Here is a 57,671-nt window from a genome sequence, read left to right on the forward strand (position 1 = left end):
CCAGCGGATCCTTCTTAAACCAGTGCGAAGCCGTCAAAAAACGCCCTTGACCGTCAACCCACAAACAAACCGCACCCGCCACCAGCACCCACACACAGGCCAGCAGCGCCGTTTTCACAGGTAGCTATGCTGTGTTTCCCTCTCAGCTCAGCCGTGCGTCGTCGTGACGGCGAGCGTGCGCGACCCGGGGTTCCCCTGCTGCAAACTGCTCCAGGACCCACCGCCGTAAGGCTGCCCGCCCCGGTGGCGACGACCGAGAACAGCGTGTTGGAGTTGTCCCCCTGCGGGTCCTCGTTCGCTCCCGGCACGATGCTCCAGGCGCTGCCGTTCCAGTGCTCGATCATGGTCTGGTTGACGCCGGCCGACCCGGTGGCCGCGCCCACCGCCCACACGTCGTTGCTGGACAGCGCCGTGACGCTCTCCATGAAGTTGCTCCCCTGGCTGGGTGTGTCGACGTTCGGGATCTTCACCGAGGTCCACGCCGAACCGTTCCAGTGCAGCGCGAGGTTGTTCGAGTCGCCGCCGGTGTCGCCGAGGGCTGTGCCCACGGCCCAGACGTCGTTCGCGGAGACGGCGTGCACCGACTGCAGGGTGACCTGGCCGATGGGCAGGATCGGCTGGTCGGTCCAGCGGGTGCCGTCCCAGTGCAGGATCAGGTCGTCGCTGTGGCCGCTGGAGTCGTCGATCTGGTAGCCGACGGCCCACACGTTGGTCGGGGACAGCGCATTGATGGACCTGACGAAGTTGACCGACGAGTCCACGGCGGGCACTTGCACCACGCTCCACGCGGTCCCGTTCCAGTGCTCGAACAACGGCAGGATCTGGTTCCCGCCGCCGGTCGTGAAGTAGCCGGCCGCCCACACGTCGTCGGCGGAGGTCGCGGTGACGCTGGTGAGCACGTCGCCTTCGGTATCCGGGTTCGGGCTCGGCACGATCGACCAGGCCGAGCCGTTCCAGTGCTCGATCAGCGTGGTGTTCGAGGCGATCGGCAGAGCGGAGTTCTGGAAGCCGACCGCCCAGGCGTTCGTCGGCGACACGGCCGCGACGGCGGCGAGCTGGCTGCCGGAGGTCCCGTCCGGAGTCGGCGAGACCGACCACTTGGTGCCGTTCCAGTGCTCCGCCAGCGTGTGGTCGGTGGTGCCGGGGTCGGTGGCGAACCCGACCGCCCACACGTCGTGCGTCGACGTGCTCGACGCCCCGGTCAGCAGATCGTTGGAGATCGGCGCGGTTTCAGTGTTCGGAGTGGAGACAACCTGGAAGATCGAGCCGGCCGCTTCCGCCTCGGTGGCACCGGCCACCATCAGGCCCGCGACGGCCAGCGCCAGGAAGGGGATCACTCTGTTGCGCATGCTGTCCTCTTGATGAGTAGATGGAACAAGTTCCTCTCATCCAGAGATACGGCGAAGGGTTACAGGCAAAGCGTCCCAAAAGCCGCCTTCAGTCGCCGCACTGCGCGAACCCGCGAACCCGCGCGCCGAACACCCTCACCCCACAGGCTCCGCCTCCGCGACCGCCCTTACCCCGGTCACCGTCGCCGGATCGCAGGCCGCTGCGACAGCCAGCGACTCCATCGTCCGAGCCAGCGTCTCCATATCCTCACTCGTCACGTGCCATGTGTCCGCCGACACCAGCACCGTGACCGCCTCGTCGTCATCAGGCACGTTGTCGATGGTGACCATCAGCCGCTCGTTGAAGAACGGCAGTGCGCTCCACACCACCGGCGCCGGCGTCGCGGCGGCCGCCGTAACCGCCTCGACGCTCGGCTCCGACCCCGGCGCGGTCCCGCTGCGCTGCGATGGCCGGTCGTTGTAGTAGCACAGCGCCAGCTCCTCCCCGCGCTCGCGTTCGACCGTGGCCAGCAGCGTCTTCCACTGCTCCAAGTCGAAGTACGCGTACTTGTACGTACGCGTCACGGCACGCTGCGCGCGCTCGATCACCTCGTCCACGGTCGCGTCGGCGACGTCGACCACGAACAGCCCGCTCTGGCTGACGTTCCCGACGATGTCCGCCATGCCGGGCCGGAAGCGGTTGCTCACCAGCATCTGCGCGGCGGTCGGCTGCTCCCCGGTCAGGCGGGCCAGCGCCGTCGCGAACAGGCCGAGCAGCACCGCGGAGACGTCGCAGTCCAGGCGGTGCGCGACGCGGGTCGCCCCGAGCAGGAGGGGAACCGACCGCAGCGTCGCCCTGCGGTAGCGGGATCCCGTCTCGGGCACCGCCGCGGTCGGTCGTCTTCTCGGCAGCGCGGCCAGTTGGCGCTCCCAGTAGCGCAGGGACGCGTCGCTCTGCCTCCGTCCGGCGGGCGTGGCCTGCTGGACGGTCAGATCCAGCGGGTGGGTCGGCACCGGGCCGCGCGCCTGGCCGGTCACCGGGTCGCGGTGGAGGAAGTCCTCGTACATCGCGAACGCACCCGCGCCGTCGGTCGCGAAGTGGTTCAGGACGGTCAGCAGGTGCGTCAGCACGCCGGCGCGGCGTATCAGGACCATGCGGATCGGGTACTCGTGCTCGTCGTCGAAGTTGCGCTGTTCGTGTTCTGCGACCAGCGCCGCCAGCACCGCGTCGAGGTCGGCGCCGGGGTCGATGTCGAGGATCTGCAACGGGGCCGTGCCGGAGGCGTGAACCACCTGGATCGGGGGACGGCCCGCCTCGAAGCGCAGCAGGGTCCGCATCGCCTGGAAACGGTTCAGGTAGAAGCGGAGCTCGTCGGCGAAGTCCTCGACGGTCGCCGTCGGCGACAGCTCGCGCAGCGCGCACATGTTCATCGACGAGCCGAGGTTCCGGATCGCGCCGAGGATGTGCTGCTGGCCCCAGTTCAGGCCGCCGTGGCCGGCGTCGTCGCCGGAGAACGGAACGTCAATGGTCTGGCTCGAAGCGATGTGGGACAACGCGGAGTCCGGTGTCACCTCCGAAGACAACTCCGGCGACACCGGAACCGCGGTCATCCCACCCCGCCCATGCTCTTGATCGCCAGCCGCAGCCATCTACGGGTCTCCTCGGGGCCGAGCGCGGCGGCGCGCTGCTGTTGGAACGTGAGCGTGTACCGGTCTATCTCGTCACCGCCGTCGACCAGGCACCAGCCGACGACACCCCCGACGAACCCCACGTGCTCGGCCGGCTTGGTCGCCGGCGCGCCCTGTTTGGGGACCTGCTTGACCTGCCGTGCCGACCGGGCCTGCTTCTCCCCCGACCCGAGCGTCATCAGCGTGAATCCCGTATGCGCACCCGGATACACCCGGCCGTCCGGGATCACCCGCACCTCGGTCCGCGGATGCCGCGAGACCTCCAGCAGGTACGCGGCCTGCCGCACCGCGACCGACCGGTCGCCCCAGCTGCGCAGCACCGCGTGCGCGTCCAGCACCACCTGCACCCGCGGCCCGGCCTCGACCGCGAGCCGGGTCTGGCGCCGGGTCAACACCGAGGCCAGCGCCTGGCGCTCGCCGGGGTTCTTGTCGGGCCAGAGTCCTGCTATCAGCATCCTGGTATACGCGGCGGTCTGCAGGATGTCCGGCACGAACACCGGCGCGAACACGTCCAGGGCGACGCATGTGTCCTCGTACTCCAGGTAGCGCTGGAACGGGGCCGGCAGGGACCCGGCCTCACCCTCCTGCCACCAGGTGCGCCGCAGCGCCTGCGAGGCCTGCTCGACCAGCTCGTCGGTGGTCGAGGCGTCCAGGTCGTAGACGCGGCACAGGGCCCGCACGTCGTGCGGGTTGACGGCGTACTGCCCGTTCTCGATGCGGGAGATCTTCGCCGCCGACATGGCGTCGGCCGGGGTGAGCCGGTGGGCCACCCGTTCCAGGGTGAGTCCGGCGCTGACCCGGTGCGCCCGCAGGGCGGCCCCGATCCTCCGGTGCCGCAGAGTCGCGCGTTCGGTCATGGATGTCGATCCGCCCCCTGACGTCGTCACGGCTCCATCAGGCCTCGACCTTACTGGTCCGTGCGGCCGCTGTAAACTGGAGTGAATGGAATGACAGAACTTGATTCACATCAGCTGTCGCGACGTGGTGGCCAGCCGATTCCCGCCGCGGTGGCGCAGCCGCCGCAGAAAGCCCAGCACGCCCGACGTGCCTCCTGCCCAGCCTGCACTGGTCCGCGTAAGTTCCACATCAGGGAAAACCGGCTGCGACCAGGTCCCCCCGCTGCGGGCCAGGACGAGCTGGGCGATCACCGCGGCCTGGTGCCACCGGCGCTCGTCCCCGGTGGCTTCGGCCAGGTCTATGAGGAAGTCCCCGACGCCGGCCAGACCGCAGCACTGGACCACCTGCGGCATCCGCGGCGCGATCCGGACGCAGGCGTCAGCACACTGATCAGCGAGCTCAAGGTATCTCAGCTCACCGACACACTCCGCCGCCCGGATCAGGACGCTGCCGATCCCGGCCAGCCCCCGGCACCACGAGCCGTAGCGCCGTGTTCCTTCAGGGGCCAGAGCACGGGCCAGGAGCGCGGGTATCAGGGCTGCGAGACGGTCGCAGGCCGCACGCGCCGCAGCCGCCGCCACGACGTCTCCGGCACGCCCGACTCCGACGCCGGCTCCGACGCCAGCCTCGGCCCCGGCTCCGGCTCCGGCTCCGGCTCCGGCTCCGGCCGCAGCCCCGACGACCCGGCTGTACTCGGCAAGGAAGTACGCGACTCCCGCGTCCCCGTGCGCGATCCCCGCCGCGAGCGCCGCGTTGCCGGGCTTGGCCGCGTCGGTCGGGGTGAGCGTCGCGATTCCGCTCGTGATGAGCCGGTGGCATTCGGCGGCGCTAGCCAGGTGGAAGTCCCAGACTCCGCTGTGCGACGGCGAGACGAAAGCGTCCGCCATCAACAGATGACCGAGCCCGATGCCCGCCGCGCCTTCGACGAGATCGGCTTCCGGCGGCCCTCCGTCGAGCCGTCCGCGCGGCAGCAAGCCGTCGTGGTCGTAGGGCAGACCGGCCTGCTGGAGGAACAACGCCACGCCCATGCGTCCGGAGTAGAGGCTGGCGGACAGGTCCCGGGTCTGCCGCGCCGTCCAGCGCGCCAACAGCTCGACGACGTCCGCGACGCCCGGCCGGTCCCGGTGCTGGAGCAGCTCCCAGCCGAGCCCGGAGCTCCCGGCGTACAGATCGGTCGGCCCCGAACCTTCGCGGACGGTATCCCGCGCGGCTTGGACGCAGTACGCGACCGCGTCGGCGATGATCTCGTCGAGCAGGTCGTCGTCCGGAATCGGCGGCAGGTGGCCGGCGTCGGAGACCTTCATCAGAGTCCGGATACGACTCGACACCGCGGGCGGGACGTCGGCCGCCTCCAGCCCGGCCAGCGTTCGATCGCGGTTGACCAGGGCATCGTCGTCGATGAGCACCGGTTCCAGTCCGGTGGCGACGAAGCCCAGCGTGACGCCGAGCGCGTAGAAGTCGTCGTCAGTGTCCTGCGGACGGCCCGGCGCGCTGTAGCCGAGCGTCGCCCCGCCGGGCCCGAAGCCGTCCATCGCGCTGATCCCGAAGTCGACGAGGTGCGGATGCCCCGAGGCGTCCAGAACCACGTTTCCCGGCTTGATGTCCCGCACGACCACACCGCGCCGATGCACCTCGTCCAGCACCGCGGCCAGCCGGTCGGCCAGCGCGAGCGGATCGCGGTCCGGGGCGCCGAGGCGGTAGGGCCCGTTCTCCAGGACCTCGCGCCGCAGATCCCGGGCGCCGGAGTCGGCCATCACCAAGAACTCGTCGCCAGCGTGCTCGAAGTAGTCGACGAAGCGCGGGATCCCGTCGATCCCGTCCAGCTTCTCCAGAACCAGGCGTTCGTGGCGCAGCCGGTGTCGTGCGTCCAGCTCGGCGTCGTCCTCCGCGACGAAGGCGCGCGCCTGTTTCAGCACGACCCGCGTGTTCAGGGCGCGATCGATCGCCCGGTAGACGTTGCCGTGCGCCGCGCGGACGATCCCGGCGGTGATCTCGTACCGGCCGCCGGCCAGCGAGGCCGACGTGCCGGCCGGCTGCGCGTCCGACCCGTCGGGCTGGAACGGGTCGACCGCCCACGGCGGGCACCGGTAGTTCCCGGTGGCCAGGCCGTCGAAGCCCTGTCCGTCGGGGCCGATCATCACCGATTCCAGGCGTCCGCCGGACCCGGTGCGGTAGGTGGCCTCGAAGGGCCCGTAGCGGTAGTAGACCGGCGCGGAGGGCGATACCCGCATGTCACTCAGAACGCGCGGGCCGTCGATCCCGTTCAACACCTCGACCAGGACGGAAGCGAGCTCGACGACGGTGCCGGGGGCGGGGTAGACGGTGACGGCCTTGCCGACCGCGCCGGGGCTGCGGAACCCGGAGTTGAGGACTCTGAGGATCTCCGGGGTCCGCGCGTACTTCACATGGCACACGTACTCGTCCAGCACCGGCAGGACCCGGGATACGACCTCTTCCAGGGTCGCCGGGCGGGCCGAGACGTGCAGCTTCCAGCCGTGCGCCACCCCGGGCATCCGCGGATCGACACGGTGCACCCAGTTCTCGTCGGTCCGCCTTCGGCGGCCCGCGGTGGCTTCGCTCATCGGTGGAACCGGCGCGCTACAGCTCGCAGTCGAAGCGGGTGGTCGCGGTCGGGTACGGGTTCGGCAGGCACGCCTGGTGCTCGCGGGAGTCGCTGTCCTCGAACGCGAGGAGCTTGTCGAGGATCACCAGGTCCGCGTCGGCGGAGGCGAGGAGCTTGTTGGAGACCACGCGGTCCGCGTCCACGGAAGCGAGGAGCTTGTTGGAGACCACGCGGTCCGCGTCCACGGAAGCGAGGAGCTTGTTGGACAGCGACCGGTTCGCGTCGGCACTCGCGAGCAGCTTGTTCGACAGGGACCGGTTCGCGTCGGCACTCGCGAGCAGCTTGTTCGACAGGGACCGGTTCGCGTCCGCGCTCGCCAGGAGCTTGTTCGACAGGGACCGGTTCGCGTCGGCACTCGCGAGAAGCTTGTTCGACAGGGACCGGTTGGCGTCCGCGCTCGCGAGCAGCTTGTTGGACAGCGACCGGTTCGCGTTGACGGCCAGCACGTCGCGCACGTTCCGCTTGAGCGAGTCGCGCACGTTCGCGCGCAGGGGCTCACGCACGTTGAGCTCGCGAACGTTGGCGCTGCGCAGCGGTTCGCGCACGTTACGCTCACGGACGTTGAGCTCACGAACGTTGGCGCTCCGCAGCGGTTCGCGCACGTTACGCTCGCGCACGTTGCGCGTGGGCTCACGCAGGTTCTGCTCCGCGAGCAGCGGGCTTGCAGTGGGCATGAACGACCTCCAGGTTGGGAGGGATCAAGGAATGAGTCAGCGGTCTGACTCTTTTGCGAACCTAGAACAATTCATTCTGGCTGACAAGACCTCAAGTGCCGTCCACGACGGCTGTTGCTCGATCGATTAGCATGGACCCCGATTCGGGCTCGTGGGGGCAGGCATAGAGGGGGTCGACGGGGTGGCACATGACGGGCCTGGTGGACGAAGGACGCTCGCGGAGAAGATCGACATCCTCTTCCAGACGGTGCGGCGGCCCAACCGGGAGCTGTTCAGCAACGACGAGGTGGCCACGGCCTGCCGTGAGGCGACCGGTGAGAGCTTCTCGGCGACCTATTTGTGGCAACTGCGCACGGGGCGCAGGGACAACCCCACAATGCGACATCTGGAAGCTCTGGCGCAGTTCTTCGAAGTCCCGGTAGCCTATTTTTTCGACGATGATCAGAGTACTGCCATCGCACGCGAACTGGAGCTGCTCGGCGTGCTGCGCGACGCCGGGGTGCGCAACGTCGCGCTGCGGGCGTTGACGTTGTCCCCGGAGGGCATCGACACGCTCAACGACATGATCGACGTCCTGGTACGGCACGAGGAGAAGGCCCGCACGGCGCAGGGCAAGGGCGGCGCCGAAGAAGACTGACGTCGAATCATCCGGCGAGGCGAGCCGGCGCGGAAGAGGTGGCCTGTGGGGACGCGCGACGGCCGGGCCGAACTGTGGCGCAGGTGCCAGACCGTGGTGGACCGGCTGGACCTGCCGGACCCCTTCGACGCCGAGGGCTTCATCGCCACCCTGGCCCGCAAGCGCGGCCGGCCGATCGAGCTGATCGGCGTGCCGGCCCGCCCGGACCGGCCGTGCGGCCTGCTGGTCACCACCGCGCGGACCGACCTGATCATCTACTCCAGCGACACCAGCACCGTGCACCGCCAGCACATCCTGCTGCACGAAGCCGCGCACCTGGTCTGCGAGCACGACGCGGCCGGCCCAGGCCCCGGCGGGGGCGTCGGCACGCTGCTGCCGCACCTGTCCGCCTCGCTGATCCGCAGCGTGCTCGGCCGCACCGTCTACACCGAGCCGCAGGAACGCGAGGCCGAGCTGATCGCCACGATGATCCACCACCGGGTGGCCCGCGGCCGGACCTCCCCGGCCCGGCCCGTGCCGCCCCGCCCGCGGGCGGACACGGTGATCGAGACCATCTTCGGCCGCGGCGAGGTCTGACCCGCCGATGTCGGACCTCGCCGCCTACCTGGGCGCGGCGGTGCTGATGGCGCTGGCCGCCTGGGCGTTCGCGGTCGAACTGCGCGGCGGCCGGCACCCGATCCGCTGGGCCGGCCTGGCGTTCGCGCTGCTGGAGGGCTGCTCGCTGGCGCTGCTGGCCCCCGGCACCGTCGGCCTGAGCCACGCCGGCGTCGACGGCCTGTCGGTGATCGCCCTGGGCGACACCGTCCGCACCGCCGCCCTGAGCTTCCTGATGCTGCTGGCCTGCCTGCTCAACCCGCGCCCGGCGCGCCGCCGCTCGCCGTCCGGCCAGGCCGCGATCGCGGTTTCGGTGCAGGTCGCGATGGTCCTGCTGTTCGTCGCCGCGCGGCCGACGCTGAGCGCCGACGGGAACCTGGTGGCCGACCCGCACGGCCGCTGGCCGCTCGCCGCGCGGGTGGCGCTGTTCGCCGCCTACGCGGTGTGGGCGCTGGTCGAGCTGTTCATCGCGCTGCTGCCGCAGGCCCGGCTGTCCCCCACCGGCCCGCTGCGCTGGAGCGTGCGGCTGATCCTGGCCGCGGTGTGCGTCGGGGTGGTGTGGTCGCTGTGGTCGTACGACGACATTATCCGGGTCCTGCGCTACGGCCGGCTCGACGGCAGCGAGGACACGGTGTCCAACATCCTGGGCGCGGTGTGCGCGACGCTGGTGGTCGCCGGGGCGCTGATCGGCAAGTGGAGCGTGGCTTTCCGGGCGACGGCCCGCTGGCTCCGGTTGTGCCGGTGCTACCTGGTGATGGGGCCGCTGTGGTCGGCGCTGCACCAGGCGATGCCGCAGATCGGGTTCCCCGAGGGCGGCCGGCCGCTGCTGGCCGGACGGCCGGCGGGGATCGAGTTCGCGCTCTACCGGCGGGTGATCGAGATCCTGGACGGCCGGCTGGTCCTGCGCGCGTACCAGCATCCGGCGGTGGCGGCCTGGCTGGCGCAGTCTCCGCCGGACGCCGCGCTGGTCGAGGCCGCGACGATAGCCACCGCTTTGGAGAACCTGCGGCACGGACGCCGGTTCGCCGGTTCGCGTGAGTCCGGCGCCGCGACCATCGGGGACGGCGGGCTCGCCCCGACCGATCTGGACGCCGAAGTGCAGTGGCTGTCGCGGGTGGCGTGGGCGTTCCGGCGCTCGCCGCTCATTCCGGAACTGCTGGAACGGCTGCGTGCCGAGGAGGGGTGAAGTGGGGACGTCCCCACTTCACCCTCGCCGCCGTCAGCCCTGCTGGTTCTTCAGCAGCTGCGCGATGTCGATGGTCTGGTCAGCCGGCGGCGCGGTGACGGTGACCGGCGCGCTGCTCCAATCTGTGTAGGTGAGGTCGCCCGAGATGACACCGACGGCCGTGTTCTCGCTGAACTTGATCTCGGCCGGCAGGCCGTTGCCGTCGACCCACACGTCGTAGGTCGTGGTGGTGATACCGGCCTGCTTGACCGCGGCGGTGAGCATGTCCAGGTCCTGCTGGGTCAGCCCGCTGCCGGCCGAGGCCTTGACCAGGTCGGTCGGGCCCATGGTGCCGGCGAAGTGCAGCGTCTGGACGCCGTCGCGCTGCTCCTGGCCGACCTGCCTGAGGTTCGGCGAAGCCAGCAGGCCCTTGAGCTGCAAGGTCGGGTCGTTGTTCTTCGCCATGTCCTTCACGAAGGAGAGGCTCGACATCCCCGGGACGCCGCTGAGGTTGTCGAAGTCGATCTTCATCCACTTCTTGCCCTGCAACGCGGCCGCCAACTGCGGGCTGTTGCCCATGCTCATGTAGGCGACCGTGCCGGCCATCCGCATCTCTATCCGCCCCACCTGGGACAGCGCGGCACCGGCCTGCGGGTCGGTGGAGGAGATCGTGGCGGTCAGGTCCATGGCCTGCGACGAACCGAAGGACATGGAGCCGGAAGCGTCCTCCTTCATACTCGGCATCGGCATCGTGACGCTCATGTGGACCTTCGCGCTCTGCTTCGCGGCCACCGCCTTGGTGGACTGCGCGACCGCCTGCGGCGCGGTCATCTTCGCCAGCAGCGTGATCGCCTGGCCGGAGCCGCCGGAGCCGCCGGAACCGCCGGAGCCGCCGCCCTGGGCCGACCCCGTCGTGCCGGACGACGAGCACGCCGTACCGGTCGCGGCGACCGCGGCTGCGACGACGCAGACCGGAATGATGCGATTCTGACGCATTTGATCCCACCCCCATGCGTGAATGACGAGAACTGAATCGTAACTCCGCGAACAGATCGTCGTGACCGCTATTGCGTCAGGACCCTGCGACCACGGTGCGATCCGCCTTTTCCCAACAACGTGTCGGCAAGTATTTGAGCAAGCCCGAATTTCACCCGGCCAGCATGATCCCGACGAACAGGGACGCCAGCGCGGTGAGTCCGGTCAGCGCCCCGAAGGCCGCGATCGCGCCCTTGCTCTTGGCCTGCGCGTGCAGGTACGCGGTGAGGCCGGAGGCGGCCACCACGACGTACTTCACGATCAGCGTGGTGTGGTACGAGCCGTGGTCCTTGTCGTGCTCGGCGATGACGTTCCACACGCCGGTCAGGATCAGGACGGCGAAGGCCGGCCAGGCGATCCGGTTGAAGCCGTCGGCCGCCGCCTTGGTCACCTCTGACCCGGCCTTGCGGAGCACCGGGACCAGCGCGGCCAGCGTGATCTGCCCGCCGACCCAGATGGTCGCGGCCACCACGTGAAGGAACAGGCGGATCGTGTCCCAGTGCACGGCGAGCATGGCGGGCCTTTCTTCGACAGGGCGGGGCGGACCGTATTCTGCCGCACGGCGCGGTCCCGGCCGGAAGGTGGTTAGGCCGAACGGCGCCGGGCGTGTGGGCATGATCACTGAGAGTCCTTATCGGACGCCTACTGGGGGTCTCATACGGTGCTGCGCGGACGACGGCTCAAGCCAACGGGGGCAAGGCCCGTCCACTCCGTGAAGGAGATCAATCACCATGTATTTGCGCAAAAGCCGCCGCGTGCGCGTACGGACGGCGCTGGGCGTCACGCTGGCCGCGGGGCTGGCTGTGGCGACCGCGACCGCCGCAACCGCCGCGATGGCCGGCGGCTCGGATAGGACGGGGCGGCCAGCCGCCGGGACTGCGGCGGCTGGCCGGACGGCCGCCGGGGTGACGGTCGGCACCGGCGCGTCGCACAGCTTGTCGCCGAGCTACTTCGGCTTCGCCTTCGACTACGGAGGCGGCAGCATCTACCCCTCGGGCACGACCGGCTACCCGGCGGCGGCGTATCCCGAGCTGGCGGCGCTGTCCCCGTCGACGGTGCGCTGGCCGGCGGGGACGTCGGCGAACTACTGGGTCTGGACGAAGGGCCAGCCGGTGGGCGATCCGTTTATGACACCGAACCCGACGCCGGACTTCCACACGTACCTGTCGGATCTGGAGAAGGCGTACAACCAGACGCGCGTGCCGCCGGTCTTCGTGCTGAATGTGATGACCGACTCGCTGGCCGACCAGGAGAAGATGCTGGCGCAGGCCAAGACCGACGGGATCCCGATCGACTACGTCGAGCTGGGCAATGAGCTGGACCTGTGCTTCAACACCGACTACGCGAAGTACTTCCCGACCGGCACGGACTACGGCTCCACGGTCGTGGGCCCCTGGTCGCTGGCGCTGCACAACCTCTACCCGGGCCTGCGGATCGCGGCGGTCGCGGGCTACGAGGAGCCGACGAACGCCTGCGTCCGGGACCGCACCTGGAACCTGGACACGCAGAACGCGGTCGCGGCGACGGTCGCGAACGGCACGGGCCGCGAGCCGGACGCGTACATCATGCACGTCCACCCGACGTACCCGAACGCCCTGACCCCGTCGAACGTCGGCAACTTCCTCGCCGGCCCGGACAACTGGCCGGCACGGGTCCAGAAGACGGCGACGCAGAGCGACTTCCCGCTGCCGAAGCCGGTCTGGCTGACCGAGGTGAGCTTCAGCCTCTCGGACACCTTCGCCAACCCCCCGCAGGACACCTACGGCGTGGCGCTCTACAACAGCAGTCTGCTGATGCAGCTGGCCGCCGACGCCCCCGCCACCGACCTGGCGGAGTTCTGGGCCGCGTTCGGGAACGAGAACTCGTACGCGTACACCGCCGACCCGAAGAACAACGTGCCTCTCGCCCTGACCCCCGACGGCCTGGCGATGCAGTGGCTGGCCGAGGCCGGGAGCAAGGCCACGTCAGTGACGCCGCTGACATTCACCGGCGGCCCGACGATCGGCACCGGCAGCCCGGGGCTGGTCGGCGTCAGCTTCAGCGGCGGCGGGGCGACGCACACGGTGCTGCTGAACCTGAGCAGTACTCCGGTGACGGTGCCGGTGTCCGCCGGTGGCCCGGTGCCGACGGGGACGTACCAGCAGGTGGCGGGCGATCCGACCGCGATCGTGCGGACGGCGGCATCGCTGAGCCCGACGACGGTGACTGCGAGCGGAACGCTGACGCTGCCTGCTTACTCGATCAGCAAGATCTGATGCGCGTGGCGGGTTCTTAGCGGTGGCGGTCCCGGTTCGCTTCAGCGGGCCGGGACCGCGCCGCCGCAAGCACGTCCCCCGCGATCCACGCGAGCATCGTGTCCAGAACCTCATCCTGCGACACATCGCGCGAGGTGCCCTCGGCAGCAAGGACGGCCAGCGCGTGAACCGCCGACCACAGCGCGAAGACCAGCCCTGGGCGCCGGTCCGACAGCGCGTCGAGGAAGGGGGCGACCCGGTCGGTAATGAGGAGCCTGACAGTGTCCGGGCTGCCGTGGCACGCCATGGCGAACAGGCCGGGGTAGGTTTTCGCGAAGCTGACATACGCCTCGGCCACCGTGCGCAGACATGCTGCCGCCGTTGCGATCGCGTACTCGCGCACCGGGACGCTCTCGATCAAGCTCGCGCTGGCCCCCGCAATCGGCCTCTCGCGCCGCCCCGCGCCGCCGCCCGGGCTCGCGTCGGCCTTCGCGCTGGCGCCGGCCGCGAAGCTCCCCAGCGCAGCGTCCACTCTCTCCGCGAGCAGTGTCAGGGCCCTGTCCTTCGTCGCCGTCAGCAGCTCCTCTGCCTCCGCGAAGTGGCGGTAGGCGGCCGGCGGGGTCACGCCCACGCTGCGCGCGACGCCGCGGACCGTCACCGCTGCGGGGCCGCCGTGGCGGGCGAGGTCCAGGGCGGCGTCGGTGAGGGCGGCTCGGAGGTTGCCGTAGTGGTATGTGGAGCGGTAGATGGGCATCACGGTCAGCGCTTCGGGGCGGGGAACTGGCGGGCCACGAAGCGATCGAAGGCGGGGTCCGGCAGGAGGCGGCGCATGGTCAGGGCGGCGCGGGCCAGGGGGCCGACCGGATAGCGGGCTTTGGGGCGGCGAGCGGTCGCCGCGCGCTCGATGGCGGCGGCGACCTTTTCCGGCGGTACCGCGAAACGCCCTGCCGAGGTGCGTCCTTCGTGCACTGCGACGGCCCAGGTCGCCAAGTCGTCGTAGAACTCCTGGTAGGGCGACTCGGGGCGCCCCGCGAACTGCATCAACGCCGTGGCGAAGAACCGCGTGTGCACCGTCGCCGGCTCGATTAGCGACACCCGCACGCCGAACTGCGCCACCTCCATTCGCAGCGAGTCGCTGTACGCCTCCAACGCGTGCTTGGTCGCGTGGTACAGCGCGCCGCCGGGCGGTGAGAAGCGCCCCAGGATCGAGGAGATGTTCACGATCCGCCCCGCCCCCTGCGCCCGCATCCCCGGCAGCACCATCTGCGTCAGCCGCAGCGCACCGAACAGGTTCGTCTCGAACGATGCCCGCACACTGTCCAGCGCCACCTCCTCCACCGCCCCGTGCACCCCGCTGCCGGCGTTGTTCACCAGCACCCCGACCGCGCCGTGGTCCTCGACGATGCGCTTGACCACGGCGTCGGCGGACGCCTCGTCCGTCACGTCCAGTCGCAGGGTATTGATGCCGAGCTCGGCGAGCGGCGCCAGAGCCTCGGGGTCGCGTCCGGTCGCGTAGACCGGCAGCCCGGCCCGGTGCAGGCACGACGCCGCAGCGCGGCCGATACCGCTGGAGCAGCCGGTGATCAGAGTCGCACGCGAAGGCGCCATCAGAGGTTCCCTTCCTCAGTGCCCTGACGTCGGTGGATTGACGTCAGTGGATCGGCGTCGGTGGATTGACGTCGATGTCCACTATGTCGCCGCGCGCGGACGGGGGTTTATTCCGGCTTGCCCACTTAGTCCGCCGCAGCCACCGGGTCCAGCTCCAAACCGACGCCGCCGAGATCCCGCGTGATGTCCTCCAACCCCCGCCGCCGCGTCTCAGGGCCCGTAATCAGGAAGCACGCAGCGGCGATCACCAACGGAATCGCCCCGATCAACGCGGTGGTCCGGATCCCGGGCACATTCGGCTCGCTGACCACCACCGCCAGAATCAGCACGCCCCCGGCCTTCGTCATCCCGGCCGCCAACCCCGTCCCGCGCGCCCGGATCCGCGTCGGGTACACCTCCGAGGCGTACGCCGCGACCATCGCCACCACCGAACTCACCGCCGACAGCGGCACGATCAGCAGCAGCGACAACGCCATCCGATGATGAGCCAGCGAATCCCCGCCGATCACGAACCCCGCCATCGCCGCCGCCGTGACCGCCGATGACACCGCGATCGACTTCCGTCCGCCGAACCGGTCGTACAACCACGCCATCAGCACCGTCAGCGGCAGCCCGATCAACGCGGCGTTGCGCACCACGTAAGCCGAATTGACCGCCGAGTACCCGATCCGCTGCAAGTTCGTCGGAACCCACAGCTGGAAGCCGTACGTCACCAAGCCCACGCCGAGCCCCAGCACCGCGATCGCCCCGGTCGGCCCCAGGAACGGCCGACGCACCAACGTGGCATAGCCCACGCGCGCAGCGACGGCGCCCACCTCGGGAGTATCAGCACCCTGCACCTCCCGCGCACCGTACCGAGCCATGATCGCCTCAGCCTCGGCCCGCCGACCCCGCGCGATCAGATACCGCGGAGACTCCGGAATCCAGTGGTTCAACACCAGCAGCAGCACCCCGGTCGGGATCCCGATCAGCCACAGGATCCGCCAGCTGTAGTGCGGCACCAGCTTCGCCGCCACCCAACTGGTGATGACGTAAGCCAGCGCGATCTCCCCGCCGATCAGCACCATCAGCCCGCCGCGGTGCCGGGCCGGAATCGTCTCGGCCATCAACGCGAACGTGATCGGCAGCATCCCGCCCGCCGCGATCCCCATCATCAGGCACATCAGCAGGTTCCACTGGAACCCCGGCATCGCCCCGCAGATGGACGTCGTCACGAACAACAGCCCCGCGTACATGATCGAGGCCCGCCGCCCGGCCCAGTCCGCGAACGACCCCCACACCAGCGACCCCAGCACGGTCCCGGTGATCCCGACCAGCGGCAGCCACGCGGCAGCCGGATGCCCGTGCGGATTCCCGGGAGCCTTCAGGCCGTACTCCTTCGCGAAGCCGGGGACGACGAACCCCAGCGACGTGGGCTTCATGACGTCGATGGTCACCGCCACCGCCATCACCGCCAGCAACGCCACGTGCTGACGACGGATCGGCGCATCGTCCAACGCCTGCACCCGCACCCGCGTCACCGACCGCCGCAGCCCCGCACGATCGCTCGGCAGCACGCCGTACAGCGCCGCGACCAGCCCGACCCCGATCAGCGCCATCCCGATGATCATGGCGGCGTCCGGCGCCATCCCCTTGAGGCGGTAGCCCATGTCCCGGGCGCTGTAGTACATCGGCAGGTGCAGCAGCACTCCTGCGGTGCAGCACAGGGCGCCGAGCCAGAAGGCGATCGGATGCTCGAAACCACGTGCCCACGGCGCGCGCTCGCTCGGTACGGACTCGGTCGGCGGGGTTCGGCTCACGCGGCGGCTCCTTCGATAGCGGTCGGAAGTCGCCACATATATTCGAGCCCTGCTAAGCGCACGGCTTCTCCTATCGTGCGCTTTCTCCAGGAAAAGCAGCTCTGATGGACTTTCGAGTCAGACACAGTGCGGCGACGTGAGAAGCTCCACCGCCGCGCGAGCCGGCCGATCGGCTCGCGAAGTGCGCGGCGCGACAGCCTGCCCGAGCGAGACCGAGCGCCCCGGCGCCGCGTACTGCACGGTGTCCGGCAGCGACGCGCCGTCCAACTCCGGGAGCGCGACCAATACCGGCAGGTCGAGAAGCCCCAGCGGATGCAGTTCGAGATCGAGGTCGACGTTCTTCTCCCGCCGGATGTGGAGCGGTTCGACCGCTCCGACGAACAGAGGCCTGCGGATCCACGGCCGCGGATCGACGTCGCGCAGCCCGACCGCCGCGGCGCGGATGAACCACGCGCCGTCCGGCACGTCGTCGAGCCGGAACGGCCCCGGCGCGTCCAGGACGTCGCAGGCCACTGGCATGCCCTGGGCGATGGGGCTGTCGAAGGCGCCGATGTAGATCCGCAGCGGCGCGGCGGTGGCCGGCAGGCCCACCAGACCGCGGACCACGCCGCGGGCTCCGGGAACGACGACGGGCAGCGGGACCGGCATGCCGGAGCGGGACAGTTGCCGGTAGCGCGCCGGCGAGACGCCCACGCTCTTGGTGAAACGGCTGGTGAAGGTGCCCAGGCTGTTGTATCCGACCTCGTAGGCGATATCCGTGACGTTCCTGGAGGACTGCAGGAGGATGTTCTTGGCCTTCGACAACCGCACTGCCGCCAGGAACCGGCAGGGCGACGTCCCGGTCAGCGACCGGAAGACTCTGGAGAAGTGGAATCGGCTCAGACTCGCCGCCGCGGCCATCTCCGACAGCGTCAGCGGTTCGTTGTACCGGTCCCACATGGCTTCGATGGCGTGTTCCACCGCCGGTTGCATGGTTCGTCTCCCCTTAACGGATGAGCTGGCCAGGCGTCGCGCGCCTTTCCTCGTCCGCCATCGAACCCTGACGCGATACCCGCCGGCCGGACATGGATGAGAACCCATGTCCCGCCATCTTGCAGATTTCCCAGTCCCGGCTCCGGGGTGAGGCGGCGTCGCACCACCGCCCTCCAAAAGGCCGTCCGGCGGCACGCGTCCGCTCCTGGCCGACAGCGGGCGCGATCCACCGAAGGCTGAGAAAAACAGGCCCGATGGAGTGGATCACCGTAACGACATGATCCGTCCTTGATCTTCTCTTGCCACCTAAGCGGCAGATCAACCTGTCACCAGAAAAGCGACAGACACGCAAAATGCCATCGAACACCCGTTACTCCCGTTGCGCGGAAGCTTATACGAACACTGAGCAACCCCGCAATAGGGGCATCCCGGCGCATGAGGTTCAGGTCGGGACGATGAATTCAGGATGCGACAGCTGGGTCTAAAGGTGTCCTTTGGGTCGAGTCCGCTAGGCGAGGCCACTGGCTTGTCAGCTGTCCACCCTCACCCGAATGACTGAGCCCTGACATCTTCCGGATTGCCCCGCACTAATGGCGGCGCCCCTTTCCCCGGCGCCATTCCCACTTGCCTCAGATCAGTGGGCTGCGATCCATCCGGCGTGGAAGCCGTGCGGCACGCGCACCGGCAGCCGGATCTCGGCGACCGGCGGGCCGGTGAAGTCCGCGGTGTCCAGCACCACGAGGTCGCTGCGGTCGTCGGCGGCGTCGTAGACGAAGCTCAGCAGCCAGCCGTCGGCCTCGGGCGCGTCCGGGGCGCGCGGGATGAACGCCGGTTCGCCGGTCAGGCGACCGGGGCCGAACCGGTGGACGTCGGTCCCGCCGGTCAGCAGGTCGTGCCGGACGAGCGCCGGTCCGGCCAGGACGCCGCAGGAGCCCGGCCGCATCGACACCGCGAACGCGTAGCGGTGTGGCATACCCCGGAAGCGCTCGTCCATGCCCGGGAACTCCACGATCGCGTCGTCGAGCTGCCGGTCCTCGACCACGGCGCCGCGCTCGGGGTCCAGGACCCAGCGCCACAGAGTCGGCCGGGACTCGGCCGGGCTGAGGCGGTCGGCGTCGAAGACGCGGTCGTGCCGGACGACGTCGACGACCACCCGGCCGTCGGCCTCGTAGGCGTTCACCGGGTGGAAGACGTAGCAGGGTTCGACGCCGATCCACCGGACGTCGGCGCCGGAGCCGTCGCGGGGCAGCACGCCCAGGCGCGCCGCGACGCGGTCGTCCCAGGCGTAGGGAACGCGGCTGCCGCCGGCCGCCGCAGCGGCGTTGTAGACGACCGGCAGGTCGTAGAGCACCGCCTGCCGGTCGGTCAGGGAGAACGCGTGCATCATCGGCGTGTGGCCGAGCTCGATCGGCTCACAGCGCCGGACCCGGCCGGTGACGTCGATGGTCAGGTACTGCACGTATCCGCGTCCCGGCTGGTAGGCGACGGCGTAGAGCTCGCCGGTGACCATGTCGCGTTCCGGGTGTGCGCACAGGCCGTCCGGCAGCGTCTCGTCGAGGTCCGAGCGCGCGATCGTGGTCAGCTCCGGGCACAGCTCGACCGGCAGCACGCCGCCGTCGCCGAGGGCGAGGGTACGGCCGGCGTGTCGCAGGATGTTGTCGTTCGCGTTGTCGGACAGGCCGCGCCGTGGCCCCGGCGTCGGCAGCGTGCCGAGAGCGCGGCAGACCCGGTCGGTGCGGATCCAGCGGTTGCGGTACCACTCGGCGCGGCCGGCGCGGATGCGGACGCCGTGGACCATCGCGTCGCCGGCGAAGGCGTGGCCGCGCACCGGATCCGGGGCCTGCAAAGGGTTCGGGCCGATGCGCAGCAGGGTGCCGTCGAGCTCGGCCGGCAGCCGGCCGGCGACTTCGAGGTCGAAGACGCTGAGCTCGTCGGCGACCGGCCGGTAACCGCCGAGCGGACCGGCTGGGACGAGGGTGGGGGATCCGGTCATCGTCGGACCTCGATCGATATCAGCGTTACATAACGGTGTTATGTCCGCATCTTCCCCCGATCCCGGGCGTCGGTCAAGATGAGTGCGGACCCTGATTCCCCTCGATCCGATCGGCGGACCCGCACTTCGATGAACGCCGCCTCAGCTGTCCCAGCCACCCCGGCCCACCCGGGACTCGTCCGATGAGCCCCCGCCAGGCCGACCCCGAGCTCGGCGCGAACCTGTTGGAGGCCGCGGCCCGCTTGCTGGCCGAAGAAGGGCCGTCGGCCCTGAGCACCCGCCGGCTGGCCGCTGCGGTCGGCACCTCGACCATGGCCGTGTACACCCGCTTCAGCGGCATGGACGACCTGGTGCGCGCGCTGGTGCACGAGGGGTTCCGACACCTGGCCGGCCGGATGGGAGCGGTCGGCGCGTCCGGGGATCCGGTCGCTGACGTCGCCGAACTCGGCATGGCCTACCGCGAGAACGCCCTGGAGCACAGCCATCTGTACGCGGTGATGTTCGGGGGCTCGACGCTCGTCGGGTTCTCCCTGACCGACGAGGACCGCAGCCACGGCCGCTACACCCTGGCCATCCTCATCGACGCGGTCGAGCGCTGCATGCAGGCCGGCCGGTTCAACGAGGGGGACGCGCAGCTTGCCGCGCACCGGATGTGGATCGCGCTGCACGGGCTGGTGACGTTGGAACTCGGCGGGTATTTGACTGAGCCGTATGACGCGGACACGTGCTTCGAGGCGCAAGTACGAGGGCTGATGCGCGAGGCCGGAGACGACCCGGATGCCGCAAAGGAGTCGATGCGGCTGGCGTGGGAGCGGCGCGGATCGGTTGACGGCCGCTGACCGAAACACCACCGCAACAACCTCATCGGTGACCCGCACGCCAGGAGAAGCCCACCCGTCGGCCATAGCAGCATCCTGAGAAAGACCGATTCCGCACCGCGGCCACCGATCCCCGGCGCCGCGCCGGCATCCGGGAGACAAGGACACTATGGCGGCCCTGCTGGGAACCTTGCGGCGTCTCGCGCTCACCCCGTCGTTCGCGAAGGTGGGGTTCCGGAAACGGGGCTTCCCCGTCGCGGCCACCGCGTCCACCGAGCAGCTGGAAGCGATTCCGCAGTCAGTGGTCTGCGGGTTCGAGTGGGGTATCGAGACCCGGACGCTGGGCGAGTTGGAGCAGCGGCTGCGGCTCGTCGACGTCGAGGTGCGCGGCTTCGCCTATGAGGGTGCTGCGATGGCCTACACGATCCGCGACGCGATGGCCGGCGGTCGGGGTCGTCGGGCGCAGAGCCTGCTCATGGGTTCGGGACAGCCGCACATCTTCTTGACCTACATCGGCATCGGCTTCGCGATGTCGCATCTGCCGCGGCCGTTGTGGCGCACCGTCATGCCGGACCTGACCGGCTCGGCGTTCTACCCGACGATGAGCTGGTTCGCGGTCGACGGCTACGGATTCGACCTGGCCTACTTCAAGACCCGCAAGTGGGTGGAAAGGCAGCGCGTCCCCAAGCCCTATCCGTGGGACGGGTCCCCCAATTACTTCGTGCGTGCCGTCGATTTCGGGATCGGGCGGGCCCTGTGGTTCATCCACGGCGGCGATCCGCTGGAGACCGTGGCGGCGGTGCGGCGTTTCGCTCCGCGGCGCCAGGGCGACCTGTTCAGCGGGGTCGGGCTGGCCGCGGTGTTCGCAGGGGGCTGCGAAGCGGAGGACCTCGGTGTGCTGCTGGCCGGTGCCGGTGAACACCGCGCCGAAGTGGCGCTGGGCGCGGTGCTGGCCGTCAAGGGCCGGCACTTCTCCGGCCACGTTCCGGAGCACACCGAGGCCGCCGCGAAGGTCCTCACCGACCTGTCCGTCGAGCAGGTGGTCGACCTCGCCGACCGCACCGAGGTCCCCTACGGTGCCGGCACCTGCGCGGCACCCGCCTACGAACAGTGGCGTCAACGCATCCGCGACCACTTCACCGCCGCCGCGGTCATCCGCGCCGCCGACGGCATCCGCCGCCTGGAAAGGAACTGACCGTGGCCGGCACTCTGCGGGCGCTTCGGCGCCGCGTCCTGACCCCGAACACCAAAGCCGTGCTGATGTCCGAGCGCGGGTTCCACATCAAGAACGCCGACTCGGCCGCTTTGCTGGAGCGCGTCGGCGAGGTCTTCCTCACCGGCTACGCGCACGCGGCCGAGGCCAAGACCGTCGCCGACGCCGAGGCCGGCCTGGAGCAGATCCCGGTCCGCTTCCGCGGCTTCGCCTACGAGGGCGCGGGCATGGGCTACGCCGTCCGCGACGGCATGCCCATCGGCGGCTCCAAGCACTTCGCCGAATTCCTCACCGGCCGCGCCAAGCACCACGAGTACATGGCGTGGGTCGGGATGGGCTGGGCGATGGCGCGCCTGCCCCGCTTCCGGTGGCGCCGCTTCACATGCGCGGACCCGCTGATGCGCTGGCTGGTCCTGGACGGCTACGGCTTCCACCAGGCCTACTTCAAGACCGAGCGCTACGTCCGGCAGCAGTACCGCGAGTCCACGTTCCCGTGGCCGGGAGGCGAGCACGCGTGGTACGCGCCGCGCGCCATCGACCAGGGCATCGGCCGCGCGATGTGGTTCGTCTGCGGGACCGACCCGGACCTGGTGGTCGAGACGTTCGAGGGGTTCGGCGCCGAGCGCCGTCCCGACCTGTACGCCGGGGCCGGACTGGCCGCGACCTACGCCGGCGGCGTCGACGAGGTGGAGCTGCGCAGGTTCTGGCACCGCTCGGGTGCCTACCAGCCGCAGGTGGCTCAGGGTGCTGCGTTCGCCGCGACGGCCCGGTACGAGGCCGATCTCGTCGTCCCGCACACCGAACTCGCGCTCGACGTCTTCTGCGGCATGACGCCCCGCGAGGCCGCGGAGCTGTGCCAGAAGGCGCGACCGACCGGTGACGAGGGCTCGCTTCCGGCGTACGAGGTCTGGCGTCAGCAGATCTCCGACGCCGTCGCGGCCCGTACGAGGAGCTAGCCATGACCGCCACGAACCTGGCGCCGCCGCCTTCGGTCAAGCTCTGGCCCGGGCCGCCGCGCCGACAGACCCCCGGGCTTGTCAGGAAACTGATGCGGGACCGGCTGGCGCTGATGAGCACGGCCGCCGACGGCTACGGCGACGCCGTCCGGATCGCCATCGGGCCCAAGACGCTGTACTTCGTGAACCACCCCGACTACGCCAAGCACGTGCTCGCCGACAACGCCGGCAACTACCACAAGGGCATCGGTCTGGTGCAGGCCCGGCGGGCGCTCGGCGACGGGCTGCTCACCAGCGAGGGCGAGCTGTGGCGCAAGCAGCGCAAGGCGATCCAGCCGGGGTTCCAGGCCAAGCGGATCGCGCAGCAGGCACCGGCGGTGGCCGAGGAGGCCGCGGCGCTGGTGGCGAGGCTGCGTGCGCACATCGGGCGCGGGCCGGTCGACGTCATGAGGGAGATGACCGGGCTGACGCAGGGGGTGCTGGGCCGGACGCTACTGGACGCCGACCTCGGCGCGCACGACGGGATCAGCGCGGCGTTCCAGGCCATGCAGGACCAGGCGATGTTCGAGGTCGTCACGCTGAGCATGGTGCCGATGTGGGTGCCGCTGCCCAAGCAGCTGCGGTTCCGGCGCGCGCGCCGGGAGCTGCAGGACGTGGTGAACGCGCTGGCCGCCGAGCGGGACGCGCGGCCGGAGGGGACGGCCGGGGACGACGTGCTGTCGCGCCTCATCCTGAGCACGCGCGCGGAGTCCGATCCGCGGGTGCGCGATCTGCGGATGCGGGACGAGTTGGTGACGCTGCTGCTGGCCGGGCACGAGACGACTGCCAGCACCCTGAGTTGGACGTTCAACCTGCTGCACGAGAACCCGTGGGCGTGGGAGCGGGTGCACGCCGAGGCGAACGCGGTGCTCGGGGACCGGTTGCCGACGTTCGAGGATCTGCACGCGTTGAAGTACACGTCGATGGTCATCGAGGAGGCGATGCGGCTGTATCCGCCGGTGTGGATGCTGGGGCGGATCGCGCAGGGCGATGACGACATCGGCGGGTACCGGGTGCGCGCGGGGGCGGACGTGGTGGTGTGTCCGTACACGATGCACCGGCATCCGGCGTTCTGGGAGGAGCCGACGCGGTTCGATCCGTCGCGGTTCGATCCTGATGTGACGCATGATCGGCCGCGGTACGCGTACATCCCGTTCGGCGCGGGGCCGCGGTTCTGCGTGGGGAACAACCTGGGGATGATGGAGGCGGCTTTCGTGCTGGCGATGGTGGCGCGCGAGCTGCGGCTTTCGACGGAGGCGGGGTATCGGGTCGTGGCCGAGCCGATGTTGTCGTTGCGGGTGCGGGGTGGGCTGCCGATGAGGGTGGCTGCGGCGCGGTAGCGCTCTTCCCGAGGCGGAGAAAAACAGCAAAAGAATCGCCGGCCATACCGATTCCTTCGGCCATCGCCGTCGGTCTGTACATCGAGCGCGCCGTGTTCGCGCGCCTTCGATGAGAGGACACGACGACGATGGCCGTCACCTTTAGCTTGGGGTTGCCGCAGGGCTTTACGCAGGAGCTCGCGGGTCGCCTCGACCCGGCGGAGACTTTCGACGCGATGGTCGCTGTGGCGCAGAACGCGGAGCGGGCCGGGTACGAGAGCGTGTACGTCGCCGACCACCTGGTGACCGTGCCGCCTTCGCAGCACATGGTGTTCGAGTGCTGGACGACGGTGGCGGCGTTGCTGCGGGAGACCGAGCGGATTCGGGTCGGGCAGCTGGTGACGTGCAACGACTACCGGAATCCGGCGTTGCAGGCGAAGATGGCGTCCACGGTCGACGCGATCGGCGGGGGGCGGTTCACGTTCGGGATCGGCGCGGGGTGGTACGAGCCGGACTATCGGAGCTACGGGTTCGAGTTCCGGGACGACGCCACGCGGCTGCGGCGGCTGCAGGAGGCTGTGCAGATCATTCTGTCTATGTGGACGGAGCCAGAGACGACGTTCAAGGGGCAGCATTACACGGTGGCCGATGCGATCAACCAGCCGAAGGGCGTGCAGAGCCCGCACATTCCGATGATGATCGCCGGCGGCGGCGAGCGGATGACGCTGAAGGTGGTCGCGAAGTACGCCGATTTGTGCAACCTGCTCGGGGATCCGGCCACGGTGGCGCACAAGCTGGAGGTGCTTCGGCGGCACTGCGAGGCGGTGGGACGGGATTTCGGGTCGATCCGGAAGACGGTGCTGATGTACGGGTCGCTGGGGGACACCGAGCAGGAGGCCCGGTCGCGGCTGCCGCAGTGGATTCCGGCGGTGTTCCCGGGCGAGCTCGCGGAGTACGGGCTGGTCGGGACGGCGGAGGTGATTCGGGAGCGGATCGCGGCTTATGAGGCAGTCGGGGTCGATGAGTTCATCATCAGCTTTCCCGATGTGATCGGCGGCGAGGTTGTCGAGAGGTTCGCAGAGGCCTTCATCGCATGACCGAGGTTGAGGGTTTTGCTGCTGCGGCGGAGGCATCGCGGCGTGAGCTGCTGGCGCACTGTTACCGCATGCTGGGTTCGGCGGACGAGGCGGAGGACGTCGTCCAGGAGACGTTTCTCCGGGCTTGGCGGTCGTATCAGGGGTTTGAGGGGCGGTCGTCGGTGCGGGTGTGGCTGTACCGGATCGCGACCAACGCCTGCCTGACCGCGTTGCAGAGCCGCAAGCTCCGGCCGCTGCCGTCCGGCCTCGGCGCGCCGAGCGACGACCCCGAGGGCCCGCAGACCATGGCAGAGCCCGGATTCGCGTGGCTACAGCCGATCGCCGACAGCCGGCTCACGGGCCACCCCGACGACCCCGCGGCGGTGGCCGACCGGCGCGAGGATCTGCGGCTGGCGCTGGTGGCGAGCTTGCAGCACCTGCCGCCCCGGCAGCGGGCCGTGCTGCTGCTGCGGGAGGTACTGGACCTGCCGGCGGCGGACGTCGGGCAGCTACTCGGGATGTCCACCGCCGCGGTGAAGAGCGCCCTCCAGCGAGCACGCGGTCGCATCGAGCAAGTCGCGCCGACCGCCGACGACGTGTCGCTGCCAACTGGGGCGGAGGAGCGTGCGCTGTTAAATACCTACATCGACGCTTTTGAGAGGGCTGACCCGACCGCGCTGGAACGCGCCCTGACGCAGGACGCGGTACTGGAGGTCACGCCCTCGCTGAGCTGGTACTCCGGCCTCGAAACCTGCACCCGCCACCTCCGCCGGGCGCTGGGCACCCCCGGCACGTGGCGAATGCTGCCAACGCGCGCCAACGGCCAACCCGCCGCCGTCGCATACCTTCGCGACGGGGAGGGCGTGCACCGCGCCTTCGGAGTCGCGGTGCTGGGCATGCGGCGGGGCGGGATCGCGCGGATCACGGTATTCGGGGATGCGGCGCTGGTGGCTGCTTTCGGGTTCCCGGACACCGTGGGAGCCGGGGTCCGCGCGCTGCCAGGCTGAGCACCAGATCAGCAAGACCAGGAGCGCCGCCGCAGCAGCGAGCCACCGCACCGGCAGCCGCAGGCCCGGACCGCCACCGCCGCGCCACACCGAGCAGCCACCAACCACCGGCGTGGGCAGCCAGCCAGCAGCGACCCGCAGCCGTGCAGCAGCGCCACCGCCGCGCAGGCAGCTACCACCGGCAGCTACAGCCAGCCGCCGCGGTCCGCCTCACGATCGCCGCGCCGCCCCAGCAGCAGCGCGGCAATCAGCACTCTGCCCCGCAGCCGACCGCCACCCGGGGACCGCCCCCGCCGCACCGCCGCACCGCCGCACCGGCAGCCGGGTGCCTCCGAGCTGCAGCTGGCCGCACAGCAGCTGCCACCGCCGCGCCGCCGCAACAGCGCACCCGCCGCACCGTGGCGCCGGGCCGCACCGTGGCACCGTGGCACCGTGGCACCGTGGCACCGTGGCACCGGCAGTCGGCTACCACCGGTGCAGCGGCGCGACCACTCGACAAGCACCCCCTAAGCTCCCCGCATCAAACCCCCGCGAACTGCCCCGGCTTCCGGCCCTCGCCCGCGGGGCCGCGGTAGGCCTGGGCGATGTCCAGCCAGCGCGTCGCCTCGCCGGGGGTGGCGGTGAGGGCCAGGTCGGCGTGGTGGCGGCGGCGGGTTATCAGGAGGCAGAAGTCGTGGGCTGGGCCGGTGATGCGGTGGGTGGCGTCTTCGGGGCCGAAGTTCCAGATCAGGCCGCTGGGGGCGGTGAGTTCGAAGCGGAATTCTTCGGTGGGTGGGGTGAGGTTGTGGGCCAGGTAGCCGAAGTCGCGGGTGCGGGTGCCGAAGAAGGCGAGGTGGCCTATACGGTCGGTGGGGGTGCGGTCGATGCCTAGGGCGTCGTGGATGTCTTGGCCGTGGCCGAAGAGTTCCATCAGGCCGGCTGCGGCGAGGATCGAGGGTGGGAGGGGGTTCACCAGCCAGGGCACGACTTGGTCCGCGGGGACTTCGGCCAGGGCTTTGGTGGCTGCCGCTTGGTCTGCGCGCCAGCGGGCCAGGGTTTGGGCGGGGCCGCCGGTCAGGTAGTCGGCCAGGGCGGTGTTCACCGCGCCTTCGAAGTCGTCCTTGGCGGCGGCTGCCAGGCGGCCGAATTCGGCGCGGTCCGCGGCTGCGGACCAGGCCAGGTGGGCGATGAAGCCCAGGTGCGCTATCTGGTGCGCGACCGTCCAGCCCGGGGCCGGGGTCGGCGTCCGCCAGCCCGCCGGGTCCAGTTCGGCCACCACGCGGTCGAGGTCGGCGGCCTCGGCCGCCAAGTCGGTGTACACGTCCTGCATCGCGTTCACGGGGTCCTCCCTGTCCGCCACGTCATCCGGCGAAATCGCGTGTCCGGGGTCACTGACGAGTATCGGGACGGCGCGGCCCGGCCAGCCTCTTCCCCTGTGCGCTCCGCGCTGGGGTGTCAGGGGGCTGCGAACCTCCGGAGCGCAATCTGGAAGGGGCTCGCGGCGGCAGACCTACCGGATCATAAGACACATATGCCGCCGTGGCTTTCCGCCCGGGGACCGCCGAAGGAGCGAAGATGAGTGCCAATCCCATCCGACCGGTGCTCCGCCGTACGGCGCTCGCGCAGGTCCAGCGGGTCACGCCGGTGGACGTGCGCTCGGCGCGGCATCTGGTGGCCCGGGTCTACGGCGAGATGGAGCGCGACTTCGGCGTGCTGGCGCCGCCGCTGGCCCTGCACTCCCCGGCCCCGGAGCTGCTGGCGGCCAGCTGGCTGACGCTGCGCGAGACCCTGGTCGCCGACGGCCGGGCCGAGCGGGCCGCCAAGGAGGTCGCGGCCTCGGCGGTCTCGCTGGCGAATTCGTGTCCTTACTGCGTTACGGTCCACACCGCGACCGTGAACTCGCTGGTACGCGGGCGCGACGCGCAGGCCATCGCCGACGACCACTTCGACGCCATCGGCGACGACCGCCTGCGCGCGATCGCCGCGTGGGCCCGGGACGGCGCGGTCCGTGACACCGCCTCAGGCCTCGAACTCCCCTTCCCCGCGGATCAGGCCCCTGAGCTGGTCGGCGTGACCGCGGTCTTCCACTACCTCAACCGCATGGTCAACGTCTTCCTGCCCGACGTCCCCATGCCCGACGGCACCCCGCGCAGCGCGCTGCCGGTGGTCGCGCGCGTGCTCGGCACCCTGATGCGCCGGGCCTCGCGCCGCCCCAAGCCCGCCGGCACCTCGGCCGACCTGCTGCCCGCCGCCCCGCTCCCGGCCGACCTGGCGTGGGCCGCCGGCGCCCCGGCGGTCGCCGAGGCCTTCGCGCGCGCCGCGCACGCCGTCGAGCAGGCCGGGCGGGAGGCGGTGCCGGACTCGGTCGCCGAGCTGCTGCCGCGGGTCCTCGGCGCCTGGGACGGCCGCCCGCCGGGCCTGGACCGCCGCTGGCTCGACCAGGCGGTCGCCGACCTGCCCGGCGCCGACCGGGCCGCGGGCCGCCTGGCTCTGCTGGTGGCGCTGGCGTCCTGGCAGGTCGACGACCAGACGATCGCCGCCTTCCGAACCGGTGCCGGCACGCATTCCAAAGCCGCCTCCGGCGCCGACAGAACCCTGATCCACCTCACCTCATGGGCGAGCTTCACCGCGGCACGCCACATCGTTTCCTGGACCCCACTCGCCGACCACCGTTCGGCGCGGTGACCAGCACCAACGGCCGCAACGCCGACCAGGCCGACCAGGCCGACCACGCCGACCACGCCGTCCAAGCCGGCCAAACCGGCCCGCGCCGGGTCGGCGGACGCGGAGCGGGCCCCCGCTCGCGCGGCACGGCCAGCACCGCGACCGCGGCGGCCAGCGCGAGCCCGGCGGCGCAGGCCATCGCCGTGCCGGCGGCCCGGTGCGGGCCCGGGACGCCGGACCGGCTGGCGCGCGCCACCACCGCCAGCAGCGCGATCCCGACCGCGGCCCCGGCCATCGGGACCGCGCCGAGCAGCGCCGGTGCCCGTCCCGGGGCGTCCCGCCGCACCCGGCCGAGCCCGGCTGTCCGGGCCCGCGACAGCGCCAGCCCGGCGCCGATCCCGGACAGTGCCAGGGGAATCGCGGCGGTGGTCGAGAGCCGACCCGACGGTGCCAGCCACGCCAGCCAGACCAGTCCCCCGGCGTGCAGCGCGGAGCCCAGCGCCGAGACCCACTCGCGGCCGAACCGCTCGCGCACCGGGTACACCGTCGCCGCGGCCATGAACCCGGTCCACGGCGTGAGCCGCAGCCCGATGCCCAGCGGCCCGTGCCCGCCGACGCCGCGCAGGTCGGCGGCCACCAGGAACGCGGTGCCGTAGATCGAGGCGAACAGGAACAGGTCGGAGGCGTTGCCGGCGAGGAACCTCCAGCGGTGCAAGGGCCCTGACGGAGTGTCCCACCACAACAGCACGGCCAGGGCGACGACGCCGACCGCCAGCACGACCAGCACCTCCGGCGCCCGCCAGCCGACCCGGTCGGCGCGCAGCAGGGCCCAGACGGGCCCGCCGACGGCGACGACGGCGGCCAGCGCTCCCTCGGGGTCCAGGCGCCCGCGCCGGCCGCTGTCGGGGCGGATCAGAACGTAGCCGATCGCGGCGACGCACCCGCCGATCACCGCGTCGGCGGCGAAGATCCAGCGCCAGCCGGGACCGGCGGCCACGGCGCCGTCGGCCAGCGGGCCGGCCACCAGTGCCAGCGCGAAGCCCGGCGCCACGCGGTGCGCCGCCGTGCCGCGGGAGTCGGCCGGGAACGTCAGGCCCATCAGCCCCAGCGCCGCCGCGACCGCCAGTCCGGATCCCGCGCCCTGGCCGGCGCGGGCCGCGACGAGCACGGTCCCGTGCGTCGCGAGACCGCACGCCGCCGAAGCCCCGGCGTACAGCAGGGATCCGGCGATCAGCGCGCGCCGGTTGCCGATCCGGGTGCCGATACGGTCGCCGGCGGACAGCGCGGCCAGCAGCGCCAGCAGGTGCACCAGCAGCGCCCACAGCAGGGTGGGCGCCGAGGCGACGCCGGTGGCCTGGATGGCGCGCAGCGCCGTGTTGACGCCGAGGTTGTCGGCGCCGGCGGTCAGGATCACGATCCAGGCCACGGCGAGCGTCCACCGTTGGGTTGGGGTCATGAGTCCGCCTTCCGATGCGGGGCCGAGGCCGGACAGTCCCCCCCTGTGGTCTGGCGGCCGTTGGCACGCACGCGCTGCCGCCTGGTTCCGACGGAAGGTGCGTGGCAGTTAACAGCGAGCGAATAAAATGCTCATGCATCTAGATCACGTCAGGCTTCTTCCAACGTGCTCTGATCCACCACGAGGGGCGCTCGGAGCGTAACAAATACAGGTGAACGTTCGTATATTCACGTTCATGAGAGCTCATGACGTGATTCCTGCGCGAACGTCTGCATATAGCGGACTTGTTCACAAAACGGCGGCCGCGGGCGGATCCGGCGGGGATGCCGGAACCGCCCGGGCCGGGGTCTGACGGGCCGCGCCTACTTGGCCGTCCCCGGTTCCAGCCGGTGATAGCCGCCCCGGAAGAACAACAGCGCGTCCCCGGCTCCGCCCTTGCCCATGTCCAGGACCGAGCCCACGAAGATCGAGTGGTCGCCGCCGTCGTACACGGCGGCCAGGCCGCACTCGATCCAGGCCAGGGTGTCGGCCACCACCGGGGCGCCGGTGACCGGGCCCGGCTGCCAGCGCACGGCCTCGAACTCGCGCTCGCCGCGCGGCCGGTCGCGGTTGGCGAAGTGCCGCGCGACCGGCTCCTGGTGCGCGGCCAGCACCGAGATCGCGAAGCTGCCCTCGCCCAGGATCGCCTTGTGCATCGCGGCGTCGTGCACGATGCACACCAGCACCAGCGGCGGGTCCAGCGACACCGAGGTGAAGGAGTTCGCGGTCATGCCACACGGGTTCGGGCCGCCGGCCGAGACCACCGTGATCCCCGTGGCGAACATCCCGAAGCAGCTGCGCAGATCCGCCGGGGCGTGCAGCCCGGACGGCAGCCGGTCGCGCAGCGTGGATTCCGGTTCCACGGCCGCCGTCCCGATGACGCTCACGGCCGCGACCCCTGCAGCACCGCCTCGCCGCCGCGCTCGGCGGCCGACCCGGCGAGCACCTTGGACCCGGAGGCCCCGGACGCACCAGAGGCGCCCGAGCCACCCGAGACGCCCGAAGCGCCCGAAGCACCCGAAGCGGCCGGCGCGATCCGGTACCGCGACAGCGCCTCGCGCAGCGCGTCCGGCACCTTCGCCGGCCGCGTGTCCCCGTTCGGGCCGCGCATGCAGGCGATCCGCTGCCGGCCCCGGGCCACCAGCGTCTCCTGCTCGTCGGCCAGCTTCACGTAGTCGAACGCGAACCCGACCTGCGTCTGCGTCAGGTCCTCCAAGCGCATGCGGATCGAGAGCTCGTCGAAAGCCGTGATCTCGGCGAGGAACTCGCAATCCACCTTCAGCGTGAACAGCTTCAGGTCGTCCTGAACCTCCGCCAGTACCTCAGGGGCCTGTTCCCGCAGGAACATCTCCCGGCAGCGGCCCTGCCACCGTAGGTAATTGACGTAATAGACGTTGCCCACGAGGTTGGTCTCCTCGAAACCCACCAGGTGCCGGTATTCGTAGTAGGACTCCACCGTTACCACCGTTACTCCTTGTCTTCGGCGAGCAGGGTGAGCACCACCGGCTCGGACTGCCCGCGCAGCGCGGTCGCGAAGGTCGCGATCCGCGCCCCGCCCGACCGCAGCAGGACCCAGCGGTCGTCCCGGGCGGGCCCGTCGACGACCAGGTCCGCACGCGCCCGGCCGCTTTTGCCCAGCGCTTCCAGCGCACCCCAAACGCGGGTGGCCGCGGACGCCAGCGCCTCGCCGGACTCGGCCGCGATCAGCTTCGCCAGATCCAGGCCCGGCCGGTCGAGCAGGTCGGCCCACTCGCTCTCCGGCCGCTCCACCGCCGCCTCGATGTCGCAGGCCACTGCGACGTCCGCGGCCGCGACGCTGAGTGTCACACCGGCGCCGTGCGCGGAGGACACCGCGAACCCGCCGGAGGCCTCGGGTTTGCCGTCGGGCCGGTAGCGCAGGTCGGCCTCGCCGCCGAGCAGCCAGCCGACGGTCTGCGCGGTCTGCCGGCGCCGGGTCTCGACGCCGCGGTCCTCCCCCGGCGCGTCCGGACGGATCGCGACCCGCAATGCGGCCGACAGAACCTGGTCCGTACGCCGCTCGATGTACGGACCGAGCAGCGTCGGCGTCCAGGGTCCGGAGCCGTCCTGTTTGCGCACCGCGCGCAGGGTCAAGCCCTCCCAGCGCTCGACGAGAGCACCGGAGCCGTCGCGGACGTCGACGTCCCATATATAGGTGTCACCTTCGCGACTGCGCTCGCGGCCGTGCAGGGTGACAGTGTCCTGATTCCGGACGACACCCAGGTCTGCCAGGTGCAGCCTCTCGATCCCGGCCGGCAGCAGTGTCGCGTCCGGTACACAGCACTGGATCGAGTGCATCATGGCGTCGCGGGTCCCGGGGTCGGCGAGCACCAGCTCGGCCGCCAGGAACGGCGCGAACCACGGCGCGGTCGGCTGGTTGGCGATGTCCGCGACGCAGCGCTTCGCGGCCAGCGCACGGTAGCCGAGCAGGCGCTGGAACCGGTCGCCCTGGAACAGCACGGGACCGTAGAGGTCGCCGGCCGGTTCCAAAGGCAGGTGCTCGGTTCCGGTTCCAGTTCCGGCCCCGGACGCCGCGCCGCCCGCCAAAGCCGCGACCCCGTAACGGAGCCGGGCCCGGAAGTGGTCGGCCGCGAAACCGGTGTCGCTGCTGCGGATCACGGCCGTGACCGCGTCCGGGCCGTCGGCCAGCACCGCGACCCGCAGCGTCGTCGAGCCCTGAGGGGGGACGACGATCGGCCGGAGGAATTCCACGTCCTCCAGCACCGGCGCCTGGCCGCGGCCGGTCAGGGCATTGGCCGCCTGCGCCATCGCCTCCATGCCGAACACCGCCGGGAACAGCAGGTCGCCGTCCAGGTAGTGGTCGGGCAGGTAGAGGTCGCTGTCGCCGGACAGGTCGCAGTCCGCCACCAGCTCCACGCCGGGGTAGTGCACCTGCACCCGGTCCAGGAAGCGCAGCAGCGGAACCTCGGAGCGCTCCAGGGTGATCGTCGGCAGGCCCTCCGCGCGTCCCATCACGACCGCGGAGGTCGGTGCCGCCGGATCGGCGATCATCCGGGACAGCAGCGCCACCCCGTCCTCGGCCGGGATCGGCTCGATGCCTTCGCGCACCAGCGATTCCAGCACGCCGAGCCGCTCGCCCATGCCGGCGCCGGACCACACGGACCACTCCAGCGCCAGGCACTTGCAGCCGGGGAACTCCTCGGCCACCCGGTGCGTGAGGTCCGTCATCCAGTCGTTGGCCACAGCGTAGTCGGCCTGGCCGCGCAGACCGGCGCGGCCGATGATGCTGCCGAACGTGACCAGCAGCCGCAGCGAGGCCGGATCCACCGCGGACAGCACGGCTTCGAGCCCCGCGATCTTCGGCGCCAGGGTTCTGCGGAACGCGGCCTCGTCCAGGTTCACCAGGGCCGTGGGCACGTTGCGGCCGGCGCCGTGCAGCACCGCGGTCACCGCGCCCAAAGCGCCCCGGACCTGTTCGACCGCGGCCTTCACCTCGTCGGCGGAGGTGACGTCGGCGCGCGCGTAGTGGTACCGCACGCCAGCCGCCGCCATCCGCTCCAGGTTGGCCGCGAGCTCGGCGTCCTCGGCCGGGTCCGACCGGCCCAGCAGGCCGACCGCGGCACCGGTCTCCAAGCCCAGCGACAACGCGCACTCGGCGGTGATGCCCTTGCCGCCGCCGGTGACCAGCAGGACGTCGGCGGACGTCAGAAGGCTGTCATGCGCGTGCGCGCGCGTCCCCGGCAGGGCCCTGAGAACCGGCACGTGCCGCTCCCCGGCCGAGTCGTAGAACACCTCGCTGAAGCCGTCGGTGGCCGCGACGTCCGCGACGATCCGGTGCACCGCGCGGTCGGCGCGCGCCTCGGACATCCCCAGCGGCAACGGCAGGGTGACCACCGTGGTGGCGACGTTCGGCGCCTCCAGGTGCAGGGTCTTGGCCAGTCCCGCGCCGCCGCGCCGTTCCCCGATCACGACGAAGCGCACCGGGTCCACGGCGGACAGCGCGGCGCGGGCCGCGCGCAGCATCAGCAGGACATCGTCCTCGTTGGCTTCCCGAGGAAGGCACAGCAGGACCCCGTCGCCGAGGCCGGCCTCGCGCAGCGCCTCGTGCAGCACGGTGGCCAGCGGATGCCGGTCCGGCGCGAACAGCCGCCATTCGCCGGCTCCGGCAGCCTGGTCGGCGCCGGAAACCGGCACCCCGACCGCGGTCGGAACCAGGTCCACAGCGAAAGCCCGGACCCAGGGCCCCACGCCAGGTGCCGCCCTCAGCCGTTCAACGTCGGCCTCCTGCGTGGTCCCGCCGAGCTCCTCCAGCATCGCGGCGAGTTCGGCCATCGTGGAGGTGGCGAACGCCGAGGTGGTGGCCGGCGGTACCAGGCCCAGTTCGCGACAGGCCTGGTTGACGATCTGGCCGACCGTGATGGAGCTCAGGTGCAGCTCGTCCAGCGGGTTGCTGTCCGGCCGGACGGCTTCCGGCGGCAGCTCGGCACGTTCGGAGGCGAGCCGCGTCAGGACTTCCAGCACGCTCTGTCCGTGCGCGGTCCCCTCCGGCGCGGCCAGTTCGATCCGCAGCGCGGAGTCCGCCGCCGTGCCGCCGACCGCGACGCCGTTCCCGGTGGTGACGACGGCCGCCGGGATGTCCTCCGGCGCCGTCTCACAGGGACTGGCGAAGAAGCTGAACTCCTTGTCCAGCGGCAGCGGCCGGGTGAACCGGTCGGCGAACAGCTCGCCGTGCCGCACCGGGGCGCCGAGCACGTAGGCGGCGGCGACCGTGCGCAGCAGACCGGCCAGCGACGGGCTGTCGGTCTCCATCGAGACCACCGGCACCGCGGGGGCGATGTCGGCGGCCAGGCCGCGCAGGATGCGTCCCGGACCGACCTCGATGAGCAGATCGGCACGCTCGGCCACGGCCGCGGCCGCGTCGGAGAACCGGACGGGTTCGCGGATCTGACGCGCCAGCAGGGCCGGCACGTCCAGGTCCGCCTCCGGCTCCTGACCGGTCACGGTCGAGACCATGCGGCGTCGCAGGGGACTGAAATCCTGCTCGCCGAGCCAGGACCCGAACTCCTCGGCCGCCGGGGCGACCAGTTCGGAGTGGAAGGCGTGCGACACCGCGATCCGAGCCACGTCCAGGCCTGCGGAGGAGGCCCGGGCGCCGACCCGTTCCACAGCGTCGGCGGGCCCTGACACCACGGTCTGGGTGGGGCTGTTGTAGCCCGCGATCACCACCGGCTCGCCGGCCAGCAGCGGCTCGACGGCCTCGGCGGCGGCGGAGATCGACGCCATGGCGCCGTTCCCGGCCGAGGCCGCGGCCATGATGCGGCCGCGCGCCGTGGCGGCGGCCAGCAGCCCGGCCTCGTCCATCGCGCCGGCCCAGTGCAGGGTCGTGAGCTCGCCCAGGCTGTGGCCCGCCGCACCCGATGCCTCGATGCCGAGGCGAGTCAGGATCTTGAGTCCGGCGAGCGAGGAGGTGACGATGCGCGGCTGCGCGACCTCGGTGGCGACCAGGTCGCCGTCGGTCGGCAGCGCGGCGGCCCGGTACAGCTCGTCGATCTCGGCGAACCGGTGCCGCAGCGCCCCGCCGTCGCCCCGGCGCCCGGCGCCCTGGCCGGGGAACAGGAACGCGATCCTGGGCAGCATCGCCGCGCTGCCCAGGAAGACGCCGTCGGCCAGGTCCAGCACCGTCCGCGAGCCGGCGTCGAGCAGGGTCAGGAGTTTGCCGAACTTGCGCTCGGCCTCCTCCGGCGAGCCGGCGACGACCGCCGCACGCAGCGGCCGGTCTGCGGTCTCGGACTGCAGGGTGGCCGCGAGGTCGGCGACCTCGGCATAGGACAGCCGTCCGCACAGCGCGGCGACCTGCGCGATCCGGCCGCGCAGCTCGGCGACCCCGGCGGCGTCGACCAGCAGCAGTTCCGCGTCCTGGCGGGAGCGGACCAGCTGCCGGGTCTCGGCGCCGAGCTCGGCGCGGCGGGCGCCGTCGCCGTGTTCGACGACGATGTGCGCGTTGATGCCGCCGAAGCCCATCGAGGACACGCCGGCCCGCACGGTCTTGTCCGGCGGCCACAGCTCGGCGGTGCCCGGCACCCGCAGCGCCGGCCGGTCGCCGGTCAGCTCCGGGTGCGGGTCGACGTGGCCGGTGGCCGGCGGGATCACCTGGTGCCGGACCGCCAGGATCGCCTTGAGCAGGCCGGCCACGCCCGCGGCGGCCTTGGTATGCCCGAAGTTGCCCTTGACGGTGCTGATCGCCGCCGGTGCGGCGTCCGGGTCGGCGGCGCGCCGGGCCTCGGAGAAAGCCCGCAGCTCGGTGGCGTCGCCGACGGCGGTGCCGGTGCCGTGGCCTTCGAGGTAGGCGACGCTGTCTACGGTGAACCCAGCGGCCGCATAGGCACGCTCGATGGCGAGCCGGTGCCCGGAGGCCTCCGGCCGGGTCATGCCGCCCTTGCCGTCGGAGGAGTAGCCCCAGCCGGCGATGGTCGCGTAGCGGAACAAGCCGCGCTTCAGCGCGTCCTCGTCCCGCATCAGGACCAGCATTCCGCAACCCTCGCCGGGCCAGAACCCGTTGGAGTGCTTGTCGTAGACCCGCATCTCGCCGGTGGCCAGGGCCCCGGTCTTGGCGAAGCCGATGACCTCGAAGGGGTCGATGCTCAGGTCCACGCCGCCGGCGACGGCGGCGTCGAGCCGGCCGGCGGCCAGCGCGTCGCATGCGGTGGCCACCGACAGCAGCGAGGAGGAGCAGGCCCCGTCGACGGTGAAGCCGCCGCCGGCGAAGTCGAAGTGGTTGCAGATCCGGCCGGCGATGGTGTTGGCCAGGCCGCCGGCCAGGGTGTCCTCGTCGATGCCGGGGAACGGCGCCTTGTACCGCTGCTCCAAGTCCGCCAGGAACGCCGTGAGCGCGGCGTCGTCCCAGCCCTGTTCGCGCAGGGCCGCGCCGACCGTGCGCCGGACGTACGGCCAGCGCAGCCGCATGACGTTGGCCCGGGCGAACTCGCCGGTCAGGGTGTTGCCGATGATGACACCGGTGGCCCGGCCGTTCAGTCCCGCGCCGTCGGGGAACCCGGCGTCGGCCAGGGCCCGGGACGCGGTGTCCAGGGCCAGCCAGTGGGTCAGGTCGGTGGACCGGAAGGTGCTGCCGGCGATCTTGAACTTGACCCGGTCGAACTCGAACCCTTCGATCACCGCGGCCTTGGCCGAGTAGAAGCGGTCCGGGGCGGTGGGGTCCGGTGAGTAGTAGTCCTCGGCGCGCATCCGCTCGTCCGGCAGCCGTCGGAAGGCCCGACGCCCGGCCAGGACGTTCTCCCAGAGCCGCTGCGGGGAGTCGGCGTCGGGATAGCGGCAGGCGATGCCGACCACGGCGATCCGTGTCTTCATGGCAAGCTCGGTGTTCACGCGGCGATCGTCCCGGCCTCGGCCGGCGCGGGCCTGCCGTACGGCAGCGGCGCCAGCGGCTGCGCCCCGCGCGCCGCCTTCCGCTTCTTCATCAGGTGCGCGACCCACCAGCCGGCCCCGCGGGCGGCGCAGACGAAGGACGTCGCGAAGAACAGGGTGTAGACGATGTTGAAGACCATCATGATCCCGTAGACGGTGGCGACCGAGGCGCCGAACATGAAGCCGTTGCGCGGGCGCGCGGGCGTGGTGCCCGGGTCGGAGATCATGTAGTTGCTGAACAGGATGAACGCCACGCCGGTCATCGGGCCCAGGGCGTTGAACAGCGCCACGTGCCAGATCCAGTGCCGCACGACCGCCTGCAGGAAGAAGCCGCCCATCCAGCCGGTGATCAGCAGGGTCTTCTTGGTCAGCAGTGCGTTGATGACGGTGCCCGCGGTGGCGATGACGACGATGATCATGACGCGGAAGAACGTGTTCGCCTTCTCGGTGAACTCGTACGGCGGCGCGATGCTCATCCAGGTGCCGCCGAACACCAGCAGCGTCATGGTGATGCCGAAGTTCGACGGGTTCATGAAGTGCCGCATCCGGCCCTGGATCGGTGCCTGCAGCGCGTGCTTGCCGGTCACGCCGACGCCGACCGCGAACAGGATCGGCCAGATCTGGTTGTTGCCGTACAGCAGCATGTTGCAGGCCAGCGCGGTGATGTGCGCCGGGAGCAGGAACTCGTACATCCCGCGCACCCCCCGGCCCATGAAGCGGCGGGGACGGCGCTGCGCCCACGCGCTGATCACCTCGAAGGTGGTCTCCAGGAAGTAGGCGTAGAGCACGGAGATGATGGCCCACAGCCACGGCTGCTCGAAGCCCAGCAGGGTGTAGCCGAAGATGTTGAACACGCTGATCGAGATCGCGAAGTTGCGCAGCGCGAGATAGCGCGGGTCGGTGTTGCCGCGTTTCTTCTTCGGTGCCGCCTGGGACGAGCCCGGCGCCGCCGCCGACGCCGTGCTCCCGGCTCCCGGATTCATCGTGGACGTCATTTCGCCGGAACCTCCTGCGCGTTGCCCGAGAGCGTCAGGGTGTGGCTGCCCTCGGGGAGTTGCATGTCCTGGGTGTGGAGCTGGCCCTGCGTGTCACGCCATAGCAGGTGCACCTGGACCGGGCCCATGTACATGCCGAAGCCGAAGTGCACGTCGAAGCTGCGCTTGCCGGTGTGGCCGCTGCCGCCGTCGAGCTGGGATATCTGGGTTCTGCCATCGGCGGTGACGGTGACCGTCGCGCCGTACGCCGGAGTGCCGGCGCCTTCGAGCCCGGTGTTCGCCTGACCGTCGGTGGACGGGCGCACCAGGTTGAGGTCGAGGTAGTCGCCGAGCACGGGCTCAGTGTTGGCGTAGAACGCCGGGGCGCCGAACTGGCGCGAGATCGCGAAGTCCAGGCGGCCGGTGCCGGTGGTGTCGCCGATCGCGATACCGCGGGTCGGGGTCGGCACGGCCAGCCCGAGCTGCTTGCTGACGTCGACGAACTTGCCGTCGGAGTTGCGGGCGTAGAAGGCCATGGTCTGGTCGCCGGCGATGTCGTCACCGGGCCCGACGTTCGGCCACATCGCAGGGTTCGACAACAGGTCGTCGTTCATCATGGCCATCTCCTGCAGCCACGGCCACCGGTCGATGGTGCCCTTGACGAACCCGTCGGCCTGCAGGATCTCCGGCTTCCCGCTGTTGGTGAAGTCAGCCATCTTCGTGTCCCAGCACCAGCCCGTCCAGGCCACGCCGTTCTGCTCGGCCTCCTGGGTGAACGGCGCGTAGCCGTCGTCCAGGTCCTTCTTCATCTCCGCGCCGCTCTTGGCCTGGTTGATCCACAGGAAGTTGCTCTCCTCCAGGCCCCAGGCGGTGGTGATGTTGGAGACCATGGCGTCGAAGCGGCCGTTGTCGTTCACGTCGGCGAAGTCCACCCCCATGCCCTTGAACGAGCCGTTGCCCATCACGAAGGACTTCGGGGTGGTCGGCGTGCGCTTGCCGAAGACGGTGGAGAACTTGACGGTGTTGCCGTCCGAGACGTTGTGCAGCACGAAGGCGTGCCCGAAGTCGTTGGCGATGTAGACGTCCGGAAGCCCGTCGCCGGTGAGGTCGGCCGAGGCGATGGCCAGCGTCCAGCCCGCGGAGTTCGCGAACGGGATGGCGTCCTGGTCCTCGACGTAGCTGACCGTCGGGTCGGTGCCCGAGGTCGCGCTCACCCAGCGCAGCACATGCGCGCCCCCGCCGTTGTTGGCGCTGGACAGGCTGTTGGGCATCTGGACGTTCTTCTGCCCGTGCGGGTCCAGGACCGCGGAGTTCGGGAAGTAGTTCCCGACGATGATGTCGGGGTGGCCGTGGCCGGCGAAGTCGCCGACGGCGATGGCGTTGGTGTTCCACTGCGGCCCGTGGTACTTGCCGTCCGGGCTGGCCGACGGGACGAGCTCCACTGGCTTGTAAGCGTTGGCCGACGGCGTGGTCGCGTCGGACTTGGCCAGGAACAGCACCGGAGTCCGGCCCCAGTAGCTGACCAGCAGGTCCATCCGGCCGTCGCCGAGGAAGTCGCCGGGGGTGCAGCCCATCGGGGCCATCGACGTGCCGTCGTACGGCAGCGGCGCCGGGTCCAGGGTGAACGGCGTGAACCGGTCGGCGGCCGGGGCGGTCGGCGTGTAGGTCACCACCACCTTGTCGGTCCGGGTGTCCACGACGCACATCCCGTCGGCCTTGCCGTGCCCGACCAGGTCGTTGATCGCCACTCCGGCGCCGACCGACGATATCCAGGACCGGATCTTGTAATAAGCCGGATTCACCTGGCGGACGGTTTGCTGTGGAAGGCTGTCGTATCCCGGCGGGAAGGCGATCGGCATCTCCTGGAAGGAGAACTGCTTGGCGACCGCGTCACCGCCGCTGGCCTGGACCGGGGCATTGGCAACGAAGACCATCACGATTCCGAGAATCAGCGCCGTGACGCCGGGAACCAGTCTGCGAAGACGTTCGGAGAACGCCATTCCCTACTCCTCTTCTCCATCAACGAGTTGCGGCTTGCTGTTTCCGTACAGGGCACATGGGCTCGATGGGCCGGAGTTTTGAAACACGACATGGGACAAGACGACGTCATGGTCTTGCCGCATCATGGGCATCCCGCCCTTATCCTCAGCATGCGTCCACTGGCTTCGATGGTGCTTCTCCGGAATTGCTCCGCTACTCAGTGTGAGGGCCCTGCGGAAATCCATATCCGGGCACGCCGAAATATCCCCGACACACATCGGGGCATGACGGCACGCGACGCCACGGGAACGCGACGTCTATCGGGGATTCAGCTGAGATGAATTCAACTCAGGGCAGCCGGACCTTCCGCAAAAACGCTGGAAGCAGCCACACACGTCTGCCCCACGCCCGCACTCCGCCGCTCAGCACCGTCCGCAGACGTCCCACGTGGTGGAACAGCATCAGATTCAGCGCGGCGGGCCGGAAGAACAGGCGCACGTCCACATCCGGGCCCGGCTCCTCCACCGACACCACACCGTCGGTGACGACGATCGCCACCGGATCGGTGTAAGCGCTGCGGAACTCCACGGCGATGCGTCCCGGACGCGGCGGCCCGGCGACGTCCAGCAGCACGCCGACGCCGTTGCGGATGATCTCCACGATGAAGAGCTCGAAGAACAGTGCGGCCTGTCGCTCCGGGATCGGCCAGGGCCGACCGCCGGCCCGCGCGATGTCCCGGCCGTGCAGCAGCATCTCGTTGGTCAGATGCGCCAGCAGTCCGGCGCGCGGCAGGCTCGCGCCGCCGAGCCAGACCACCGTCGAGGCCGGGTCGGCGTCCTCGGTCAGCTCCAGCACCCTGGCCACCGACGAACGCAGCGTCGCCACCAGCGCCACCGGGTCACGCTGCGTGAAGTTGCGCCGCATCGCCTCGTTCAGCCCGGTGTGGATGTTGTCGACGGTGGTGCTCAGAAGCAGTTCCCTGACTCCGTCGATGGGCCGCTCGGTGTCGTAGGAGATGACCAGCGACGTGTACTGCCACGCGATCGCGGCCACGTGCGCCGCGGTGTCGGCGACGGTCCAGTCCGCAGTGGCCATCGCGTCCGGATCGCCGGCGAGCACGAGGCGGCCGAAGCGCTCCGCGACCTCGCGCAGGGCGGCCCGCACCTCGATCCATCGCTGAGGGCTGATTCTCGTCACCGCCGGCGCGCGTCGGTTCCGGTCAGGTCGGCGCGCACGGACTTCGGGCACGAGTCCCCCTCGGCGTTCGGTGCTGAATGGCTTTCCGCCTTCGAGTCTGCGGGTGCTGAGATCGGGTGCGCCCCTTCGGCATTGCTGTTTCGACGTTGCTGTTTCGGTTCGGTCGGGTACTACTCCGGGACGCGGCGGCAGTACTCCGCCGGGCGTATGCCGTAGTTGCTGCCCTGGTAGGACGTGCCGCGAGGGGCGTCGCGCCTAGCGTGGGAGCATGGTCCGGGTTCCCCCTCGGCTGCCCGAAGCGGCGGTCGGCGTCGTCACGGCGACGGTGCTGGTCACGACCTCGGCGCACCTCTCGGCGGGCCCGGACAGCCGGGCCGCCGATGCCGTGCAGTACGTGCTCTTGGTGCTGGCGGGCGGGGCCGTGGCGATGATCCGGCGGCGGCCGCGGACGGCGGCGGCGCTCGCTTCCTTCGTCCTGTGCGCGGAGATCGCGCGCCGGTATCCGGACGGTCCGGTGTGGGCCGTGGGCTGGATCTCGCTGGCCGGGGTGAGCTGGCAGACCAGCCGCCGGACCGCGCTGGCCTGGGCCGGGATCATGCTCGCCGCGCTGACCCTGGCCGCGGCCGTGTTCGGCTCCTCGGGCCTGGTGCTGCCGCTGATCTTCCTGGGCTGGTCGGCGGCGGCGATCCTGACCGGCGACGCGCTGCGCGACCGCCGCGAGCGGATCGAGGCGCTGCGGGAGCGGGCGCGGTTCCTGGAGCTGACGCAGGAGGAGGTCGCCCTGCGCCGGGTCGCCGAGGAGCGGCTGCGGATCGCGCGCGATCTGCACGACAGCGTGGCGCACGCGATGGCGACGATCAACGTGCAGGCGGCGGCTGCGGCGCATGTGATCGACCGGCGGCCGCAGGCGGCCGGCGAGGCGCTGGTGGCGATCCGGCGTGCCAGCGGCGAGGTGTTGGAGGAGTTAGGAGCGATGCTCTCGGTACTGCGGGACGAATCGCAGCAGGCTGATCGGGCGCCCGCTCCGGGGGTGGGGCAGATCGCGCGCTTGGCGGACTCGGTGGCGGCGTCGGGGTTGGCGGTCGAGGTGGTCGACGACGGCACCGCTGCGGGGGTCTCGCCGGCGGTCGGGACGGCGGCGTACCGGATCGTGCAGGAGTCGCTGACCAACGTCATTCGGCATTCCACGGCGGGGAAGGCCCGGGTCGAAGTGGTCGCCGTCGGGGATTCGGGATTGTCGATCGCGATCAGTGACAGCGGTCCGGCTGCCGCCGGGAACAGGGCTACGGGCTCCGCCTCCGCGGGCAGCGGGGTCGGGATCCGCGGCATGCGGGAACGCGTCACGTCCACCGGCGGGGTCTTCCACGCCGGACACACCGCAGAGGGCGGATTCCTGGTCCGCGCCCGATGGGAGGCACGCTCATGATCCGGGTGGCACTCGCCGACGACCAGTCGCTGGTCCGGGCCGGGTTCGCGATGATCCTGGACGCCGAGGACGACATGACCGTGGTCGGCCACGCCGAGGACGGTCTGGCCGCGCTGGAGCTGGCCGGCTCGGCACAGCCGGACGTGATGCTGATGGACATCCGCATGCCCGGCCTGGACGGGCTGGCCGCGGCCCGGCAGATCTGCGGGGATCCGGCGCTGGCGGACGTGCGGATCATCGTGCTGACGACGTTCGAGCTGGACGAGTACGTCTTCGAGGCTCTGCGGTCCGGGGTGAGCGGGTTCCTGGTCAAGCACACCGAGCCGGCCGATCTGGTCCGGGCCGTGCGTGAGGTGGCGCAGGGCGAGGCGCTGCTGTCCCCGAGCGTGACGCGGCGGCTGATCACGGAGTTCACCGCCAAGCCGAGCCGCCCGACGCTGGTCCCGGCGACGATGAACCTGCTCACCGACCGCGAGCGCGAGGTGGTGGGGCTCGCGGCGCTCGGGATGAGCAATGAGGAGATCGCCGCGGAGTTGGTGGTGAGTCCGGCGACGGCGCGGACGCATGTCAGCCGGGCGATGGTGAAGCTGCACGCACGGGATCGGGCGCAGCTGGTGGTGTTCGCGTATCAGTCCGGGTTGGTCGCCGGGCCTACTTCCTGACGGCTTCGCGTAGTGCGGTCGGCGCAGGCCGAAGTTACGTTCCCGCACCGACGACCGGAAGGCTCCCGCGCCGCAGGCTGGAGGCGTATCAACCAGCCGAACACCACGGGAGCGTTCATGAACACCTCAGCCGCGATCAAAGTCGCGGATCTCCGCAAGGACTATCGGGGCACCCGGGCCGTCGACGCGATCTCCTTCGACGTACCGCACGGTTCGATCACCGGGTTCCTCGGTCCCAACGGCGCCGGGAAGTCCACGACGCTGCGCATGCTCGTCGGGCTGACCGCGCCGACCGGCGGCTCGGCCACGGTGCTGGGCCGGCACTACACCGAGCTGGTCAACCCCGGGCGCCGGGTCGGCGTGCTGCTGGACGCCTCCGCGCAGCACAGCGGCCGCACCGGCCTGGAGGTCCTGCGGCTCGGGGCGATGATGATGGGCCTGCCCGACCGCCGGGCCGAGGAGATGATCGAGAAGGTCGGGCTGTCGGCGGCCGAGTCCCGGCGCCGCACCGGCACCTACTCCCTGGGGATGCGCCAGCGGCTCGGCGTCGCGCACGCGCTCCTCGGCGATCCCAGTGTCCTGATCCTCGACGAGCCGGCCAACGGGTTGGACCCGGCTGGCATCCACTGGATGCGGACCCTGCTGAAGGAGTTCGCCGACGCCGGCGGCAGTGTGCTGCTGTCCTCGCACCTGCTGCACGAGATCGAGGTCGTCGCCGACGAGCTGGTGGTGATCGGCCGCGGCCGGATCGTGGCCCGGGGCGCCAAGAACGACCTGTTGGCCGGCAGCGGCGTGGCCGTGCGCAGCACCGACGACGAGGGGCTGGCCGCGGCGATGCGCGCGGCCGGCGTGCCGTTCACCGACCATCCGGACGGCGGGTTCACCGTCAGCGCCGCCGCCGAGCACATCGCCAACATCGCCGCCGCGGCCGGGATCACCCTGCGCGAGCTGCGGACCGCCGACGACGGGGGCCTGGAGCAGCTGTTCCTGCGGCTGACCGCCGACGACGCACGAGAGGACGTGAGGTCATGAGCACCGCTTCTTCCACTGCTTCTATCGCACAGATCGCGCCGATCGATCGGGCTTCCTCGCCGATCCCGTTCAGGCGCCTGGTGCGCACCGAGCTGCGCAAGCTCACCGACACCAGGGCCGGGCGGTGGCTGCTGGCCACGCTGCTGGCGGCCACGCCGATCGTGGCGGTCGTCATGGTGTTCTCGATGGCGACGAAGGACCTGAACTACGCGAAGTTCGTCGACTTCACGTCGACACCGGAGAAGATCCTGCTGCCGATCCTCGGGATCCTGACCATGACCAGCGAGTGGAGCCAGCGGACCGGGCTGGTCACGTTCGTGCTGGAGCCCAAGCGCGGGCGGGTGCTGCTGGCGAAGGTGGTCGCGGCGCTGGCGCTGGGGGTGGGGCTGAGCGCGGTGATGCTGGTGACGTCGGTCGTCGGGAACGTGCTGGGCATGGCGGTGCGCGGCGGCAAGGGGAGCTGGGGCTTCGCCGGGCAGGTGTCGGGCGAGGTGACGGTGGTGCTGATCAGCTGGCTGCTGCTGGGGATCGCGCTGGGGATGGCTCTGCTGGTCACGGCGGCGGCGATCCTGGTCGCGTTCGTGGTGCCAAACATGTTCAGCGCGTTCTTCGGGTCGGGGTCGAAGAGCACGACGGCTTGGTTCGATCTGAACCAGGCGCAGTCGCCGCTCTACAGTCACGACATCACGGGGAAGGGCTGGATCCAGCTGGTGGTGGCCTCCGCGCTGTGGATCGGGGTGCCGATGGCGCTCGGGGTGATGCGGGTGCGGAGGGCGGAGGTGAAGTAGGTTTTTGTGGGGGCAGTGCCGTAGAGGAGGACAGATCGGTCATGGACGTCGTCGACTGGCTGCTGGACAGCGATCCCGCGATCCGCTGGCAGGTCCTGCGCGACCTCGCCGACGCGCCCGAGGAGCAGGTCGCGGCCGAGCGGACGCGCGTGCTGTCCGACGGCTGGGGCGGCCGGCTGCTGGCGCTGCAGCAGCCAGACGGCAAGTGGCCGACAGGCACCCCGACGTTCTCCTCCGAGAAGGCCGCGCAGTGGTGGCGGTCGATGGACGCGTCCCGCCAGGGCACCTTGTTCCCCGAATGGACGTCGATCGCCTGGAGCTTGACGCTGATGCGATTGTTCGGCGTCGAGCCGGGCGACCCGGCGGTGCGCGACGCCGTGGCGCGGGTTCATGCGAACGCGCGGTGGGAGCACGACGGCGAGCCGTTCTTCGCCGGGGAGGTGGAGCCCTGCATCAACGGCCGCACGGTCGCACTCGGGGCGTACTACGGCGTGGACATCTCGCCGATCGTGGCCCGGTTGCTCGGCGAGCAGATGGCCGACGGCGGCTGGAACTGCGAGCAGGAGAACGGCTCCACGCGCGGCTCGTTCCACACCACGATCGAGGTGCTGGAGGGGCTGACGGAGTACGACCGGGCCGTCGGCGGCGGGCCGCAGGTGACCGAAGCCGTGACGCGCGGCCAGGAGTACCTGCTGCAACGGCAGATGTTCCGCCGCCTGTCGACCGGCGAGCACCTCTCGGCCTGGACGCAGTTCTCGCACCCGACGTTCTGGCACTACGACGTGCTGCGCGGCCTGGACTACCTACGCGCGGCCGAGGTTAAGCCCGACGAGCGAGTGACGGAGGCGGTCGAGCTGGTGCGCGGCAAGCAGGATGCCGACGGCCGGTGGCTACTGGAGAACCCGCACCCCGGCGACATGCACTTCCCGATCGACGACGGGGAAGGCAAGCCGAGCCGGTGGAACACGTTGCGGGCACTGCGGGTGCTGCGCTGGTACGACTCGGCCGCGGAGTAGCAGGCCACTAACAGCCGACAGCGCGCGCCGGCACATGAGCCGAGCGCGCGCCGTTTCACGCCGGACCTAGCGCGCCGCCTCGCAACTCGGCGGCGCGCTAGGGCGGTCCATCATTCCGACACTGAGTCAGTGCCCGTACTTCCCGGCAAGCCACACCGTCGCATAAGCCCCGACCGTCACCACTCCCGAAGCCGGCAGCCAGTCCTGCCCCTGCTCGGCGTCAGCCGTGACCGTGCCGAGGTTGCCCGCACCGGCGCCGTCGTAGTCGCGCGAGTCCGTGTTCAGCACCTCGTGCCACGTGCCGCCCCACGGCAGGCCGATGCGCCGGTCACGGATCTCCTGGCCGGAGAAGTTCGTGACGCAGACCAGGGCGTCCTCGTCGCGGCCGTAGCGGACGAAGGCGATCAGGTTGCCGTCGGCGTCGGCTGCGCCCCAGTGGGTGGCGCCGGGGTCGTCGTCGCGTGACCAGAGTGCCGGCAGCTCTGTGTAGCGGCGGTTCATGTCGGCGATCTGGCGGGTCACGCCGTCGCCGTCGGCGGCGTCGGCCCAGTCCAGGCCCCACTGCTCGCTCCATTCGCCGCGCTGGGCGAACTCGGCGCCCATGAACAGCAGGTGCTTGCCGGGGAAGGCCCACTGGTACGCCAGCAGGCCGCGCAGGCCGTCCTTCTGCTGGCCGCGCCAGCCCGGCAGTTTGCCGGCCAGCGAGCCCTTGCCGTGGACCACCTCGTCGTGCGACAGCGGGAGCAGGTCGTGCTCCATGAAGGCGTACGCCGAGGGCCTGCGGAGGTCGTCCCAGTGGTAGCGGCGGAACAGGGGGTCGACGGTGAGGCAGGTCAGGGTGTTGTTCATCCACCCGAGGTTCCACTTCACGTCGAAGCCGAGGCCGCCGTCGGCGACCGGGTGCGTGACCCCGGGCCAGGCGGCCGACTCCTCGGCGACCATGACGACCGAGGGGTGCCGGTCGTGGACCTCGTTCGTCAGCATCTTGATGAAGTCGAGGGCCTGCAGGTTCGCGTTGCCGCCGAAGCAGTTCGGCTCCCACGTCCCCGGCGCCCGCGAGTAATCCAGGAACAGCATCGAGGACACGGCGTCGACGCGGAGTCCGTCGGCGTGGAACTCCTCGATCCAGTACAGCGCGCTGCCGATGAGGAAGTTCTGCACGTCGGGGTGTCCGAAGTCGAAGATCAGGCTGCCCCAGTCCGGGTGCTCGCCGCGGCGCGGGTCAGGGTGCTCATACAGCGGCGCGCCGTCGAACCAGGCCAAAGCCCAGTCGTCACGCGGGAAGTGCGCCGGCACCCAGTCCAGGATCACCGCGACGCCGGCCCGGTGGAAGGCGTCGATGAGCCGGCGGAGCCCGTCCGGATCGCCGAGACGCGCGGTCGGGGCGTAGAAGCCGGTGGTCTGGTACCCCCACGATCCGCCGAAGGGGTGCTCCATGACCGGCAGGAACTCCACGTGCGTGAAGCCCAGCCCCGCGACGTGCCCGACCAGCTGCTCGGCGAGCTGGTCGTAGGACAGCCCGGGCCGCCAGGACGCCAGGTGCACCTCGTACACCGACATCGGCTCGTTGAACGAGTAGCGCTCGCCGGTGCGGTGCCGCGCCATCCAGGCGTCGTCAGTCCACTGATGCCGGGAGTCGAACACCACCGAGGCCGAAGCCGGCGGCGTCTCGGCGGCGAACGCCACCGGATCGGCCTTCAACCGCCACACCCCGTCGCGGCCGAGGATCTTGTACTTGTACCGGTGGCCGGGCCGGGCGTCGAGCGCGAACCCCGACCAGCGGCCCGAGTCATCGCGCCGCAACTCCACGCCGCGGTGCGGGTTCCAGTCGTTGAAGTCGCCCTCGACGTTCACCTGCTGGGCGTTCGGCGCCCACACCGCGAACTCGACGCCGGTGATCGCCTCGACGCCGCCGGACTCCTCAGCTCGCACGTGCGCGCCGAACCGCCGCCAGTAGCGCGGGTCGTCCGGTACGGAAAGCGACGACCAGTCGACATCAATGTCCTGAATATCCTGCAGGCGCGTCCCGCCGGCCCCCACGGCGGTTCCCCCGTTCCACGTCACGGCAGCAACCCCGCCGACTCCAGCAGGTTGCCCTGGGGGATGTGCACGGCCTCGCGGTCCGGGACGTCGTGGCTGCGCCACAGGTTCGGCGGCCGCTTGACCTTGGCCTTGGTCACCACGCTGGAGTAGATCCCGGCGGTGGCCACCGCGACGTCGTCCCAGCCGTAGCGCTCGCGCACCATCGCGCGTGCGGCGTCGGCCATGGCCCGCGCCGACTCGCGGTCGCTGATCAGGGAGCTGACAGACTCGGTCAGCGCCTCGGCGTCCCGGACCGGGAACCTCAGGCCGGTCACGCCCGGCTCGACGATCTCGGCCAGCCCGCCGGTCTCCGAGACCGCCAGCGGCGCCCCGGCGGCCGCGGCTTCCAGCGCCACCAGGCCGAAGGGCTCGTAGATGCTCGGCACCACCATCGCGTCGGTGGAGGCCATGGTCGAGGACAGGCCGCGGGCCGGGACGAAGCCGGTGAAGCTGACCTCGTGATGCAGGTCCAGGCGGCCGACGGTGGCCTCCAGTTCGCCGCGCTGCGGTCCGTCGCCGGCTATCACCACGCGCAGTCCGGGGTGCCGGCGACGCAGCTCGGGCACGGCGTGCAGCAGGTGCTGGACGCCCTTCTCATAGACCAGGCGGCCGGCGAACCCGATCAGCGGCCCGTCGCCGGCGTAGCGGGAGCGCGCGGCGGCGACGTCCATCCGGTTGGGCGACCAGCGCGGCAGATCGACGCCGTTGGGGATGACGGCGGTCTTCGCGGCGGACACCCCGAGCAGGGCGTCGACTTCGCGTCCCATGTACTTGGAGCACACCAGCACGCGCTCGGCCTCCGCCCCGAGCCAGCACTCGACAGAGTGGATCGCGCGGTTCAGGTCGCCGGGAAGCCAGCCCTGGTGGCGTCCGGCCTCGGTGGCGTGCACGGTGGCCACCAGCGGCACCCGCAGGTGGTCGCGCATGGTGATCGCGGTGTGGGTGACCAGCCAGTCGTGCGCGTGGACCAGGTCGAACTCGCCGGTGTCGGCGGCGTGCAGGGCGGCGCGGGTCAGGGTGTGGTTGAAGGCCATCGTCCAGGCGAGCAGGTGCGGGGTGTCCAAGGGGATGGCCGGCGGGTCGGCCGGCGCGCGCACGACCCGCACGCCCTCGATGATCTCGTCCAGCGGCGCGCCGGGGGCGTGCCGGGTGGCGACGGTGACCTGGTGGCCGGCCCGCGCCAGGTTCCGGGCCAGCGCGTGGACGTGCCGGCCCAGGCCGCCCACGACCACCGGCGGGTACTCCCAGGAGAGCATCAGGATCCGCAGGCTCCGGGACGCCGGCCGGGGTGGCGCCGGGACCGTGGCCCGGACCACCGCCATCGCGTCGTTCTCTTCTTTCGTCATCGTCAGCTCGCGCACCGGTGCGGACATGGGCATTGCTCCCCTTGGTTGTGCTCGGTGGTTCATGTGCGGTGGAAAAAGCTCGTGGTCCAGCAGCGAAGGGCTTCGGCCACCGACCACGCCTGGAACGGGCAGCCGGTGGTGGCATGGGGGGCGGCGCCGTCGGCGGTCTCGGAGACCGAGCCGAGCCCGGCTTCGCCGAGGTGGCCGGGGAGTCCGCCGAGGATGGTCGCGACCGGGTCGGCGGCCGGGCTGTCGGCCGATCCGCCGGCCGGTCCGCCGGCTGCGCCGGCCGAGGCAGCCGAGGCGGCGACGGCGTCGCGGTACGGCCCGAGCAGCCACGGCCACACGGTGCCCTGGTGATAGGCGGCGTCGCGCTGCTCGGAGGATCCGCGGTGGTGCCTCTGGTAGGCCGGATCGTCCGGCGACAGAGTGCGCAGACCGAGCGGCGTCATCAGCTTCTCGCCGACGACCGCCGCCGGTGCCTGTCCGCGCAGCGGCGCGTACGGGAGGCTGTAGGCGAGCAGCTGGTTCGGACGCAGCGAGGCGTCGTCGCCGGCCGGGCCGTCGACCACGTCGTAGAGCCCGGAGTCCGGGTTCGGGAAGCGGCGTCGGAACGAGGTCGCGGCGGCCTCGCGCCGGTGCAGCACAGTCGTGGCGTCCCGGCCGGTCGCCTTGTACAGGTCGGCGACGGTTCCCAGTGCGTTGATCCAGAGCGCGTTGATCTCGACGGCCTTTCCGCTGCGCTGCGTAATCGGCCGACCGTCGACCCGCGCGTCCATCCAGGTCAGCGCGTACCCGTCGGCGCCCTGCGTGAGCAGCGAGTCGGCGGGATCCACCCGGATGCCGTAGCGGGTGCCGTCCAGGTGCGCCTGCAGGATGCCGTCCAGGGCCGGGACCAACTCGGCGGCGAGGTCCGCGTCGCCGGTGGCGGCGACATGCCGGCCGACGGCGTGCACGAACCACAGCGTGCCGTCGGCGGTGTTGTACTCGACCGAACCGGTGTCGGCGGTGTTCGCGAGCATGCCCTCGGACAGCGTCGCGGCGTAGGCGCGCAACAGGCGGCGGCCCTCGTCAGCACGCTGTGCGCTCAGGAACAGGCCGTCGTAAGACAGCATCGTGTCCCGCGACCACGTCCCGAACCACGGGTACCCCGCGATCACATCCGGCGCCTGCGTCCCGTCGGCGGCCGTTCGGTCGATGACGAACGCGTCGGCGGCCAGCAGCAGCTCGGCGGCCACCGGGTCAGCGGCCTTGGCCTCGATCGCGGCGGCGCGGTCGTGGGCCGCCGCGACGATCTGCGCGGCCGGCAGCGGCGCGGCGTCCAGGTCGCCGGCCCAGGCTGTGACCTCCAGGGTCTGCCCGGGGCCGGCCAGCAGGGCTGAGAACGACCCGGCGAACCACAGGTCCTCGCGCGCGCCGAGGCCGCGTGCGGCCTCCTCGCGCAGGTACACGTCGCGGTACCACTGGCCGTCGGGGGTCCAGCCGGGTCCGGCGATGCGGTAGGCGTCCTCGACGACCACGCCGTCGGCGGTCGGCCGCTGCCGGAGGTCGCCGCCGCCAGCGAACCGGTCGCCGTGCTGGTCGCGCCACGTGCACAGGGCTTCGACGCGCAGCGTCACCGGGCCGCCGGCGAGCAGGCGGTAGACGTAGCCGTAGGCGGGCCGGCCGTGGACCGCGGCGAGTTCGGCCTCCAGCACGATGTCGCCGACCCGCCAGCGCCGGCGAGGAAGTCCGCGCGAAAGGGTGAAGCTCTCCAGGAGCGTGTGGCCGTCCGGGGCGATCGCACCGGAGGCCCACTCGTGCACAGCGAGGCGTATCTCGGCCCCGGAGGGCGTCACGAGTACCGGATCGAGACTGGCCAGACCGACCCGGCGCGCGCTGCCGCCGTTCTCCGCTGCCACTAACAGAGCGTGATACCTGCGGGTCCGGAGCCCGCTCACAGTCCCCATGGCATAACCTCCGGCGCCATCGGGTACAAGCCATTCCCGGGCCGCGCCCTCAGAGAGGTCGCCGCACAGCCGGGTGCCGAAGACGTGCGGATTGGAGATCGCCACGACCGCCATATTCGCAGTGGTCTTTATCGAGCGCATTTCGTGAGTGCTGCGTAGGGTCGAACCGCAACGGTACCCAAGGAACGCGAGGGCACGCGGTGACCACAGCAGAGCAGGCGCGTCTGGACCAGTACGACGGCGAGGAAAACGAGCCTTGGCGTGCGTGGGGTCCGTATCTGTCGGAGCGGGCGTGGGGCACCGTCCGCGAGGACTACTCCCCCGGCGGCACGGCCTGGGACTACTTCCCGCACGACCACGCGCGATCGCGGGCCTACCGCTGGAACGAGGACGGCCTGGCCGGCATCTGCGACGTCGATCAGTACTTCTGCTTCTCCCTGGCGTTCTGGAACGGCCGCGACCCGATCCTGAAGGAGCGTGCCTTCGGCCTGACCGGCAACGAGGGCAACCACGGCGAGGACGTCAAGGACTACTGGTGGTACCTGGACTCCACGCCGACCCACTCCTGGATGCGCTGGCGGTACCACTACCCGCAGAACGAGTTCCCGTACAACGACCTGGTCCACACCAACCGCGAGCGCGGCACGCAGGACCCGGAGTACGAACTCGTGGACACCGGAGCCTTCCAGGACGACCGCTACTGGCGCATCACCGCCGAGTACGCGAAGTCCGGGCCGGAGGACATGTGCATCCGCGTGAAGGTGGAGAACAAGGGTCCGGACGAGGAGACGCTGCACGTCCTGCCGCACATGTGGTTCCGGAACACCTGGTCGTGGGGCCTGGCCGGCCGCGAGGCGGTGCCGGTGCTGACCGGCGACGGCGGCACCCTGGTCGGCGAGCACCGGCTGCTCGGGCGGCTCGCGCTGACCGGCTCCGGTGAGCCCGAGGCGCTGGTCTGCGACAACGTGACGAACGACCGGCGGCTGTGGAACAGCGACGGCCCGGCGTATCCCAAGGACGGGATCAACGACCACGTGGTCTCCGGCGCGGACACCGTGAACCCGGAGCGCCGCGGGACCAAGGGCGCGTTGCACTACGTGCTGACCGTCCCGGCCGGCGGCACCGCGGAGATCCGGCTGCGGCTGCGCTCGGAGGGCCCGGACAGCGAGGCCGTGGGCCCGGCGGACCTGGACACCGGCTTCGAGGAGCTGATGGCGCGGCGCGAGGCCGAGGCCGACGAGTACTTCGCGGAGCTGACCCCGGACGCCTGCACCGCCGACGAGGCGAACGTGCTGCGCCAGGCGGTCGCCGGGCTGATGTGGTCCAAGCAGTACTACCACTACAACGTCTCGCGGTGGCTGGAGGGCGACCCGTCGCAGCCCACGCCGCCGGAGGGCCGGGAACACGGCCGGAACGCGCACTGGTGGACGCTGTCGGCGCGCGACGTCATCCTCATGCCGGACCCGTGGGAGTACCCGTGGTTCGCGGCCTGGGACCTGGCGTTCCACTGTGTGGCGCTGGGCGAGATCGACCCGAAGATGGCCAAGGAACAGCTGCTGTTGCTGCTCCAGGAGTGGTACCTGCACCCCAGCGGCCAGGTCCCGGCGTACGAGTGGGCGTTCAGCGACGACAACCCGCCGGTCCAGGCCTGGACCGCGCTGCAGATCTACCGCGCCGACGGCTGCCGCGACCACGTGTTCCTCAAGCGCGTGTTCCACAAGCTGCTGATGAACTTCACCTGGTGGGTGAACCGCGCCGACGCCGACGGCAACAACGTCTTCGAAGGCGGCTTCCTCGGCCTGGACAACATCGGCCCCTTCGACCGGGACGCCGGCGTCCCGGTCGGCGACCTGCTGGAGCAGAGCGACGGCACCGCCTGGATGGCGATGTACTCGCTGAACCTCATGGAGATCGCCCTGGTCCTGGCCGAGCACGACCCGGTCTACCACGAGCTGGTGATGAAGTTCTTCGAGCACTTCGGCCTGATCGCCGCCGCCGCGAACAAGATCGGGCTGTGGAACGAGGAGGACGGTTTCTTCTACGACGTACTCCGCACCCGCGACGGCAGCACCATCCCGATGAAGGTCCGCTCGGTGGTGGGCCTGCTGCCGCTCGTGGCCACCACCTCGGTGAGCGCCGAGGCCATGGACGCCGTGCCGGAGCTGCGCAAGCGGGTGAAGTGGTTCTTCGAGAACCAGACCGACAAGGCCGACCTGTTGATGGGCTGCGTCGACATGAACAAGACGCACCGGCTGCTCACGATGATGACGTTCGACCAGCGGCCGCGGGTGCTGGAGCGGATGCTCGACGAGGGCGAGTTCCTGTCGGACCACGGGCTGCGTGCGCTGTCCCGGGTGCACAAGGACCAGCCGTACCGGCTGAACGTCAACGGCACCGACTACAGCGTCAGCTACGAGCCGGGCGAGTCGCACACCACGATGTTCGGCGGGAACAGCAACTGGCGCGGGCCGGTCTGGTTCCCGGTGAACTACCTGCTGATCGACGCCCTGGACCGGCACCAGGACTTCTTCGGCGACGGCATCACGATCCCGTACCCGACCGGCTCGCAGAACCAGGCGACCTACGGCGCGATCGCCGACGACCTGGCGCACCGGCTGGTCGGCGTCTTCCTGAATGACGAGGCGGGGCAGCGCCCGGTGTTCGGCGACGTGAAGCTGTTCCAGGAGGACGAGGCCTGGCACGACCAGATCCCGTTCCACGAGTACTTCCACGGCGACACCGGCGCCGGCATCGGGGCTTCGCACCAGACGGGGTGGACGGCGCTGGCGATCAACCTGCTGCTGCGCAAGGGGCGGCCGCGGCGGACGGCGGCGATGGAGGAGGCGGCTGAGGCGGAGATCGAGGCGGAGGCTCGGGAGGAGTAGCGGGGATCTATCAACCCTGAGCCGCGCCGGCGACTGCGACAGCGTGCCCGGCGGCAGCGGCGACCTCGGTGGCGGCGCGCCCGGCGGCAGCGGCGACTTCGGTGGCGGCCCGCCCGGCAGCAGCGGCTACCTCGGTGGCGGCGCGCACGAACGCCGCTACCGCCGTCGAGCGCGAATCCTGCGGCCAGGCGACGGCGAGCGTCGCCGGCGGCACGTCCTTCACCGGCAGGTAGACGATGTCAGGGCGCGGATACCGAGCGGTGAGCGAAACCGGGAAGAAGCAGACCGTGCGGCCCAACTCGATGAGGCGGAAGATCTCGGGCAGGTCGGAGTTGGCGGACCGGGAGCCGTTGATCGCCTGCCCGAAGCTGTCGGAGCCGGACTGCGGCAGACCGCCGAGGCTGCACACCTGCGCCGACACAGGGCCCTGATCCGCAGGCTCGCCGCCGGGCATCATGCGGCCGGCCAGGTCGGCGAGACAGACCTCTGAGTAGGCCGCCAACGGGTCGGTCGCGGCGACGGCGAGCAGGAACGGTTCGCTCAGCAAGGGCTCGAAGTCCACGCCCCGGATGCCGCCGGGATCCAGCACCAGCGCGACGTCGGCACGTCCGTCGCGCAGCGCCGCCGCCTGCTCCCCGTAGCGCCCGAGCATGAACGCGACCGGTTGGCCGGTGTTCTGCGCCGCGTACGCTTCGAGGATCCGCGGGAGCAGGCCGCCGTCGACGTCCGCCTTCAGTGCGACGCGCAGCTGCGGCGTCGTCTCCCCCGCGTGCTGCGCGCGCCGCCCCGCCGCGCTGACCGCGTCGAGCGCCGTGCGCGCGTCCCGGAGCAGGACCTCGCCGGACGGCGTCAGCTGCACCCGGCGGGTCGTGCGCTCCAGCAACGGCACGCCGAGCTGCCGCTCCAGCTCCCGGATCGCCCGCGACAACGGCGGCTGCGCCATCCCCAGCCGCTCGGCCGCGCGCCCGAAGTTCAGCTCCTCCGCCACCGCGACGAAGTACCGAAGCTGGCGCGTCTCCAGGTCATTCATACCTCCAGGGTATCAAAGGCGACCGAATCGGTCCTTCAGCTCCGGGTGCGCCGCGGATTGACTGGTGGTGGTGATCCGCCGGTATCCGAGCGGACAGAACGAAACAGGAGACATCCATGCGAGCCATCGCAGTATCTGAAATAGGCGGCAAGCCCACGCTCGCGGACCTGCCGGTGCCGAGCCCGGGCCCGGGCGAGGTCCTGGTGCGGATGACCGCGGCGTCGTTGAACCCGGTCGACATGAGCGTCGCCGACGGTCTGTTGTCGCTGCCGACGACCCGGCCGCTCGTGCTGGGAACGGACGGCGTGGGCACGGTCGTCGAGGTCGGCGCGGCGGTGACCGGGTTCGCACCGGGGGATGTCGTCCACGGCCAGTTCTTCGACGCCCCGCTGGGCCGCGGCACCTTCGCCGACTACGCGGTCATCGCCGCGTCGCCCAGCCACGGAGCGCTGCGCCGCGTGCCGGACGGCCTGTCCGCCGAGATCGCCGCCGCGCTGCCCACCGCGGGCATGACAGCCCTCGGCGTCGTGGAGTACCTGGGCCTGGGACCCGGCCGATCGATCCTGATCGTGGGCGCCACCGGCGGCGTCGGGGTGTTCGCCGTGCAACTCGCGGCCGCCCGCGGAGCCGAGGTCGTCGCCACGGCGCGGGCCGACGCGGACGAGTGGATCCGCGGCCTCGGGGCGTCGCAGACCATTGACTACTCCGCGAACGACGTCGCCGAGGTGGTGCGCAAGAGCCATCCCGACGGCGTCGACGTGTTCCTCGACCTCACCCGCGACCGGGACCGCTTCGGCACGTACAGCACTGTCGTCCGCGATGGCGGGTTCGCGATCTCGGCGACCAACACCGCCTCCCCGGAGCTGCTCGCCTCCGAGCGGATCACCGTCATCAACTACATGATGGAGGACAAGCCCGGCCTGCTGGCCCGCATCACCGATGAAGCCGCCGCGGGGCGGATCAGGGTGCCGGTCGAGCGGACCATCGCGCTGGAGCAGGTCCCCGACGCGCTGGCCCGGTACGCGGTCGGCGGGGCACGGGGCAAGACCGTCGTGCTGATCTGAGTTCGCCTGCAGAGTTCCCGGCGTCCCGGCGTTCCTGGTTCCGCCGCTCCTACTCCGACCAGTCGGAGTTCTTGATCACCTCGACGAAGTCGCCGCGCACGAAGTCGGGCACGAAGTGCTCCAGCACGTCCGCCTTGACGTTGCCGAAGGTGGTCTCGGGACGCTCGCGGATGCCCTCGGTGAAGGCGGCGAGGATCCGGTTCTTGAAGTCGGGGCGAGGGTGGGCCGCGACCACCGCGGCCCGCTCGTCGTCGGAGACCGCGTGGTAGCCGAGGCCCAGGACATCCAGCTCGACGCCCCGGGTGACCAGCGCGATCTCCGGCGCCATGTGGAGCGGGATCTCGGGGGTGGTGTGCAGGGCGATGCCGGTCCAGACGCGGTCGGCCGGGTGGCCGGTGATGCCGTGCGCGGCCAGGAAGCGGCGGGCCTCGTCGGCGCCGTCGAGCTCGAAGCGCTGGTCGGTGCGGCGGTAGCGCGGGGTGAGGCCGAGGTCGTGGAACAGGGCGCCGATGTAGAGGAGTTCGGGGTCGAAGGTGAGGCCTTGTTCGCGGCCACGGAGGGCGCCCCAGAGGTAGACGCGGCGGGAGTGGTGGAAGAGCAGGGGCGAGGCCGCGTCGCGGACGAGGTCGGTCGCTTCGCGGGCGAGGGTGCTGTCGGGGATCTGGATGCCGGCGATGGTTTCGGTGGTTGTCATGACTCCTCCTCAGTGGATGTTGCTTCTGCTGTGCCTCCACAGTCGCTCGGGGACGTAGGCTGGGGCCATGTCCTTCCAGCCACATGAACCACAGATTCAGACATGACGACGCATCGGGTGGGGATCGTGGTGTTCGACGGGGTCACCATGCTGGACGTGAGTGGGCCGTCTGATGTGCTGCACCAGGCCGGACGCGTCGCCGAGCCTTACGAGTTGGTGCTGGTGTCGGCGCGTGGCGGGCAGGTCGCGACGTCCAACGGCTTGGCGCTGACCGGCGCCGTGACCCCCGCCGACGCCGGCGTGCTGGACACCGTCATCGTCGCCGGCGGGG

Annotated in this window: 43 protein-coding genes and 1 pseudogene (1 of these 44 running past the window's edge); 19 read left to right on the forward strand and 25 right to left on the reverse strand. The window is 70.9% G+C overall.

Annotated features, from left to right (window positions below):
- Positions 1-53: 53 nt before the first annotated feature.
- From ABH935_RS46505 to ABH935_RS46525, 5 genes are all read right to left on the reverse strand, one after another.
- Positions 54-1,349 carry a hypothetical protein gene (locus ABH935_RS46505; RefSeq protein WP_370384425.1) on the reverse strand — a complete coding sequence of 432 codons (1,296 nt, stop codon included), beginning with the start codon at positions 1,347-1,349 and terminating at the stop codon, positions 54-56.
- Between the two features lie 135 nt (positions 1,350-1,484).
- Entirely contained in the window at positions 1,485-2,939 is a 1,455-nt protein-coding gene (locus ABH935_RS46510; protein ID WP_370384426.1) for a condensation domain-containing protein, read from the reverse strand.
- On the reverse strand, positions 2,936-3,874 hold the full coding sequence (locus ABH935_RS46515) for a helix-turn-helix domain-containing protein (RefSeq protein WP_370384427.1): 939 nt from the start codon (positions 3,872-3,874) through the stop codon (positions 2,936-2,938). Before ABH935_RS46515 ends, ABH935_RS46510 begins: the two co-directional genes overlap by 4 nt.
- Before the next feature lie 105 nt (positions 3,875-3,979).
- Complete coding sequence (locus ABH935_RS46520) at positions 3,980-6,496, reverse strand: lanthionine synthetase LanC family protein (protein WP_370384428.1); 2,517 nt, start codon at positions 6,494-6,496, stop codon at positions 3,980-3,982.
- Between the two features lie 16 nt (positions 6,497-6,512).
- On the reverse strand, positions 6,513-7,211 hold the full coding sequence (locus tag ABH935_RS46525) for an SflA family class IV lanthipeptide (RefSeq protein ID WP_370384429.1): 699 nt from the start codon (positions 7,209-7,211) through the stop codon (positions 6,513-6,515).
- 181 nt (positions 7,212-7,392) lie between these two features.
- On the opposite strand from ABH935_RS46525, the gene ABH935_RS46530 reads away from it, so the two are divergent.
- From ABH935_RS46530 to ABH935_RS46540, 3 genes are read left to right on the forward strand one after another with little or no spacing between them, the layout of a single operon-like run.
- Positions 7,393-7,848 carry a helix-turn-helix domain-containing protein gene (locus ABH935_RS46530; protein WP_370384430.1) on the forward strand — a complete coding sequence of 152 codons (456 nt, stop codon included), beginning with the start codon at positions 7,393-7,395 and terminating at the stop codon, positions 7,846-7,848.
- A 45-nt stretch (positions 7,849-7,893) separates the two neighbouring features.
- Positions 7,894-8,424, forward strand: a complete 531-nt coding sequence (locus ABH935_RS46535; RefSeq protein WP_370384431.1) for a hypothetical protein — start codon at positions 7,894-7,896, stop codon at positions 8,422-8,424.
- Between the two features lie 7 nt (positions 8,425-8,431).
- Positions 8,432-9,628: an MAB_1171c family putative transporter gene (locus ABH935_RS46540; RefSeq protein ID WP_370384432.1), complete on the forward strand. Its 1,197-nt coding sequence runs from the start codon at positions 8,432-8,434 to the stop codon at positions 9,626-9,628.
- A gap of 33 nt (positions 9,629-9,661) precedes the next feature.
- Here ABH935_RS46540 and ABH935_RS46545 read toward each other — a convergent pair whose 3' ends face one another.
- Together ABH935_RS46545 and ABH935_RS46550 are read right to left on the reverse strand one after the other, a co-directional pair.
- Positions 9,662-10,603, reverse strand: coding sequence for a hypothetical protein (locus tag ABH935_RS46545; protein ID WP_370384433.1), 942 nt, complete (start codon positions 10,601-10,603; stop codon positions 9,662-9,664).
- Positions 10,604-10,754: 151 nt separating this feature from the next.
- Complete coding sequence (locus tag ABH935_RS46550; protein ID WP_370384434.1) at positions 10,755-11,156, reverse strand: hypothetical protein; 402 nt, start codon at positions 11,154-11,156, stop codon at positions 10,755-10,757.
- Between the two features lie 217 nt (positions 11,157-11,373).
- Here ABH935_RS46550 and ABH935_RS46555 point away from each other — a divergent pair, with 217 nt between their 5' ends.
- A complete protein-coding gene (locus ABH935_RS46555) occupies positions 11,374-12,897 on the forward strand; it encodes a hypothetical protein (protein ID WP_370384435.1) in 1,524 nt (507 codons plus the stop codon).
- Positions 12,898-12,913: 16 nt separating this feature from the next.
- Here the strand turns inward: ABH935_RS46555 and ABH935_RS46560 are convergent, their stop codons facing one another.
- From ABH935_RS46560 to ABH935_RS46580, 5 genes are all read right to left on the reverse strand, one after another.
- Positions 12,914-13,630, reverse strand: coding sequence for a TetR/AcrR family transcriptional regulator (locus ABH935_RS46560; protein ID WP_370384436.1), 717 nt, complete (start codon positions 13,628-13,630; stop codon positions 12,914-12,916).
- Positions 13,631-13,635: 5 nt separating this feature from the next.
- Positions 13,636-14,484 carry an SDR family NAD(P)-dependent oxidoreductase gene (locus ABH935_RS46565; RefSeq protein WP_370384437.1) on the reverse strand — a complete coding sequence of 283 codons (849 nt, stop codon included), beginning with the start codon at positions 14,482-14,484 and terminating at the stop codon, positions 13,636-13,638.
- Between the two features lie 125 nt (positions 14,485-14,609).
- Positions 14,610-16,283 carry an MFS transporter gene (locus ABH935_RS46570; RefSeq protein WP_370384438.1) on the reverse strand — a complete coding sequence of 558 codons (1,674 nt, stop codon included), beginning with the start codon at positions 16,281-16,283 and terminating at the stop codon, positions 14,610-14,612.
- 117 nt (positions 16,284-16,400) lie between these two features.
- Entirely contained in the window at positions 16,401-17,255 is an 855-nt protein-coding gene (locus ABH935_RS46575) for a helix-turn-helix transcriptional regulator (protein ID WP_370384439.1), read from the reverse strand.
- A 634-nt stretch (positions 17,256-17,889) separates the two neighbouring features.
- Complete coding sequence (locus tag ABH935_RS46580) at positions 17,890-19,248, reverse strand: carotenoid oxygenase family protein (protein WP_370384440.1); 1,359 nt, start codon at positions 19,246-19,248, stop codon at positions 17,890-17,892.
- Between the two features lie 182 nt (positions 19,249-19,430).
- Here ABH935_RS46580 and ABH935_RS46585 point away from each other — a divergent pair, with 182 nt between their 5' ends.
- From ABH935_RS46585 to ABH935_RS46610, 6 genes are all read left to right on the forward strand, one after another.
- A complete protein-coding gene (locus tag ABH935_RS46585) occupies positions 19,431-20,087 on the forward strand; it encodes a TetR-like C-terminal domain-containing protein (protein ID WP_370384441.1) in 657 nt (218 codons plus the stop codon).
- A 148-nt stretch (positions 20,088-20,235) separates the two neighbouring features.
- Positions 20,236-21,261: a DUF1702 family protein gene (locus ABH935_RS46590; protein WP_370384442.1), complete on the forward strand. Its 1,026-nt coding sequence runs from the start codon at positions 20,236-20,238 to the stop codon at positions 21,259-21,261.
- A 65-nt stretch (positions 21,262-21,326) separates the two neighbouring features.
- Complete coding sequence (locus tag ABH935_RS46595) at positions 21,327-22,235, forward strand: DUF1702 family protein (protein ID WP_370384466.1); 909 nt, start codon at positions 21,327-21,329, stop codon at positions 22,233-22,235.
- Between the two features lie 2 nt (positions 22,236-22,237).
- The gene (locus ABH935_RS46600) at positions 22,238-23,614 is read left to right on the forward strand and encodes a cytochrome P450 (protein WP_370384443.1); all 1,377 of its coding nucleotides are present in this window, start codon (positions 22,238-22,240) and stop codon (positions 23,612-23,614) included.
- Between the two features lie 128 nt (positions 23,615-23,742).
- On the forward strand, positions 23,743-24,690 hold the full coding sequence (locus tag ABH935_RS46605) for an LLM class F420-dependent oxidoreductase (RefSeq protein WP_370384444.1): 948 nt from the start codon (positions 23,743-23,745) through the stop codon (positions 24,688-24,690).
- A complete protein-coding gene (locus ABH935_RS46610) occupies positions 24,687-25,676 on the forward strand; it encodes an RNA polymerase subunit sigma-70 (protein ID WP_370384445.1) in 990 nt (329 codons plus the stop codon). The genes ABH935_RS46605 and ABH935_RS46610 overlap by 4 nt, the downstream gene beginning before the upstream one ends.
- Positions 25,677-26,196: 520 nt before the next feature.
- Here ABH935_RS46610 and ABH935_RS46615 read toward each other — a convergent pair.
- Positions 26,197-26,994, reverse strand: a complete 798-nt coding sequence (locus ABH935_RS46615; protein WP_370384446.1) for a TIGR03084 family metal-binding protein — start codon at positions 26,992-26,994, stop codon at positions 26,197-26,199.
- 236 nt (positions 26,995-27,230) lie between these two features.
- Between ABH935_RS46615 and ABH935_RS46620 the strand changes: the two genes are divergently transcribed.
- On the forward strand, positions 27,231-28,340 hold the full coding sequence (locus ABH935_RS46620) for a carboxymuconolactone decarboxylase family protein (RefSeq protein WP_370384447.1): 1,110 nt from the start codon (positions 27,231-27,233) through the stop codon (positions 28,338-28,340).
- Here the strand turns inward: ABH935_RS46620 and ABH935_RS46625 are convergent.
- The 7 genes and pseudogenes from ABH935_RS46625 to ABH935_RS46655 all read right to left on the reverse strand — a co-directional run bounded on the left by ABH935_RS46625 (position 28,279) and on the right by ABH935_RS46655 (position 41,366).
- Positions 28,279-29,775, reverse strand: a complete 1,497-nt coding sequence (locus tag ABH935_RS46625) for an MFS transporter (RefSeq protein ID WP_370384448.1) — start codon at positions 29,773-29,775, stop codon at positions 28,279-28,281. The genes ABH935_RS46620 and ABH935_RS46625 overlap by 62 nt on opposite strands.
- A 362-nt stretch (positions 29,776-30,137) precedes the next feature.
- Entirely contained in the window at positions 30,138-30,701 is a 564-nt protein-coding gene (locus tag ABH935_RS46630; protein ID WP_370384449.1) for a flavin reductase family protein, read from the reverse strand.
- 110 nt (positions 30,702-30,811) lie between these two features.
- A pseudogene (locus ABH935_RS46635) lies at positions 30,812-31,270 on the reverse strand (acyl-CoA thioesterase); the annotation flags it as partial.
- Between the two features lie 11 nt (positions 31,271-31,281).
- Entirely contained in the window at positions 31,282-37,158 is a 5,877-nt protein-coding gene (locus tag ABH935_RS46640) for an SDR family NAD(P)-dependent oxidoreductase (protein WP_370384467.1), read from the reverse strand.
- Between the two features lie 14 nt (positions 37,159-37,172).
- Positions 37,173-38,210, reverse strand: coding sequence for a hypothetical protein (locus ABH935_RS46645; protein ID WP_370384450.1), 1,038 nt, complete (start codon positions 38,208-38,210; stop codon positions 37,173-37,175).
- A complete protein-coding gene (locus tag ABH935_RS46650) occupies positions 38,207-40,189 on the reverse strand; it encodes a CRTAC1 family protein (RefSeq protein WP_370384451.1) in 1,983 nt (660 codons plus the stop codon). The genes ABH935_RS46645 and ABH935_RS46650 overlap by 4 nt, the downstream gene beginning before the upstream one ends.
- 328 nt (positions 40,190-40,517) lie before the next feature.
- Entirely contained in the window at positions 40,518-41,366 is an 849-nt protein-coding gene (locus tag ABH935_RS46655; protein WP_370384452.1) for a maleylpyruvate isomerase N-terminal domain-containing protein, read from the reverse strand.
- 268 nt (positions 41,367-41,634) lie between these two features.
- Between ABH935_RS46655 and ABH935_RS46660 the strand changes: the two genes are divergently transcribed.
- From ABH935_RS46660 to ABH935_RS46680, 5 genes are all read left to right on the forward strand, one after another.
- Positions 41,635-42,792 carry a sensor histidine kinase gene (locus ABH935_RS46660; RefSeq protein ID WP_370384453.1) on the forward strand — a complete coding sequence of 386 codons (1,158 nt, stop codon included), beginning with the start codon at positions 41,635-41,637 and terminating at the stop codon, positions 42,790-42,792.
- A complete protein-coding gene (locus ABH935_RS46665) occupies positions 42,789-43,454 on the forward strand; it encodes a response regulator (protein ID WP_370384454.1) in 666 nt (221 codons plus the stop codon). The genes ABH935_RS46660 and ABH935_RS46665 overlap by 4 nt, the downstream gene beginning before the upstream one ends.
- A gap of 117 nt (positions 43,455-43,571) precedes the next feature.
- The gene (locus ABH935_RS46670; protein ID WP_370384455.1) at positions 43,572-44,486 is read left to right on the forward strand and encodes an ATP-binding cassette domain-containing protein; all 915 of its coding nucleotides are present in this window, start codon (positions 43,572-43,574) and stop codon (positions 44,484-44,486) included.
- Complete coding sequence (locus tag ABH935_RS46675; RefSeq protein ID WP_370384456.1) at positions 44,483-45,274, forward strand: ABC transporter permease; 792 nt, start codon at positions 44,483-44,485, stop codon at positions 45,272-45,274. Before ABH935_RS46670 ends, ABH935_RS46675 begins: the two co-directional genes overlap by 4 nt.
- A 41-nt stretch (positions 45,275-45,315) precedes the next feature.
- Positions 45,316-46,290: a hypothetical protein gene (locus ABH935_RS46680; RefSeq protein ID WP_370384457.1), complete on the forward strand. Its 975-nt coding sequence runs from the start codon at positions 45,316-45,318 to the stop codon at positions 46,288-46,290.
- 126 nt (positions 46,291-46,416) lie between these two features.
- Here ABH935_RS46680 and glgB read toward each other — a convergent pair whose 3' ends face one another.
- From glgB to ABH935_RS46695, 3 genes are read right to left on the reverse strand one after another with little or no spacing between them, the layout of a single operon-like run.
- Positions 46,417-48,354 carry a 1,4-alpha-glucan branching protein GlgB gene (glgB, locus tag ABH935_RS46685; RefSeq protein WP_370384458.1) on the reverse strand — a complete coding sequence of 646 codons (1,938 nt, stop codon included), beginning with the start codon at positions 48,352-48,354 and terminating at the stop codon, positions 46,417-46,419.
- Positions 48,351-49,745, reverse strand: coding sequence for a glycosyltransferase family 4 protein (locus ABH935_RS46690; protein WP_370384459.1), 1,395 nt, complete (start codon positions 49,743-49,745; stop codon positions 48,351-48,353). Before ABH935_RS46690 ends, glgB begins: the two co-directional genes overlap by 4 nt.
- Before the next feature lie 32 nt (positions 49,746-49,777).
- Positions 49,778-51,808 carry an amylo-alpha-1,6-glucosidase gene (locus ABH935_RS46695; RefSeq protein ID WP_370384460.1) on the reverse strand — a complete coding sequence of 677 codons (2,031 nt, stop codon included), beginning with the start codon at positions 51,806-51,808 and terminating at the stop codon, positions 49,778-49,780.
- A gap of 59 nt (positions 51,809-51,867) precedes the next feature.
- Here ABH935_RS46695 and ABH935_RS46700 point away from each other — a divergent pair, with 59 nt between their 5' ends.
- Entirely contained in the window at positions 51,868-54,552 is a 2,685-nt protein-coding gene (locus ABH935_RS46700) for a glucosidase (protein WP_370384461.1), read from the forward strand.
- 10 nt (positions 54,553-54,562) lie between these two features.
- Here the strand turns inward: ABH935_RS46700 and ABH935_RS46705 are convergent, their stop codons facing one another.
- On the reverse strand, positions 54,563-55,582 hold the full coding sequence (locus ABH935_RS46705; protein WP_370384462.1) for a LysR family transcriptional regulator: 1,020 nt from the start codon (positions 55,580-55,582) through the stop codon (positions 54,563-54,565).
- Between the two features lie 116 nt (positions 55,583-55,698).
- Here ABH935_RS46705 and ABH935_RS46710 point away from each other — a divergent pair, with 116 nt between their 5' ends.
- On the forward strand, positions 55,699-56,646 hold the full coding sequence (locus ABH935_RS46710) for an NADP-dependent oxidoreductase (protein ID WP_370384463.1): 948 nt from the start codon (positions 55,699-55,701) through the stop codon (positions 56,644-56,646).
- A gap of 49 nt (positions 56,647-56,695) precedes the next feature.
- On the opposite strand, the gene ABH935_RS46715 is transcribed toward ABH935_RS46710, so the two are convergent.
- Positions 56,696-57,340, reverse strand: a complete 645-nt coding sequence (locus ABH935_RS46715) for an HD domain-containing protein (RefSeq protein WP_370384464.1) — start codon at positions 57,338-57,340, stop codon at positions 56,696-56,698.
- A gap of 102 nt (positions 57,341-57,442) precedes the next feature.
- Here ABH935_RS46715 and ABH935_RS46720 point away from each other — a divergent pair, with 102 nt between their 5' ends.
- A protein-coding gene (locus ABH935_RS46720; protein WP_370384465.1) for a GlxA family transcriptional regulator crosses the window boundary here: on the forward strand, positions 57,443-57,671 show its 5' end (the start). The gene runs 740 nt beyond the window's last position; only the first 229 of its 969 coding nucleotides appear in the window; its start codon is at positions 57,443-57,445; its stop codon lies off the right edge, out of view.

This window comes from Catenulispora sp. GAS73 (assembly GCF_041262085.1).
In the GTDB taxonomy this organism is placed as follows: domain Bacteria; phylum Actinomycetota; class Actinomycetes; order Streptomycetales; family Catenulisporaceae; genus Catenulispora.

Bases quoted from the DNA above. Each gene is read 5' to 3' on its own strand.
- ABH935_RS46640 (WP_370384467.1), bottom strand. From the start codon at position 37,158: ATGAAGACACGGATCGCCGTGGTCGGCATCGCCTGCCGCTATCCCGAC.
- ABH935_RS46620 (WP_370384447.1), top strand. From the start codon at position 27,231: ATGAGTGCCAATCCCATCCGACCGGTGCTCCGCCGTACGGCGCTCGCG.
- ABH935_RS46555 (WP_370384435.1), top strand. From the start codon at position 11,374: ATGTATTTGCGCAAAAGCCGCCGCGTGCGCGTACGGACGGCGCTGGGC.
- ABH935_RS46645 (WP_370384450.1), bottom strand. From the start codon at position 38,210: ATGACGTCCACGATGAATCCGGGAGCCGGGAGCACGGCGTCGGCGGCG.
- ABH935_RS46540 (WP_370384432.1), top strand. From the start codon at position 8,432: ATGTCGGACCTCGCCGCCTACCTGGGCGCGGCGGTGCTGATGGCGCTG.
- ABH935_RS46550 (WP_370384434.1), bottom strand. From the start codon at position 11,156: ATGCTCGCCGTGCACTGGGACACGATCCGCCTGTTCCTTCACGTGGTG.
- ABH935_RS46675 (WP_370384456.1), top strand. From the start codon at position 44,483: ATGAGCACCGCTTCTTCCACTGCTTCTATCGCACAGATCGCGCCGATC.
- ABH935_RS46545 (WP_370384433.1), bottom strand. From the start codon at position 10,603: ATGCGTCAGAATCGCATCATTCCGGTCTGCGTCGTCGCAGCCGCGGTC.
- ABH935_RS46520 (WP_370384428.1), bottom strand. From the start codon at position 6,496: ATGAGCGAAGCCACCGCGGGCCGCCGAAGGCGGACCGACGAGAACTGG.
- ABH935_RS46665 (WP_370384454.1), top strand. From the start codon at position 42,789: ATGATCCGGGTGGCACTCGCCGACGACCAGTCGCTGGTCCGGGCCGGG.
- ABH935_RS46710 (WP_370384463.1), top strand. From the start codon at position 55,699: ATGCGAGCCATCGCAGTATCTGAAATAGGCGGCAAGCCCACGCTCGCG.
- ABH935_RS46715 (WP_370384464.1), bottom strand. From the start codon at position 57,340: ATGACAACCACCGAAACCATCGCCGGCATCCAGATCCCCGACAGCACC.
- ABH935_RS46705 (WP_370384462.1), bottom strand. From the start codon at position 55,582: ATGAATGACCTGGAGACGCGCCAGCTTCGGTACTTCGTCGCGGTGGCG.
- ABH935_RS46600 (WP_370384443.1), top strand. From the start codon at position 22,238: ATGACCGCCACGAACCTGGCGCCGCCGCCTTCGGTCAAGCTCTGGCCC.
- ABH935_RS46585 (WP_370384441.1), top strand. From the start codon at position 19,431: ATGAGCCCCCGCCAGGCCGACCCCGAGCTCGGCGCGAACCTGTTGGAG.
- ABH935_RS46690 (WP_370384459.1), bottom strand. From the start codon at position 49,745: ATGTCCGCACCGGTGCGCGAGCTGACGATGACGAAAGAAGAGAACGAC.
- ABH935_RS46575 (WP_370384439.1), bottom strand. From the start codon at position 17,255: ATGCAACCGGCGGTGGAACACGCCATCGAAGCCATGTGGGACCGGTAC.
- ABH935_RS46560 (WP_370384436.1), bottom strand. From the start codon at position 13,630: ATGCCCATCTACCGCTCCACATACCACTACGGCAACCTCCGAGCCGCC.
- ABH935_RS46670 (WP_370384455.1), top strand. From the start codon at position 43,572: ATGAACACCTCAGCCGCGATCAAAGTCGCGGATCTCCGCAAGGACTAT.
- ABH935_RS46580 (WP_370384440.1), bottom strand. From the start codon at position 19,248: ATGACCGGATCCCCCACCCTCGTCCCAGCCGGTCCGCTCGGCGGTTAC.
- ABH935_RS46610 (WP_370384445.1), top strand. From the start codon at position 24,687: ATGACCGAGGTTGAGGGTTTTGCTGCTGCGGCGGAGGCATCGCGGCGT.
- ABH935_RS46525 (WP_370384429.1), bottom strand. From the start codon at position 7,211: ATGCCCACTGCAAGCCCGCTGCTCGCGGAGCAGAACCTGCGTGAGCCC.
- ABH935_RS46590 (WP_370384442.1), top strand. From the start codon at position 20,236: ATGGCGGCCCTGCTGGGAACCTTGCGGCGTCTCGCGCTCACCCCGTCG.
- ABH935_RS46625 (WP_370384448.1), bottom strand. From the start codon at position 29,775: ATGACCCCAACCCAACGGTGGACGCTCGCCGTGGCCTGGATCGTGATC.
- ABH935_RS46505 (WP_370384425.1), bottom strand. From the start codon at position 1,349: ATGCGCAACAGAGTGATCCCCTTCCTGGCGCTGGCCGTCGCGGGCCTG.
- ABH935_RS46660 (WP_370384453.1), top strand. From the start codon at position 41,635: ATGGTCCGGGTTCCCCCTCGGCTGCCCGAAGCGGCGGTCGGCGTCGTC.
- ABH935_RS46510 (WP_370384426.1), bottom strand. From the start codon at position 2,939: ATGACCGCGGTTCCGGTGTCGCCGGAGTTGTCTTCGGAGGTGACACCG.
- ABH935_RS46595 (WP_370384466.1), top strand. From the start codon at position 21,327: ATGTCCGAGCGCGGGTTCCACATCAAGAACGCCGACTCGGCCGCTTTG.
- ABH935_RS46565 (WP_370384437.1), bottom strand. From the start codon at position 14,484: ATGGCGCCTTCGCGTGCGACTCTGATCACCGGCTGCTCCAGCGGTATC.
- ABH935_RS46515 (WP_370384427.1), bottom strand. From the start codon at position 3,874: ATGACCGAACGCGCGACTCTGCGGCACCGGAGGATCGGGGCCGCCCTG.
- ABH935_RS46680 (WP_370384457.1), top strand. From the start codon at position 45,316: ATGGACGTCGTCGACTGGCTGCTGGACAGCGATCCCGCGATCCGCTGG.
- ABH935_RS46650 (WP_370384451.1), bottom strand. From the start codon at position 40,189: ATGGCGTTCTCCGAACGTCTTCGCAGACTGGTTCCCGGCGTCACGGCG.
- ABH935_RS46605 (WP_370384444.1), top strand. From the start codon at position 23,743: ATGGCCGTCACCTTTAGCTTGGGGTTGCCGCAGGGCTTTACGCAGGAG.
- ABH935_RS46695 (WP_370384460.1), bottom strand. From the start codon at position 51,808: ATGCGCTCGATAAAGACCACTGCGAATATGGCGGTCGTGGCGATCTCC.